Source organism: Hydrogenophaga sp. A37, from assembly GCF_002001205.1.
Classification (GTDB): domain Bacteria; phylum Pseudomonadota; class Gammaproteobacteria; order Burkholderiales; family Burkholderiaceae_C; genus Hydrogenophaga.
Genome location: NZ_MUNZ01000118.1, coordinates 1 through 54,957 on the forward strand (window position 1 = coordinate 1; position 54,957 = coordinate 54,957).

Genomic DNA, 54,957 nt, shown 5'->3' on the forward strand with positions numbered 1-54,957 from the left:
CCTGCGGGGGCCCTCACCCCAGCCCTCTCCCGCGAGCGGGAGAGGGGGCAAGACCGCTTCTCCGGCGAGTGGGGGCAAGACACGCGTGCCGGAGAAGCTGTCTCACTCCCTCTCCCGCGTGCGGGAGAGGGCAGGGGTGAGGGTGCCCCCGCTCCCGTATTCCCCGCCGCCGACCTGCTCGCCCTCATGCCCCCGCACCACCGCGAGCCGGTGGACATGCGCGAAGTCATGCTGCGCATCACCGACGGATCGGACCTCCTCGAATTCAAGCCCCTCTACGGCGCCGCCACGGTCTGCGCGCAGGCCCACATCGGCGGCCACGCGGTGGGCCTCATCAGCAACAACGGCCCCATCGACGTGGCCGGCGCCAACAAGGCCACGCACTTCATCCAGTGGATGTGCCAACTCGGTCACCCCATCATTTATTTGCAGAACACCACCGGCTACATGGTCGGCAAGGACAGCGAGCAGGCCGGCATGATCAAACACGGCAGCAAAATGATCCAGGCCGTGACCAACGCCACCGTGCCGCAGATCACCCTCCAGTGCGGGGCGTCGTTCGGCGCCGGCAACTATGGCATGTGCGGCAGGGGCTACGCGCCGCGTTTCCTCTTCACCTGGCCGAATGCGCGCACCGCCGTCATGGGCGGCGAGCAGGCTGCGAAGACCATGCAGATCGTGGCCGAGGCCGGCATGGCGCGCAAAGGCATCGCCACCGACACGCCCGAGGTGCAGGCGCAGATGAAGACGCAGTTCGACGCCATCGTGCAGAAGTTCGAATCGCAGGCCGACGCCTTCAGCACCAGCGGCCTGGTGCTCGACGACGGTGTGATTGACCCGCGCGACACGCGCGCGGTGTTGAGCTTCTGTCTCGACACCTGCGCCGAAGCCGCGGCGCGCGAGCCACGCCGCATGCAGTTTGGCGTCGCCCGCATGTAGACACACACGACCAGGAGACAAAGATGCAGTTCACGCACGAACACCGCGAGATTCAGAACACGCTCAAGCGCTTCATCGACGAGCAGATCAACCCCCACGTGGACGAGTGGGAAGCGGCTGAGATCTTCCCCGCGCACGAGGTCTTCAAGCAGATGGGCAACCTGGGCCTGCTGGGCTTGACCAAGCCCGAGGCGGACGGTGGCATGGGGCTGGACTACTCGTACAGCATGGCCATGGCCGAGACCCTGGGCCACATCCACTGCGGCGGCGTGCCCATGGCCATCGGTGTGCAGACCGACATGTGCACGCCCGCGCTTGCGCGCTTCGGCAGCGAGGAACTGCGCGCGCAGTTCCTCGCGCCCGCCATCGCGGGCGACGCGGTGGGCTGCATCGGCGTGAGCGAGCCGGGTGCGGGCAGCGACGTGTCGGCCATCAAGACCACCGCGCGCAAGGACGGCGACGACTACGTCATCAGCGGCCAGAAGATGTGGATCACCAGCAGCCTGCAGGCCGACTGGATGTGCATGCTGGTCAACACCAGCGACGGCCCGGCGCACAAAAACAAAAGCCTTGTGATGGTGCCGCTGCGCGAGAACGGCAAGCCGGTGAAGGGCTTCGAGGTCGGCCAGAAGATCAAGAAGATTGGCATGAACAGCAGCGACACGGGTCTGCTGTTTTTTGACGAGGTGCGCGTGCCGCAGCGCTACCGCATCGGTGCCGAGGGCGCGGGCTTCATCTACCAGATGCAGCAGTTCCAGGAAGAGCGCCTGTGGTGCGCCGCGAGCACGCTGCAGAGTCTCACCAACTGCATCCAGTGGACGGTGGAGTACGCGCAAGAGCGCCAGCTGTTCGGCTCCACGCTGGCCGACCAGCAGTGGGTGCAGTTCAAGCTGGCCGAGCTGAAAACCGAGGTCGAGAGCCTGCGCGCGCTCACCTACATGGCCTGCGAACATTACCTGGCCGGCGAAGACGTGACCGAGTGGGCGACCATGGCCAAGCTCAAAGCCGGGCGCCTGAACCGCACCGTGCCTGACACCTGCCTGCAGTTCTGGGGTGGCATGGGCTACACCTGGGAGAACAAGGTTTCTCGCATGTTCCGCGACGGACGGCTGGCGTCGATTGGTGGCGGGGCGGATGAGGTGATGCTGGGCATTCTTTCGAAGACCATGGGGATCGCGAAGAGGGCGGTGAAATGAGGCTGCTGCACGCCGGCCCTCACCCCAACCCTCTCCCGCACGCGGGAGAGGGAGCAAGACACGGTCTCCGGAGAGAGGGCATTCAACTCCCTCTCCCGCATGCGGGAGAGGGCCGGGGTGAGGGCAGCGCAGGAGACCAACCATGACCACTTTTCAGATCGTCCGAGACCACGACACCGAGCGCTGGACGCTCAATCACCCGGCCTCGCGCAACGCCTTGTCCGACACCATGGTGCTCGCGCTGTTCGAGGCCTGCCTGCGCGCGAAAGACGACAAGACCCTGCGCACGGTGGTGCTCACCGGCGCGGCGGGCGCCTTCTGCGCCGGCGGCAGCCTGGGCGCCTTCGCCAGTGCCATCGGTCAGCCGCTGCAGCCCGGAGAAGACGACCCGTTGATCGCCCTCAACCGGGGCTTTGGCGATGTGTTGCACGCGCTGACCGAGCTGCCGCAGTTGCTGATCGCCGCGGTCGACGGCCCTGCCATGGGCGGGGGCTTCGGCCTGGCCTGTTGCGCGGACGTGGTGCTCGCCACGCAGCGCTCGGTGTTCGCCACGCCCGAGGTCACGCTCGGCCTGCCGCCCGCACAGATCGCGCCCTTCGTCTGGATGCGCTTGGGAGAGCGGGCCGCGCGCGAATGCCTGCTCTCGGGGCGCCACTACCGGGCCGGTGAGGCGCGCGAACTCGGATTGGTGAACGAAGTGGCGGCCGACGGTGAGCTCGAAGATGCCTTGCACGACACGCTGCTCAAGTTCAGCCGAGCGGCCCCGGGCGCAACCGCCGCCACCAAGCGCCTGCTGCAGCGCCTGCGAGGCCCCGTGCCCGACCTGCGCGACGAGGCGGCCATCGCCTTCGTCAGCGCCCTGCGCGGCAGCGAAGCCGCGACCGGCCTGCAGGCCTTCGCACGTCAGCAGATCGCACCCTGGGTCAAAAAGAGCGCTGCGCCATGAAGAAGCTGCTCATTGCCAACCGGGGGGAGATCGCCCGGCGCATCGTCCGCACCGCCCACCGGATGGGCATCGCCACAGTGGCGGTGTATTCCGACGCCGACCGCGACGCCCTGCACGTGCGCGAGGCCACCACAGCGGTGGCGCTCGGTGGCACGGCCTCGGCCGACAGCTACCTGCGCGTGGACAAGCTGATCGCCGCCGCGCGCGCCACCGGTGCGGATGCTGTACACCCCGGCTACGGCTTCCTGAGCGAAAACGCGGACTTCGCCCAGGCCGTGATCGACGCGGGCCTGATCTGGGTCGGCCCGCCGCCCGCCGCGATCCACGCGCTCGGCAGCAAGTCCGCCGCCAAGGCGCTGGCGTTGCGACAGGGCGTGCCCTGTCTGCCCGGCTACTTCGGCAGCGACCAGCGCGATCAGACCTTCGTGGCAGAGGCGCAGCGCATCGGCTTTCCGCTCATGGTCAAGGCCGTGGCCGGCGGGGGCGGGCGCGGCATGCGGCAGGTCGCAAGCGCGGAGCAACTGCTGCCCGCGTTGCTGAGCGCGCGCTCGGAAGCGCTGTCCGGTTTCGGCAACGGCGACCTGTTGATCGAACGCGCACTGCTCGCCCCGCGCCATGTGGAGGTGCAGGTGTTCGCCGACGCGTTCGGCCACTGCATCCACCTCGGCGAGCGCGACTGCTCCGTGCAGCGCCGCCACCAGAAGATCATCGAAGAGTCACCCAGCCCGGCGGTGTCGCCCGAGCTGCGCGCCGAGCTGGGCCGCTGCGCCGTGGCGCTGGCGCAGGGCGCTGGCTATGTGGGGGCGGGCACGGTGGAGTTTCTGCTGGAGGGAGAGCAGGAGCGTTTCGCCGCCGGGCCGCCCCAAGGCGAAACAGCCCCCTTGGGGGGCAGCGACCCGCGCAGCGGCGGAGCGTGGGGGCGTTTTTTCTTGATGGAGATGAACACGCGCCTGCAGGTGGAACACCCTGTGACCGAAATGCTCACTGGCCTTGATCTGGTCGAGTGGCAGATCCGTGTGGCGCGTGGCGAAGCGCTGCCGCTCACGCAAGACCAGGTGCACCTCAACGGCCACGCCATCGAGGTGCGGCTCTGCGCGGAAGACGCGCACTTCCGCCCCCACACCGGCCGCGTGTCGCACTTCAGCGAGCCCGACATGCGCGGCCCCGGCCTGCGCTTCGACCATGCGCTGGAGGTCGGCACCGAGGTCAGCCCGCACTACGACGCCATGCTCGGCAAGCTGATCGCCCATGCGCCCACGCGCGCCGAGGCAATCGAAAAGCTGGCCCAAGCCTTGGACGCCACCGAGGTGCTGGGCCTGCCCACCAACCGCGCTTTTCTGGCGGCCTGCCTGCGCCACCCGGTGTTCCGCGCGGGCGAGGCCACGATTCCCTTTATCGCCGAGCATGGCGACACGCTGCGGGCCGGCCTGCAGGCCACGCCCGCGGCCGAATGCGTGGCCGCGCTCGCCATCGTGTTTGCCTCGCGCCTGCCCGCGATGGCCCTGCCGTCGCCGTTCGCGCGTGGCGTGTGCCTGGGTGATCCGCAGGCATCGACCCCGGCGCTCTGGGCCGCCAGCCTGCGCGAAACCGGCCAGGGCGCCGTGGCGCTGGAGGTGGATGGGCAGGCGCACCGCGCCAGCGTGTCCGCCGCTGCCGACGGACAACGCTGCATCACGCTCAACGGTCAACGCTGGCGCGCGCGCGCGCAGCGCCTGCCGGTCCCCGACCACTGGCAGGTCCAGCTCGACGGTCCTGAGGGCAGCTTTGAGTTGCAGCGCGAAGACCGCAGCTTCACCCCGCGCGAGCGCGTGGGTGGCGGTGCCGCTGCGCGTGAACTGCGTGCCCCGTTCAACGGCAAAGTGCTGACCGTGCACGCCGTGCCCGGTCAGGCGGTGCGGCGCGGCGATCCGCTGCTGGTGATCGAGTCCATGAAGCTGGAGCACACGCTCGCCGCGCCGCACGATGCGGTGATCGAGAGCGTGGGCCCCTCGGTGGGCCAGCAACTCGCACCCGGCCAGCTGTTGATGAGCTTCCTGGTCGAAGCCGGTGCCGCCGCATGAACGCGATGGCGCCCGACTTCACCGACGCTGACGTCGAGGCGCTGACCGACACCGTGCGGCGCTTCGCCAGCGAGCAAGTGCGCCCGCATGTGGACGCCTGGGACACCGCGTGCGAGTTCCCGCGCGCGCTCTACCGCCAGGCCGCCGAGTTGGGCCTGCTCGGCCTGGGCTACCCCGAACACCTGGGCGGCACGCCCGCACCCTGGCGCGCGCGCAACGCGCTCTCGCAGACGCTGGCGCGGCATGGTGGCAGCGGTGGCGTGATGGCCAGCCTGTTCTCGCACAACATCGGCCTGCCGCCGGTGCTGACCCACGGCTCGCCCGAGCTGCAGGCCGAAGTGATTCCCCCGGTGCTGCGCGGCGAGCAGATCGCGGCGCTGGCCATCACCGAGCCCGGCGGCGGCTCCGACGTGGCCAGCCTGCGCTGCACCGCGCGGCTAGACGGCAGCGACTACGTGATCGATGGCGAGAAGGTGTTCATCACCTCCGGCATGCGGGCCGACTGGATCACGCTAGCGGTCAGAACAGGTAACGAGCCCCCACACTTCGCCGCTGCGCGGGTCGTTGCCCCCCAAGGGGGCTCGGCCACCTTGGGGCGGCCCGGCGGTGACCGTTCTGCCAGCCAAGGCGCCAGCGGCATCTCCATGATCGTGGTGCCCGGCGACGCAGCAGGCCTCTCGCGCAGCCCGCTGCAGAAGATGGGCTGGCACTGTTCCGACACCGCGCAGCTGCGCTTCGAGGGCGTGCGCGTGCCGGCGCGCTACCTGCTGGGCGAGGAGGGCGCGGGCTTTCGCATCATCATGGGCAACTTCAATGGCGAGCGCCTCGCCATGTCGGCCATGGCGCTGGGGTTTGCGCAGGCCTGCTTCGACGAAGCGCTCGATTGGGCACGCCAACGCCAGACCTTCGGCGCCCCACTCATCGAGCGCCAGGTGATCCGCCACAAGCTCATGGACATGCAGATGCGCATCGGCTCCACGCAGGCCTGGGTGGACGCGCTCACCGCCCGGGTGGACGAGGGCGACCTGAGTCCGGACTGGGTGGCAAATGTGTGCTTGTTGAAAAACCATTCGACCCAGACCATGCAGTTCTGCGCCGACGCCGCCGTGCAGATCCTCGGTGGCATGGGCTACATGCGCGGCACCGTGAGCGAGCGGATTTACCGCGAGGTCAAGGTGATGATGATCGGCGGCGGTGCCGAGGAGATCATGAAAGAACTGGCCGCCCGGCAACTCAATCTGTGAACGTCAAAAAGCCCCACTAGCGAGCGGGGCTTTCGGCGCCAAGGGCGGGAGGCCCAGGGAAGAGATGCCGTTCAGCGGGCGGCCGTGAGCGCATCCACGGCGGCCTTCGCGGCGTAGCGGGCAGGGAACAGCTCGTTGAGTTTTTTGCCCGACTCGCCGTCGGCCACGATGTTGCCGGTGCGAACGGCTTCGTTCAGCTCGGCCTTCACCTCGGCGCGGGTCTTGCCGACCGAGCGCTCCTGGCTGGGGTAGAGGTCCGGGCGGACCTGGTTGAGCATCAGGCCGCTTTCGTTGTCGGCCGGCACATTGCCGGTGCGCACGGCTTCGGCCAGCTCGGCCTTCACTTGTTCGCGGGTCTTGGGGCCGTCGGCGGCGAACACCTGAGTGGCGGACAGAGCGATCAGGGCGGCGGCGATGGCGGTGATGTGCTTGCGGTTCATGATGAAACTCCTTGTGGGCGGTTGAACGGGGTGGGTCCGAAGCCGGGGGTCTGGCTTCGAGGGGAAAGCCGTCATGCCTTCCCTGGAGATGAATTCTCAAGACCCAAACTCACGTTTTCCGCACAGCCAGATTACAAATATGTCATCCTCCCGAGCGGCCCTGTGTGCGACCATCCTCACCTGATCGGTTCTTCCAACATGAGCTCTGCGATGCGTGTCCTTGTCGTCGAAGACGAACCCAAACTGTCCCAGTACCTGCACCAGGGCCTCAGTGAAAACGGCTATGTGGTGGACGTGGCGCACGACGGCATCGAAGGCAGGCGCCTGGCCACGGGCGGCCGCTACGACCTCATGCTGCTCGACGTGATGCTGCCCGGTGTTGACGGCTATGGCGTGTTGTCCAGCTTGCGCGCCGAAGGCAACAAGACGCCGGTGCTGATGCTGACCGCGCGGGACAAGATCGAAGACCGCGTCAAGGGCCTTGAAGGCGGCGCAGACGATTACCTCATCAAACCCTTTGCCTTCTCCGAGCTGCTCGCCCGCATGGGCGCGCTGCTGCGGCGTGGCCCCTTCGCCAGCCCCCAGTCGGCCACGGTGTTGCGCCTCGCCGACCTGGAGATCGACCTCGTGTCGCGCCGCTGCACCCGCGACCAGCAGCGCCTGGACCTGACCGCCAAGGAGTTCAACCTGTTGGCGCTGCTGACCCGTCGCCGTGGGCAGATACTGTCGCGCACCACGCTGGCCGAACAGGTCTGGGACATGCATTTCGACTCCGACACCAATGTGGTGGAGGTGGCGGTGCGCCGCCTGCGCGCCAAACTCGACGACCCGTTCCCCACCCGCCTGCTCCACACCGTGCGCGGCATGGGCTATGTGCTGGAAGAGCGCTCGGAATGAACCGCAGCACCTCGCTCCAACAGGTCGCCGCCGTGCCCGCCGGGCGGTGCCTGCCCCTGCCGTGCGGCCCATCGATCGCGCGGCGCCTCGCGCGTGCCATGGCCTTGTTCATGCTGGTGGGCCTGGGGGTGCTCAGCGTCGCGAAATACTCCGCCATTGCCATGCGCATGGACGTGGACCAGCAGACCACGCTGGAAGACAAGCGCCAGTACCTGTCGCATGCCATCGGGGTCGCCTGCGAAAACGGTGAGGCCGGTCTGCTTCAGCGCATGACCCTGTTTGACCCCGTGCGCTCGTCCACCCGCCTGAAGCTGTGGCGTGGCGACGGCTCCGTGCTCTTCAGCGACGACATGCCGCCGTTCGCCCACAGCCGTAACCTGGAGTTCGATGTACCGGCCCCGCAAATGACCGGCGGCAAGGTGCGCGTGGCGCTGGAGATGGACACCTCCCACGACCACAGGATCCAGCGCGAGGCGGCGATCACGCTGCTGGTCACCACCCTGTTCGGGGCCGTGGTCTCCGGGCTCGCGATCCAGTGGCTGGTGCGCCGCGAGCTGCGCCCGTTGCTCTCGCTGGCGCGGCAGATGAACGGCATCTCGCCGCAGCGGCTCGACCAGCGGCTGGTGGTCGAGCGCTCGTCCGAAGAGCTCGACCCCTGGGTGGCCCAGTTCAACGCGCTCATGGACCGGCTGCAGCGCGCCTACACGCAGCTCGAAGCCTTCAACGCCGACGTGGCCCACGAGCTGCGCACGCCGCTCACGGCCCTGATCGGTCAGACCGAGGTGGCGCTCTCTCGCGAGCGCAGCGCCGACACGCTGCGCGACACGCTGACCTCCAACCTGGAAGAAATGCAGCGCCTCTCGGCCATCGTCAACGACATGCTGTTCCTTTCACGCGCCGACCGCGGCGCCGTGGCGCGGCGCAGCGAACCCGTGAGCCTGGCCGAACTCGCCCACCAGGTGGCCGAGTTTCACGAAGGCGTGCTGGACGAAGCGGGCCTGCGGCTCTCGGTGGTGGGCGACGCCCACGTCGCGGTGGACGCTTCGCTCGTCAAGCGCGCCCTGTCCAACCTCATGGGCAACGCCTCCCGCTTTGCCGACCACGGCTCCACCGTGCAGGTGACGATCGAGCCCGGCACGGGCGCCGGTGGCGGCGTGCAGGTGGTGGTTGAAAACCAGGGGCCGGCCATCGAGCCCCAGCACCTGCCGCACCTGTTTGACCGCTTCTTCCGCGCCGACGCCTCGCGCTTCTGTGCCAGCGAAATCCACCACGGTCTCGGCCTGGCTATCGTGGCGGCCATCGCGCGCATGCACGCGGGCGACACCTTCGTGCGCTCGCAAAACCGCGTGACGCAGATCGGTTTCACCCTCGGGCCGCAGACCGCCTGAACGTCCGTGGGCTGAGCGCATCGACCACAATAGGCCGATGCGAACCACACCGCCTGCCCCCACCGGATTCGAGCCCGAGTTCATCGCCGGCCTCAAAGCCATCTTTGAAGAAAAAATCGCCTTCAACCAGGTGCTCGGCCTGAAGATCACCAGCCTGCTGCCCGAGCGCGTGATCGGGCGCATCGACATGAAGCACGAGCTGATCGGCCACTACAGCCACAACCGCATCCACGGCGGCGTCATCAGCGCCGGGCTCGACGCCATGGGCGGCCTCGCCTGCATGGCCGCCATCGGCGCACGCCACATGGATGAGTCGCCCGAGCAGCGCCTGCACCGCTTCGGCAAGCTCGGCACCATCGACCTGCGCATCGACTACCTGCGCCCCGGCATCGGCGAGTTCTTTGAACTGCGCGCCGAAGTCATGCGCCTGGGCTCGCGTGTCGCGTCCACGCGCATGGAGTTCCTGGGGTCAGACGGCAAGCTGTTGTCGTGCGGCTCGGGCGCTTATATCGTGTCGTGACAGCGCGCGCCATGCACCGCCGGTCGTCAACGCCGACACAGCGCCTGCTGCGCTGGGCGCGCGTGCTCTGGGCCTCGCCCAACTCGTTCATCGGCCTGGTGCTCGGGGTGTTGCTGCTCCCGGCGGGTGCGCGATTCCGGCGGGTGGACGGTGTGCTCGAAATCGCCGCCCTGCGCCGGCCATCCCGGCGCCACTGGCCCTTCGCCGCCATCACCTTCGGCCATGTGATCCTGGGCATCCACGCGCAGGAACTGGAGCGCCTGCGCGACCACGAGCGGGTGCATGTGCGGCAGTGCGAGCGCTGGGGGCCGCTGTTTCTGCCGGCGTATTTGTTGGCGGGGGCATGGCAGTGGGCGCGAGGCAGGCGGGCTTATTGGGACAACCCGTTTGAGGTGGAGGCACGGCGGATTGGGGGGTGTTGAGAGGCAGGTTGCGACCCCAAGCGGGTCCACGTGAGCGACTGCTTCGACGAAGGCCAGCCAACAAGTGCGGTTTCGCTTTAGTGGCCAGAGGACGTTGCGAAGCCGGACTGTCGCGGCCTTTATTCACAAATTTCGAAGCGCTTGAGAGTCTCTGCTGCTGCGACCAAGTCTTGAACCCCGATGCCGACGAACTTTGCCACTGTAATTTCTGCATCCGACGAGCGCCCGGCTCGTCGGCCCGCCAACACGTCACCGATTTCGCCGGCGACTTGTTCGAGCGCGTAGTTTCCGGCTTTCACGGCGCGGTGCACATCACCGTTGGCGGCCGTGGTCTCGAACTCGTCGACGAATACGCGCGCGCGTCGCAGCGCGGCGGCATCCAATTCGCACTTGGTGGGGTCGTCCGCGCCGACGGCGGTGATGTGCTGCCCTTCGTGCAACCATTCGCCGCGCACAAGCGGTTCCTTGGCAAGGGTCGCGGTGATCAGCACATCCGCCTCGCGTACGGTGCTCTCGAGGTCGGTTGAGACGCTGATCTGGACGGCTGGAAGCTTCTCCTTCAGCGCTGATTGGAGTTGACTGGATTTCTCGGGGTTGCGCGCCCAGATCAGCAACCGCTCGAAAGGACGCTCAAGGTACAAGGCTTGTGGTTGCCAGTACGCTTGCACTCCCGAGCCGATCACTGCGGCTGTCTTGACCTTGGTGGGGGCCAATGCGCGAGCGGCGAGCGCACCTGCGGCTGCCGTGCGAATGTCGGAGAGGTAGTGCTGCTCGTCGAGGATGGCGAGGGTGTGCCCGGTTTCGCTGTCGAACACACCGATGAAGCCACCTTGGGGTTGCCCGCGCTCGAGGTTGACCCTGAACCAAGGCGAGACCTTGACGATGTACACCGCGTGCCCGCGCAGGACGCCGGTTTTCACGTAGACATCGCCCGCTTCGCGCGATGCGGCGGGGAACATCACGATCAAGCCATTTTCGGACTGCCCAGCGCTGGACTCCTGAAAGGCTTTGGACACAGGTTCGATCAGGTCGGCGAATCCCACCCGCGCGCGGATCTCGTCGGCGCTCAGGATACGCACGCTCACGCGGTCCTCGCGATCATCTCGATCTCCACCAATGCACTCGGCGGCAGTTCCTTGACCTTCTCCGTGGTGCGGGCCGGATACCATGCGGTGAACTGTTCGGCGGCATTGCACGAGATTGGCCCTGAGACGTACGCACTGTGTCCCCCGGGTAGCCTCGAACGCCTGCGAGAACTGCGGCGAGCCCGGCGGGCTCGGTGGCTAGAGCTTGTGCTCCACGCCACACACTCTGTATCGCTGGGCTCCATGCTCAGAACCCGATAGTGCATGACCATTTTGTCCGGGACGAGACCAAAGGCGTCATCCTCTGGGTACAGCACCGCGACCTCCGGCGTGCTGCCGGCGTAGGCGCGGATCGCGTCAAGGTCGCGCCACACCGAGAGCAGCAAGAAGCTCGCCCACCGGTCTGCATCGCTCCGCCAAAGCCGAACCTCGAGGCATCCCGGCTGCTGTCGGTAGTCGCTCACGCCCGTCTTGAGCAGGTGGCGATGAAAGCAGCCAGCATGTTCTTGAGGCACCCTGCCGTTCCAGCTCCGGGCGATCATGGCAGTACCTCGAGCGTTCCGCGTCCGACAAAGGCGACATCGCCTCCGACTTTGACTGACTTTGGGGCTTCGCGGTTGCCCTCGGTCTGAATGCGCAGCTGGCTGGGGCGACCGTTGAAGCGGCCCTGGTGCAGCAGGAAGGTCTCCCCTGCACGCGCCAGTCCGTGCTTGAGTCGATACGCGCCAACCGATCCTGCCGCGCTGCCAGTCGCCACGTCCTCAATGATGCCGTCGTTGTTCCAGTGGCGAACCTCGAGCGCGGCCTCATCGAGCAGCACTGCGAACTGAGCACCGAAACCGCGCAACAGTTCGCTGATGTCGCTCGGGATGCCGGCACGTTCCAGTGCTCCGGGCCGCAACGGAACCACCAGGTAGCGCAAACCCGTGCTGACCACCTCAAGTGGCAAATCGTCGCGCAAGTCCCCAGGTTGAAGGTTGAAAGCCTTTGCGATGCTGGCGCGGTCTTGAACCGTACCCAGAAATTCGGGCGTTCCCTGGTCGAGCAGGCCGTAGTAGCCGCGCTCGGTGCGTTCCGTGACGATGGTTACGGTTTTGGCGCTGAGCATCACCCGCCGCACTTGCGCGTCGCTTCCTCGAGACTCCCGATGCAGCACGGCTGCCGCGCCAATGATCGGATGGCCCGCGAAAGGCAGTTCCTCGAACAGATCGAAGACCCGAGTGCGGACGCTCTGTCGGTCTGCTGTTGGCTCGAGAAAGATCGCCTCAAAGTGGCGCAATTCCTGGGTGATGCGCAACATTTGCGCGGCACTCAGACCTCGAGCATCCGGGAAGACCGCGAGGCTGTTGCCGCTGTACGGCTCGGGGCTGAACACGTCAACGTGAACGAATTCAATGGACATGGCGCTCCTCTAAAGCTCGTTGCTGATGGCACGGGCGAAATCTGCGATGGCGCTGTCATTGCGGCGGTAGAACGTCCAGCCCTTCTTTCGAGTGGCGACCAGCAACTCAGCTTCGGTAAGCAAGGTGAGGTGGCGCGATGCAGTGGCCGCTGCAATCCCGAGCTTTTCTCGGATGAAGTCGGCGCACACACCGTCGGACACCAAATCGCCGTCCACCTGCGGCGGGAAGTTCGCGATGGGGTCCTTGAGCCAATCAAGGATTTGGAGGCGGGGTGCGCTGGCGATTGCCTTGAGTCCGCTTAGGCGCCGTCTTTGGTCTATTTTTATATTTCGCATAAAAGCGAATTGTAGATGTTTTGACCTTTGGCGCAAGTACGTGGGGCTGGGCAGCTTTTGCCGCGTCGTGCGGCTCGGGCCTCGAGCGGTCTGCGAGCGGTCTGCTTTGCTCGCCAATGATGACTGCCCCGCTTCCGGAAGTGTCCGTTCGCCAGCCGCCCTGGGAATGACAGTTTCGGTACCGCTGCCGATTCAAATTCCCAGTTGACATCACCACCCATGAGCTGTGTCCGGGCGTTGAACCGCGAGTTGTTGTCTCATTGCGCCTGACTGGAGCCCAATCCGCCGGAACCGGCGATCGTCAGCTTCCTGGTGCGCCATTTGCGAACCTAGAGTTCCGCTCCTGGCCGGGACTGCCTGTTCGCGGTCAAGCCTGGCAGCGGTCCTTGGTCATGTACCGGATCGAAGGACCGCTGTCCACCTGCTGCAGCCGGACCAATCCGGCTGCCTGCGCTTGATCGAGCAGTTGGCGATGCCTGGATTGGGCCCTTGCGGTGCCTGTTTGGTTGATGGGATTCCAGAGGCCAGGTGACGCGTCCGAGCTGCCAGTCTGTCGCCACCGTTGCGGGCCATGACATCATCGATGCGCTATCTATCCACCAGGGGCTGCATCGATGTTGATCAACTGCGTCGTCTACGAAAACGGGGCCAAGCTGGCCGACATTCCGGTCGCTGACATCAGCGACTACATGACCCGCTCCGGCTGTTTCGTCTGGGTTGCATTGCTCGATGCAACGCCGGATGAACTGGACGAGATGAAGCACGAATTCGGCCTGCACGACCTGGCCGTCGAGGACGCGCGGCACGGCCACCAGCGCCCCAAGATCGAGGAATACGGCAACTCACTGTTTGTCGTCCTCCAGTTGCTGGAGGCTGCGGCCGACGCCCCGAACGGCCTGAATGTCGGCGAGGTCGATGTGTTCGTCGGCCCGAACTACGTGCTGTCCGTGCGCAACAAGAGCAAGCTGGGATTTCTCGGCGTTCGCGAGCGCTGTGAGCGCGAGCCCGAACTGTTGCGCATGGGCTCAGGCTTCGTGCTCTATGCCTTGATGGATGCGGTGGTTGATCGCTACTTTCCGATCATCGACGCGCTGGAGGCCGAACTGGAGACCATCGAGCACGAGATCTTCACCAAGGGCGCAGCAAAGAAGATCATCAAGCAACTGTTCGAACTCAAGCAGCGTGCTATGGTGCTGCGGCACGCGGTGGCGCCGCTGCTTGAAGCCGTGGGCAAGCTGCACGGTGGCCGCGTGCCGCAGGTCTGCGCCGGTTCACAGGACTACTTCCGTGACGTGGAAGACCACCTGACCCGGATCGAAACCACGATCGACTCCATGCGCGACACGATCGGCACGGCCATCCACGTCAACCTCGCGATGGTGACCATCGAGGAAGCGGAGGTGACCAAACGCCTGGCGGCGTGGGCTGCCATCTTCGCGGTGTGCACCGCCTTCGCCGGCATCTGGGGCATGAACTTCGAGCACATGCCCGAGCTGAAGTGGCAGTACGGCTATGCCGGGGCACTGACCCTCATCGTTTCGACCTGTTCCTATCTGTTCTACCGGTTCCGCAAGGCGCGCTGGTTGTAGGCGAAAGAAACGAGCAGGGTCCCGCGTCGGCGGCGGCTGCTCACGCAACTCTGTCGAACCACCACACCGACAATCCAGCGGCCACCAGCATGAACAGCCCGGCAAGGTCGGCGAACAGCGCCGTGACCTCGGTCTCGCGCTTTTCGAACACGAGCCGGCTCTTGAGTGCGTCGTAGACCCGTTTCAAGTCGGGTGAACTCCGGCGGGGCGGGCCTGGCCGCACCGCCCAAGGGTGTTGCGCGAGGCATGAGACGCTGGCCGTTGATGTTCGACAAGTCGATTCCCGCGTCCGGGAAGATCGTCGCCAGCGAGATCACGATGCCGCTGCCGATGGCGGTGCCCCGCTGCAACTGGAAACGATCGATCGCAGCGGTCACATCGTCTCGGCTCAGGGTGGGTGGCTGCACCAGCTGCGCCGTGCCGGCATAGGCCACCACGCCGATGCGCACATTGCGCGGCAACTCGGACACGAAGGCCTTGGCGCCGACCTGCGAGGCACTGATGCGGTCCGGCGCCACATCGGTGGCACGCATGCTGCCCGAGACGTCCATGGCCAGGATGATGGTCTGCTGCTGGGTCGGCAGCTGGATCACCGCCATTGGCCGCGCGGCCGACACCACCAGCGCCGCGAAACCAGCGAGCAGCAGGACGGGCGGGACATGCCTGCGCCAGCCGATGGACTTGCCGACCGCCTGCTTGACCAGCGCCAGGCTCGCGAAGCGCAAAGTGACCTTCTTGCGCCGCCGCAGCAGCCAGGCGTACAGGATGACCAGGTTCTGGGTGAAGACCGGCTCGGTCGAAGCGCTCCTGGCCGATCTTCGGGCGACGTTCTCCGCTCGAATATCGGCATCCGTTGTCCGGCGCGCCGACCCCTGCAACTATGCCCGCGGCAGCGTCACCGACAGCAGCTGCGCCGGCACCCCTCGGTCATCGCCGTCGGTCACCAGCAGCAATTCAAAGCCTTTGCCATCATCCGCTACGGCAATCCCTTCGGCCTTGCAGGCCTGATCGATCGGCTCCAGCAGGACCAGTTCGCCCTCGGCGCTGACGATGCCGACGGCCGAGCCCGCACAGCGCCCGTCGGCGTAGCTGTCGGAGGTGTCTTCGGCGGCAGCGCAGAACACCCAGTTGCCGGTCGTCAGGCCGGCAGCGTCGGTGAAGCTCAACGGGACCCCCTCAACTTCGCCCAGCTCGAAAACGCTGACGGACCGAGATGACGGCGTTGGGCCGATGCCTCGAATCCATTGCTCGATATCGGGCCAAGCGAACCGGACGCAGGCATTGACTCTTGACGCTCGGTTGCCGCGTTGCAGCAGGCACAGTTCGCCACCGGCGACGAACAGTCCTTCGATGTTGAGGTCAGGGAACCGATTCCGGAGCGGGTCGTAGAGGGGGGCAAGGTCGACGTGCCTGGCGGAACCGTCGATGGCACCGTGTCCATCCAGCCGCAACAACGCGGCGCGCTGCCGGTTCGGCTTCGAACCCGACCCAACGGCGAGCAAGGCACCGAAGGGATGGCTCTCGAACGCGGGCAGCACCGTCATCGCCTCCAGATCGGGCTTCCCCGCCTTGCGATCTTTGTGACGCTGGGGCAGTTCGCCTGCGAAGAGCCGGAACAAGCGGCCCGGACCGCTGTCGCCGAGGTCGAAGACGCCAAGGCTGTGTTCGTCGTCGGCAATGACATAGAGACGCCGTCCGATCAGCGCCAGGCCGCTGGCCGCGCTCAGGTACTCAATCGCGTCCTCACCGGGCGGTGCCGACACGTCGAGCGTGCGAAGGATTCGAGCGTTAACCACACCGGTTCCCTTTAAGACTTTGGACCTTCGATTGTCGATCCGCTCTGGATTACGCCGTTTCTGAAGCGATGACTACGCTATCTTGTCGGATCGAGCGAACCCTCACCGACATGCGACAAACAGCAATTCTTCGACTGGGCCCTGAAGCGGGGCCAACAAGCTGCCGTCAACCTCGACTATGTGCCGTTGCCGGATTCGGCCGTCGAGCTGCTTGGGTAGAGCTGGGCGGAGCAAGTTCGATCGCCTGTAAGTGGTGCAGTCTGGCCCGACGCCCCAACCTACGGCACTGATCCTCCATCCGCGCAAGCCAAGACATCCACGCCAAGCGAACTCCTGCGGCACACGTAAAGAGATCCATGCTTGCGGGTTCAGGCGCGTGCCGCGAGGTTGGCGCGCGCTTGGCCGCGCAGGTGGGTTATCGCACAGACTTTCGGCGCAGCGTGGACGACAGTCCATCAGTGGCTCAGTCTGGCACTCTGCGACGCCTGAGGCACTGCCGCACCCGGTACGTACCGGCCCGCCCATTCGAGACCGAAAGCCCGTGATGAAACAAGAAGTCCACACTACCACCGGGCCGCAGACGCCGCCCGCTCCCCAGGGCCCGCCACAAGGCCCGACGCATGGGCAGACAGATGCCACTGCCAATCGAGAACAGGTGCGTGAATCGATTGCGCGGGTGCCTGCTCCTCGCGAGTCCAAACGGCCGGCCGAGCGCAGCGACAAGGGCCACAAGGGCAACTGACGGCGCCCCGACGACCCCAGGCGACTGCCAACCTGCACCGACGCCTCGGCTACATGCGCGATGATCGATCGGCTTGATAGATCGCTCGATACCGGTCGCTCGTGACTTTCAGGTGATGGCCGCGAACTGCCATCCGGATCGGGTGCCGATCAAACTGTTTGGTGTTCGGCTGGCCGAATCCAGCACCCAGCTCCAGCCGTGCAGGCGCCGACGCACTTGCAGGCGATTCCTGCTCGTGAACGGGACGATCCACCAAACAGGGGCATTCCCTCACATCGGCATCACCGGGCGATCTTGCGTTCGATCTCGGCGACGCGGCCCGAGTGGAACCGGAGGATTGTGAGCGTCTGAGGGTCCCGGGCGTGGGGGAAGTAGGTCCAGCTCTTCTCTTCGGGGTGACCCCTGACGGCACGGTGGAAGGCTTCGTGGTCGGGCTTGCCGATCTTCAGCACCACCTCCCCTTCGCCCATGCCTTTGCGGATGAACTTGCGCTCCCCGGCGTCTGGCTCTGTGGACAGGGCGGATGCGCTGGCCAGCGAGAGCAGGGCCAGTGCGGTGAATCTTTTGAGGTCCATCGGTCGCTCCTTCGTCAGCTTCAGCAACGCCCGGCCGTGCGCAACAAGGCGTTGCACGCTGCGCCGGGGTCCTTCGCCGCAGGGGCTGGCAGGCTTCCCTTGCCTGATTCCCCCGCCATGGCGGTGCAGATGGCGTCGGAATGCGGTGTCTGCCCGAAGCTCATGGCCTTCTGGAAACCTGTGGCCCCGTACAGGTAGCAGCGATAGGCCTTACCGTCGCGGGTGGTGGCGGTGTAGTTGATGCGACCGCCGGTTTCCTCGCTGCGGTCGGTGATGGTGAACTGGCCGGCGGGTCGCCCGATGGCCTGAGCGGTGCGCTGCTCCAGGCCATCCTGGTCTATGGTGGCGGCGCACCCGGACAGAAGTGCCAGGGCCGCGGCCAGGGGTGCACCGCGTGTGACGAAGGAACGAAGGTGCAAGAAAAGTTCCGTGGTGTGCATGGGGTTCATCGGCCGAAGCAGTTGTCCGCGGGCACGGTGGCCAGGCTGGCGGACACCGCTGACAGCGAGGGCTGGATGCTGGGAATTTCATCGCCCAGCAAGCACAGGCTGTCGCCGGTGCGCAGGGTCCAGATGGCGCCGAAGCGTGTGCCGGTCACGGTCAGGAAGGTGCCCCAGTGCGCGGCCAGGCCCTGGTTGGCCTCGGAGCGCGCGAAGGTCACGGTGCCCAGCTTGGAGGGGCCGGCCAGCACCGATGCACCTTCGCACCCGTTGCCGCCGAAGCTCAACACACCCTCGAAATAGTCCAGGGTGGTGGGGCCGGTGATGCGTGCCCGGAGGAATTTTTTGAACGATTGCGCACCGGTCTTCACGCAGCCTTTCTGCACCCAGTCGCCCTTCAGCGCCTCGATGGACGCCGAAGGGCCGGTGCCTCCCGAGCCGTCATCCGGGGGCGCATCGCTGCCGCCACCGCAGGCGCTCAGGCCCAGTGCCGTCGCGGTGATCAAGGCCAGGGTAGAGCGGCGCGCGGGGCCTTGCAAGCTTGAGAAAACCGGCATGGAAAACTCCTGTGTCAATGTGGAAGCGAGAGCAACGGGCGAGCGACAGCGGCCCGACGGGTGCTGGCCCGGGCGATGAAAACAGGGCCGCGGTCGCGGCGGGGACGTTCAGGCCGGCTTGCGGGCCACGATGAAGACCCGGATGTCTTTGCCCCGGGTGCCGTGCCGCTCGACCGAGACGATCTCCAGCCCCTGCTGCTCCATGGCCGAGACCAGCGCATCCCCGTTGAAGCACAGCACGTGGGGCGCCTTGCCGATGGCGCGCATCAGGGGCAGCGCGAGGTAGGGAATCAGCGGGTTCATCTCGCTGATGCACGCCGTCTTTGAAATCAGCAGGCCGCCCGGCCGCAGGGTCTGCACCGCGAGCGCCAGGGCCTGATCGAGATCGCTCACGAGGTGCAGCAGGTTGAAGGCCAGCACCCGGTGAAACTTGGCCTGGCCGAACACCGGCGCATCGGCGTCGGCCACCGCGAAGCTCAGCTGCGGCACCGGCTGGGCCGCCAGCTTCTCGATGGCGATGTCGATCATGCTGGCCGAGACGTCGGTTGTCAGCAGGCGCCGGGTGTGCGGCGCCAGCCGCAGCGCGGTGGTGCCGGTGCCGCAGCCGATCTCCAGCACGTCCTGATCGGTCGACAGCAGGCCCTTCACGCGCCGCAGCGTCGCCTCGTAACCCGCCATGTCGGCGATCGGGTCGGCGGCGTACTTGCGGGCGATGCGGTCCCAGAAGCGGGCCTTGCGGGCGGCCGAGGCACCCGCCTCGGTCAAGGGCGCAGCGTCGGTGCTTCGGGAGATGGTGGAGAGCGGCATGGGGTGTGTGGAAGGTGGATCGGGGCCCCTCAATGGGCGACACCTGGATGCTATCCATGCACATTGCCGCAGGGAATTGCGCTAAATTGCAGTGAACATATACATAAACGCATGAATCAACTCGACTGGAACCAGCTCAAGGCGTTTCTGGAGACCGCTGAAACCGGCTCGCTCTCGGCGGCCGCGCGCAAGCTGGGCCTGACCCAGCCCACGCTGAGCCGCCAGGTGGCCGCCATCGAGCGGCAGATGGGCGTGACCCTGTTCGAGCGCGTGGGCAAGGCGATGGCGCTCACCCCCACCGGGCTGGACCTGCTGGAACACGCGCGCGCCATGGGCGCGGCCGCCGAGGCCCTTGGGCTGGCCGCCACCGGCCGCTCGACGGCCGTGGGCGGCGTGGTCTCGGTTTCGGCCACCGATGCGGTCGCTGCCTTCCTGCTGCCCCCGCTGGTGCAGCGGCTGCGCGAGCAGGAGCCGGGCATCACCATCGAGGTGATCCCGTCCAACGCGCTGAGCGACCTGCTGCGGCGCGAGGCCGACATCGCGATCCGCCACGTCAAGCCCGAACAGCCGGACCTGATCGCCCGGTTCATCCGCGAGGCCACGGCCTACTTTTACGCGTCAGAGGACTGGGTGAAGACCCACGGCCACCCGCGCAACAGCGAAGACGCCGCCCACCTGCCCTTCGTCGGCTCCGACCGCACGGGCCAGTACCTGGGCTACCTGCGGGCGCACGGCCTGCCCCTGAGCGAAGCGAACTTCAGCTGCTATTGCGACCACACCGTGGCGCACTGGGCGCTGGTGCGCCAGGGCATGGGCATCGGCGCCATGATGGAAGAGATCGCCCTCGACACGCCGGGCATCGTGCGGGTGCTCGACGAAGTACCGGCGGTGCGCTTCCCGATCTGGCTGGTCACCCACCGCGAACTGCGCACCTCGCGACCGATGCGGGTGGTGTTCGAGGCGCTGGCGCAGGGTTTGACGGAAGGCCACTGAGCCCGGGCCTTCGAGTGTTACCACCAGCGAGGCACGTCCCTGCAATACTCTGCGTATTCGTTCCCAAACTTCAATGTCATGGCCCGTTCCTCAATGGGGATGTAGAAGCGCTCCGCAAGGATGAAGAACCCGAGGGGCCCTGCGAACGCTGACAACGATCCCAGCACGCAGGCGGCACCGATCAGGACAAAGACCATGCCGAGGTACATCGGATTTCTGGTGCGACGGAACAAGCCCTCCGTCGTCAGCGTCCCTGGCTCGCCAAAGGTATTGATGTTGGTGCCGATGCGGCGAAACAGCCGCGCATGCCAGTTGGCGACGCCAAGCCCGAAAATGACCAGCAGAATCCCGCCCCAGTTCACGGGCTGCGGCAGCAACAGCAAGACAGGAACCTCCGCGTCGAGCAGAAACATCGAACCGACAAGCAGGAGCACAACGATGGGTGGAAGCAGCAGTAGACGCACGGCAGTGACCTCTGTGTGGAACGGTCATTGCAGTTTGCCCACCCGCGCTCAGAACGCCGATAACCTGGGTTAACGGCATGTGCGTCCCCCATGTACCCACCCTTGAGGTCTTCAGGCGCCTGGCGGGTGGCGATTTGCCCGCTTCAGACGAGCTGACGAGCGCCTCGTGCCCACGCCAACTCGGTCCTGGCGAACCCTTGTTTCAAGCAGGTGAAAGAACGCCCTTTGCCTTCGTGGTCAACCAGGGGGTGATCAAGTTGGTGTACGAAACCTCAGAGGGCGATGCCTGGATCAAGGGTTTTGTGAAGGCCGGTGTGTGCTTCGCCAGTCTGACATCGCTGATGACGGGCGGAGTGGCCAGCTTCTCTGCTTATGCGGTGGTGGACACCCACGTTGACCAGATCGCATTCGGCACGCTGGAGCGACTGGCCGACCGGCACCTAGGTTGGCAGAGGGCGCTCAGCAACGCCTACAAACTCTATGGCCAACGAAAAGAACAGCGTGAGATGGAGCTTCTGACATGCTCCCCCGAAGAAAGGTACCTCAGCTTTCTGTGTGAGCATCCCGAACTCGTTTCCTGCCTCCGCCAAAGAGACATCGCGAGCTACATCCGGGTGACGCCGGTGGCGCTCAGCCGAATCAGATCCCGACTGAAAGCCCAGAGACGGCTGGCGTGAGACCCACGGCACGTCGAAACGCGCGGTTCAACAGGGGCGGGCGATGGCCCGTCGTCAGCGGGCTTTGCCCACTTCGGCCTTGGCTCAGCGCCGGGGCCGCACCCACCACCAGGCCCCCGCCACCAGCGCTGCAAATGCGGTGTACGCCGCCACGAACGCCCACCAGGGCAGGTCCCAGTACAGCAGGCGCGAGAGCCAATGTTCGATGAAACTTTCGCGGTAGGCGGCTTGCCCGGCCAGTTGACGCAGGTCCTGCTCCCACACCGTCAGCGGGCAGAGCTGGCCCAGCCAGGCCTGGGCGGCGATGAACAGCATCAGCCCCAGGTGGGTGAGCCGAAGGCCGCGGTGGCGCACCCAGCGCCAGCCGCGCGCGCCGCCGACGATGACCAGGGGCAGCAGCGCCACGACGAACAGCACGATGCCCACGTGCAGTGCGAGCAGTGCATCGGCGAGCAAGGCGGCGACGATGGGGTTCATTGCGCTCCAGTGTGCCTGTGTTGGCCCCATAAAAAAGCCGCCGGAGCACCAGGCACGGCGGCTTTCACGCATGGCCTGACAACGCAGGCGGCGCGGAACGGGTTCAGTTCGTCGGGTACTCGGAAATCACCTTCCACTTGCCGTCGGTGATCTGCGACATGCGCGAGGCGTTGCTGCCCAGGCGCTTGTTGGGGCCGAAGCTGGCCGGGGCGCTGCCGAAGATGTCGGGCGGAATGGTCATGCTGTCCATCACCTTCACGAAGCTGTCGGTGGTCAGGTTGCCGCCCGCCTTGCCGGCGGCCTTGGTGAAGGTGTCGATGATGTTGTAGCCGTAGACCGAGAACACCGTCGGGTCTTCGTTGAACTTGGTCTTGTACTTGTTGGCCCAGAAGCGCACCGGTTGCGAGGCGTCGTCGGTGTAGGGGTTTTGCACCGTCATCGTGGCGTAGAGGCCGTTCATGGCCGGGCCGCCGAGCTTGTGGATCAGGTCGGTGTAGAGCGCGCTGCTGCCCATGAAAGTGGGGTTGAAGCCGAGCTTGCGCGCGGTGGCGATGCCGCCAATCGTCTCGCGGATGATGGTGCCGAGCACGACGAAGTCGCACTGCGACGAAGCGAGCTTTTGCATCTGCGAGGCGAAGTCGGTGGCGCCGCGCTTGAAGCTGGTTTCTTCGGCCATTTCCATGCCGATGGTCTTCAGGCCTTCCTTGGCGCCGCGCACCACCTCCAGGCCGAACTCGTCGTCCTGGTACATGGTGCAGACCTTCTTGGCGCCTTTTTCTTTCACCAGCTTGGGCAGGGCCATGCGCATCTGGTCAAAGTAGGTGGCGGCGAAGCTGTACTTGAGCTTGTGGAAGGGCTCGTACATTTCGCGCGCGGCCGTCACCGGGAAGAAGTTGACCACGTTCTTCTGGAACTGCACGGGCATGGCGGCCATGTTCTGCGCCGTGCCGAGGTGGCCGACCATGGCAAAAATCTTGTCTTGATTCACCAGCTTCTGCGCGGCGAGCACGGCGCGTTTGGGGTCGTAGCCCGAGTCTTCGACCAGCAGCTTGAGCTTGCGACCGTTGATGCCGCCTTGCTCGTTGACCTCGTCCACGCGCAGGTTCATGCCCAGGCGGATCTGCTTGCCGAAGCCGGCCAGCGGGCCCGACAAATCCTGGATGGAGCCGAGCACGATCTCGTCTTTGCTCACACCTTGTGACTGCGCCCACACGCCGCTGGTGGCCAGCAGCAGGGCGGCACCGATCAGGGGGAATTTTTTGTTCATATGGCTGGTCTCCTTGGGTTGAAACGGGTCGGTAAAGGGGTGGATGTTCAGCGGTACATCGCGTCGATCTGGGCCGCGTATTTCTGCTGCACCAGCTTGCGCTTGAGCTTCATCGTGGGCGTGAGTTCTTCGTCTTCGGCGCTGAGCTGGGTGTCGAGCAGGAAGAATTTTTTGATCTGTTCCACGCGGGCAAACTTCTTGTTCACGCGGTCGATCTCGGTCTGGATCAACGCCTGCACCTCGGGCGCGCGGGTCAGGCTGGCGTAGTTCGAGAACGGCACGTCGGCGTCCTGCGCAAACTTCTCCACGTTGTCCTGGTCGATCATGATGATCACGGTGAGGTAGGGCTTCTTGTCGCCGATCACCACGGCGTCGGTCACGTAGGGCGAGAACTTCAGTTCGTTCTCCAGTTCGCTGGGCGTGATGTTCTTGCCCCCTGCGGTGATGATGATGTCTTTCATGCGGTCGGTGATGCGGAAAAACCCTTCCTCATCCACCACGCCCACGTCGCCCGTGTGCAGCCAGCCGTCGGCGTCAATCGTCTCGGCGGTTTTCTCGGGCTGGTTCAGGTAGCCCATGAACACGTTGGTGCCACGCACCAGGATTTCGCTGGTTGCTGGGTCGAGCCGCACTTCGTTGAAGCTGGCCGCCGGGCCGATGCTGCCGGGCTTCATGCGGTTCGCTGGCACGCCGGTGGCCGCGCCGCAGGTCTCTGTCATGCCCCACACCTCCAGCATGGGCACGCCCAGCGCGAGGTACCAGCGCACCAGCTCGGGCGAGATCGGCGCTGCACCGGTGACGAGAAAGCGCGCGCGGTGGATGCCGATGAGCTTGCGCACGTTGTCCAGCACCAGCAGGCGCGCGGCGCGGAACTGCAGCTTCAGGCCACCGGGCACCGGCTCGCCCTTGAGCACGTGCTCGGCCACGCGCTGGCCCACGCCAATGGCCCAGGCGTAGGCGGCCTGTTGAAGTTGGCTGGCCTCCTTCAAGGTGATCATCACGCCCGAATAAAACTTCTCCCACACGCGGGGCACGGCGGTGAACACGGTGGGCGCGATCTCGCGCACGTTCTCGGGCACGGTCTCGGGGTTCTCGACGAAGTTGAGCTTGCCGCCGGTGTAGAGCGAGAAGTACTCGCCGCCCAGGCGCTCTGCGATGTGGCACAGCGGCAGAAAACACATGCACTCGTCGCTTTCGTGGCGCGCGATCAGGGTGTTGTAGCCCCGCACGGCATGGACCAGGCCACGGTGGCTGTGCATGGCGCCCTTGGGCCGGCCGGTGGTGCCTGAGGTGTAGACGAGGATGGCCAGGTCGTCGGGCTGGTTGGCGGCGATGCGCTGGTTCAGTGCCTCGGGGTGCAGGCGCAGGTGCTCGCGGCCGAGCTCGCGCAGGGCGGCCAGGCTGATCACCTGCGGGTCGTTCAGGTCGCGCAGACCGTCCATGTCGTCGACGATGATTTTCTTCAGCTTCGGCAGCTTGTCGCGCACCTCCAGCGCCTTGTCGAGCTGCTCGTCGTCTTCCACGAAGAGCATGGTGGTGCCCGAGTCCAGGCACAGGTACTCCACCTGCTCGGCCGCGTCGGTCGGGTAGATGCCGTTGGACACGCCGTTGGCGCTGAGCACCGCCAGATCACACAGCACCCACTCCACCGTGGTGTTGGAGAGGATGGACGCGGTCTCGCGTTCGCCGAAGCCCAGCGCGATCAGGCCGTGGCCGATCTCGCTCACCGCCTCTGCCGTCTGGTTCCATGTCCAGCTGCGCCAGATGCCGAAGTCCTTCTGCCGCATCCAGATGTTGGGGCCGCGCTGTTTGGCCGCGTTCCAGAAGATCGCGGTCATGGTGTCGCCGGGGACGACGATCTTGTTTTCGGGCTGGATGGCGGACAGATCCCAGAGGTATGTCATAGGGCCCCCACGCTCGCCACTGCGTGGGCATCGCTGCCCCCCAAGGGGGCGCGAACTTGCTTGAGGCGGCTCTGCGCTGCGTTCATCTGTTCATCTCCAATTTTTCTTCTTCTTCCAGCGCCGGTCTGCCCGCACGCCTTCTGCCTTCATGCCGAGGTAGAACTCCTTGATGTCGTCCTTCTCGCGCAGGCGGGCGCAGGTGTCTTCCATCACGATGCGGCCGTTCTCCAGCACGTAGCCGTAGTCCGACGCGTTGAGCGCCATGTTGGCGTTCTGCTCGACGAGCAGGATGGTGGTGCCGCGCTCGCGGTTGATGCGCACCACGATCTCGAAAATCTCTTTGGTCAGCTTCGGCGAGAGGCCCAGGCTGGGTTCGTCGAGCAGGATCAGGTCGGGGTTGGCCATCAGCGCGCGGCTGATCGCGAGCATCTGCTGCTGGCCTCCCGAGAGCAGGCCGGCGTCTTGTGCGGCGCGCTCGCGCAGGATGGGGAAGTAGTTGAAGACCACCTCCATGTCGCGCGCCACGCCATCGCGGTCCTTGCGGGTGTAGGCGCCCATGAGCAGGTTGTCGCGCACCGAGAGCAGCGGGAACACCTCGCGCCCTTCGGGCACGTGCATCAGGCCCTGCTGCACGATGTGCGCCGGGTCTTGCGCGGTGATGTTGCTGCCCTTGAACTCGATGCTGCCTTTGCGCGGGTCGATGATGCCGCTGATGGTCTTGAGGATGGTCGTCTTGCCCGCGCCGTTGCTGCCCAGCACGGTGGCGATCTCGCCGCGCCGCACCTGCAGGCTCACGCCACGGATGGCTTTGATGGGGCCGTAGGCGCTCTCGACGTTGAGCAGCTTGAGCACCGCGTTGTCGGTGACCGGCGCCGTCATGTGGACGCTCCCACATGGTTCTCGCGACGCAAGCTGGACACGTCGTCCACCGAGCCGAGGTAGGCCTCGATCACGCCCGGGTCGCGCTGCACCTCGGCCGGTGTGCCGGTGGCCAGCTCGGCGCCCATGCTCATGGCGAGCACGCGGTCGGACACCTTGGACACGAGCGTCATGTCGTGCTCGACCATCAGCACCGTGATGCCAAGTTCGTTCTTGATGTCGGCGATCCAGAACGCCATGTCTTCGGTTTCTTCCACGTTCAGACCCGAAGACGGTTCGTCGAGCAGCAGCAGCTTGGGCTCGGTGCACAGCGCGCGCGCCAGTTCCACCACCTTGCGCACGCCGTAGGGCAGGCCGGCGATCATGGATTCGCGGTGGTGCTGCAGGTTCAGAAAGTCGATCACCTGCTCCACCTTTTCACGCGCCTCAACCTCGGCGGCGCGGGTCTTGCCGCTGAAGAAGATCTCGCTCCACAAGCCGGTGCGGCGGTGCGTGTGGCGGCCGATGAGCAGGTTCTGCAGAACCGTTGCATGCTCGAACAGCTCAATGTTCTGAAAGGTGCGCGCGATGCCCAGGCCCGCGATCTTGTGTGGCGGCTGCTCGGTGAGCCGCAGCGTGCCGCTCGGCCCCGCGTAATCGATCTGGCCGGAGGTCGGCGTGTAGATGCGGCTGATGAGGTTGAACACGGTCGTCTTGCCCGCGCCGTTGGGGCCGATCAGCGTGAACACCTCGCCCTTCTTCACGTCGAAGCTCACGTTGTTGACCGCGAGCACGCCGCCGAAGCGCACGCTGAGGTTCTGGGCAGAAAGGAGGATGTCGTCGTTCATGGCATCACTTCAATCGGTCGGATTTCTGGAAGCTCTTCTGCCGCTTGAACAAACCCTTGCGGTAGAACGGGAACAGCTGGAACCAGGTGCGGACCTTGAGCCAGCGGCCGTACAGGCCCATGGGCTCAAACAACACAAAGGCGATCAGCACCAGGCCATACACCGTGCCTTGCAGGCCGGTGGACTGGCCGATGGCTTCGGGCAGGTGGTCCTTGCCCAGCGCGATCAGCTGCGGCATCACGATCAGGAAGATCGCGCCGAGGAAGGCGCCGTGGATCGAGCCCAGGCCGCCGATCACCACCATGAGCAGCAGGTCGATGGACTGGATGATGCTGAACTGCTCGGGCGAAAGAAACTGGATCTTGTGCGCGTACAGCGCGCCGCCGATGCCGGCCAGCGCTGACGAGAGCGCGAAGCTCATGGTCTTGTAGCGCGCGAGGTGGATGCCCATGCTCTGCGCGGAAATCTCCGAGTCGCGGATCGCCACAAACGCGCGGCCTGTGCTGGAGCGCATGAGGTTGACGATGGCGAGTGTGGCGAGCACGGTGACCACCAGGCACAAGAAGTAGAACTCGTTGGTGGACTCCAGTTCCCAGCCGAACATGGCCGGCGGGTTCACCGAGAGCCCCGAGTTGCCGCCGGTCACGCTCTCCCAGCGCGCCAGGCCTTCTTCGACGATGAAGCCGAAGGCCAGCGTGGCCATGCCGAGGTAGATGCCCTTCACGCGCAGCGCCGGCAGGCCCACCACCATGCCCACGGCCGCAGCCAGCAGGCCGGCACTGGCCATGGCGATGGGGAAGGGCACACCGGCGTTGACCATCACCGTTTCGGTGTAGGCGCCCACGCCGAGGAAGGCCGCGTGGCCGAGCGAGAACAGCCCCGTGAAGCCCGCCAGCAGCATCAGCCCCAGGCCCACCACGGCGTAGATCAGCACGAAGGTGAGCTGCGCCAGCCAGTACTCCTCGATCACCCAGGGCGCGGTCAGCAGGAACAGGCCCAGCAGGCTGTACCAGAACACGTGCCCGCCGTGTTTGGTGAGCTGGATGTCCTGGTTGTAGTCGGTCTTGAAAATGAAGCGCATGTGTTCAGACCTTCTTGCGGAGCTTTTCGCCGAACAACCCGTTCGGCTTCAGCACCAGCATCAGCAGCACCACGATGTAGGGCGCGATGTCCTTGAAGCCTTCGGGCAAATAGAAGCCCGAGAACGATTCGACGAGGCCGATGATCAGGCCGCCCACGATGGCGCCGGGCAGGCTGCCGAAGCCGCCGACCACGGCGGCCGGGAAGGCCTTCAGGCCAATGAAGCCCATGTTGGCGTGCACGAAGGTGATGGGCGCGAGCAGCAGGCCGGCCACGGCGGCCACTCCCGCGGCCAGGCCCCAGACCAGGCCGTTGAGCCGCTTGACCGGGATGCCCATGTAGTAGGCCGCGAGCTGGTTCTGCGACGAGGCCTGCATGGCCACGCCCAGCTTGGAGTAGCGGAACATCGCAAACAGCCCGGCGCACAACAGGCCGGTGACGCCGATCACCACGATTTGCTCGGCCGACACGACCAGCGTGCCCAGGCGCAGCAACTCGCCCGCGTAGGGCACGGGCAGGGTGTGGGTGTCGGTGCCGATGTTGGGGATCATGGTGATCAGGCCGCGCAGCACGTAGCCGACACCGATGGTCAGCATGACGATGGAAAACGCGGGCTGGCCCAGGATGGGGCGGATCACCAAACGCTCCAGCACCACGCCAAACAGGCCCATGGAGACGATGGCCGCCGGCACCGCGAGCCAGAACGGAAACCCCAGCGCCGTCATGGTAGCCAGGCCGCCGAAGGCGCCGACCATCATCAGGTCGCCCTGGGCGAAGCTCACCGTTTCGGTGGCTTTGTAGATCAGCACGAAGCCCAAGGCGATGAGGCCGTAGATGCACCCCTGGGCCACGCCGCTGATGAGCAGTTGCAGCAATTGCACGCGCTTGTCTCCTGTTGTTCGGGTGGTCTGGGCTGAGGTCGCTGCTGCAAGTTCTGTGGCACGCCGCGCTGACGTTGTGCGAGGTTTATAGCTGTCTTGCCCCAGACCGGCGCTAGGGTTGACCCGATGGAAAGTCGCCGATGCGCCAGTATGTTTTATTTTTACAAATCAAACGCTTGGTATAAATGTTGCAAACCCGTATGCTGCACCATCTGCTTCGGGAAACACCTCATGAAGTCCATCCGCATCGGCGCCGGCCTCGGCTTTTACGGCGACAACTGGAAACCGGTGGTCGCCAGCATCGAGCGCGGCGGAGTGCAGTTCATTGCCAGCGATCACCTGGCCGAACTCACGCTCGCCATCCTGCAAAAAGACCGCCAGCGCGACCCCACGCTGGGCTACGCACGCGACGTGGTGCCCATGCTGCTGCGACTGTGGCCGTTGATGCGCGAGCGCGGTGTGCGCTTCGTCTGCAACGCGGGCGGCTTGAACCCCATGGGTGCGGCGCAGGCGGTGCTGGCCGCGTTCACCGCCAAAGGCTGGGCCGCACGCATGGCGGTGGTGAGCGGCGACGACGTGTTGCCTCGGCTGTTGGACGATTCGGCGCCTTCGGGCGAACTGGCGCATCTGTTCACCGGCGACCCGGTGGCTGGCGTGCGCGAGCGGCTGGTGTTCGGCAACGCCTACCTCGGCGCAGCGCCCATCGTGCAGGCGCTGGACGCGGGAGCGGACATCGTGATCACCGGCCGCGTGGCCGACGCCGCGCTCTTCCTCGGGCCGCTGGTGCACAGCCTGGGCTGGACGCTGGGCGGCGCCACCTCCTCACAAGACCTGAACCGCCTTGCGCAAGGCCTCACGGTGGGGCATCTGCTGGAGTGTTCGGGCCAGGGCAGCGGCGGCAACTTTGGCAGCCAGGGCGCGTGGAAAGACATTCCCGATCTGGCCCACATCGGCTACCCAATAGCCGAGGTGTGGGAGGACGGCACCGCGCTCATCACCAAGGCCCCCGGCACGGGCGGGCGCATCAACTTCGACACCGTGCGCCAGCAGCTGCTCTACGAGGTGCACAACCCGCTCGCCTACCACTCGCCCGACGTGGTGCTCGACATGGGCGGCATCACGCTGCACGACGAGGGCCATGACCGCGTGCGCGTCACCGGCGCGCGTGGCACGGCGCCGGGCGAGCAGCTCAAGGTGGTGGCCGGGTACCGCGACGGTTTCAAAGCCGAGGTCACCTGGGGCTTCTCGTGGCCCGATGCCTGGGACAAGGCGCAAGCGGCCGTGGACACCATCCGTTGCCAACTGGCCGACAAACACATCCCGCACGACGAGCTGTTCGTGGAGCACCCGGGGCTGAACTCCGCGCACGGTCCGCTGGCGCCGCTGCCCGACCCCGCAACCCTGAACGGCATGAACGAGATCTGGACCCGGCTGGTGCTTCGCACGCAGAGCAAGACCGCCGCCGACGGCTTCGGCCGCCTGTTCCCGTGGATCGGCCTGAGCGGCCCGGCCTACACCTGCGGCTTCACGGGGCTGCACAACACCAGCGAGCTGCTGGGCATCTGGCCCACGCTGATCCCGCGTGCGATGGTGGAGCCGAGTGTGCGGGTCGAACTGTTGGAGAGCGCGAAATGAGCACCGTGCACATCCCCCTCGTGCGCATCGCGCACGCGCGCAGCGGCGACAAGGCCGACTGGGTGGACTTCGGGCTCTTCGCCTGGAACGCCGCGGGCTACCGGCTGCTGGCGCGCGAGGTCACAGCCGAGCGCGCGCGCGCGCACTTCGCGCCCTGGCTGCCGGGCGAGGTGGACGCCTGGGCGCTGCCGAACATCCTCGCTCTCAAGTTCGTGCTCAAGGGCGCGCTGCAAGGCGGCGGTGCGCGCAACCTGAGGCTCGACAACCTGGGCAAGGCCATGGCCGGGGCGCTGCTTCGAATGGAGATCGAAGTGACGGAAGCCGAGCTGGCCGAAGCGTTGGACAGCCCGCGTGTGGGCTGGTGGGGCGATGGCCAGGCATGACGAGAGCCCTCACCCCAACCCTCTCCCCGCGGGAGAGGGCGTTGAAGCCCTTCGCCCCGAGAAAAGCCCATGAAGCGAACGCGTGACTTGCTCCCTCTCCCTCTGGGAGAGGGCAGGGGTGAGGGCCGGCCCGCCCATCCACAGGAAAGAACGAGATGAACCCATCCCCCGTCACGACCGAAACACAAGGCGACCTCTGGATCGTCACCCTGAACCGCCCCGAGGTCCGCAACGCCGTCGACAGTGCTACCGCACAGGCCCTGCACGCAGCCTTCCTGGCGTTCGAAGACGACCCGGCCGCGAAGGTCGCGGTGTTCCACGGCGCTCACGGCCATTTCTGCGCCGGCTGGGACCTGCAACACGGTGCGCGGCTGGCAGCGTCGGGCGAAGCCGGCGGCCTGGACCAGTTGGACTTCAACCCGCAAGACCCACGCGCCCCCGGCCCCATGGGCCCATCGCGCCTGCGCCTGTCCAAGCCGGTCATTGCGGCGGTCAGCGGCGCGGCCGTGGCCGGCGGCATGGAACTCGCGCTCTGGTGCGACCTGCGCGTGATGGAGGCCGATGCCTACTTCGGTGTCTACTGCCGGCGCTTCGGCGTGCCGCTGATCGACGGCGGCACCGTGCGCTTGCCGCGCCTGATCGGCATGGGCCACGCGATGGACCTCATCCTCACTGGCCGAAAGGTCGAGGCCACCGAAGCGCTGCAGATGGGCCTGGCCAACCGAGTGGTGCCGATCGGCACGGCGCGCGAAGCGGCCATCGCCCTCGCGCAACAGCTCGCGGCCTTCCCGCAGGCCACGATGCGCGCCGACCGCAGGAGCGCCTGCGCGCAATGGGATCTGTCGCTGGGCGAAGCCCTGCAGCAGGAGTGGCAGCGCGGACGGGCTCGCATTCCCGACGCGCTGGAGGGCGCCACCCGCTTCGCGCAAGGCCAGGGCCGCCACGGCAAATTCTGACGGTCCTGCTGCGGTGGCGGCTCCCGCCAACCGCGCACGATTGGTCCCCCACGCGGACGCCCTCCAGCCCATCATCGGGGCCATGAACGCTCCCCCGACCGACAGCACCCAGGTGCTCGTGCTGCAACACCTGAACGAAGACGGCCCGGGCTACCTCGGGCAGTGGCTCGACGAGCAAGGGGTGCGTTGGCAGGTGCGGTGCACCGAAGCCGGCGATGCCTACCCCGCGTCGGTGCAGGGTTTGCTAGGCCTGGCGGTGTTGGGTGGCGCCTGGAGCGCCAACGATGACCGCCCCTCGCTGCGCCAGGCTGAAGCATTGATCCGCGAGGCCGACGCGCTGGGCATCCCGGTGCTGGGCCACTGCCTGGGCGGCCAGCTCATGGCGCGCGCCTTCGGCGGGCGTGTCGAGACGCTGGCGAAGCCCGAAATCGGCTGGCATGCGATCACCCACAACGGCAGCGAAGCGGCCCGCACCTGGCTGGGCGACGCGCCGGATGCCGTGGTCTACCAGTGGCACCACGACGGCTTCGTGGCACTGCCACCCGGTGCCGAGCTGCTCGCCAGCTCACCGGCCTGCGCCCACCAGGCCTTCGCGCTGCGGCAGCACTTGGCGATGCAGTTCCACATCGAGATCACGCCGGCCAAGATCACCGACTGGCTGGCGTACCCGGGCCACGTCTATCCGGTGCAGGTGCTGCTGCACCGAGACAGCGTGCAGGACCCGGCCGGCATGCAGGCCGCCACGGCCCGCAACCAGGCGGGCAGCGAAGCGCTGGCGCGCCGGATTTACGGCACCTGGCGTTCGCGCTGGCGGGGTTGAGCCGACTCAGCCCACCAGACCCGGAATGCTCAGCCCGTCCTTCGGAATCGGCCGTGGTTTGCCGTCCATGTCGATCGCCACATAGGTGAGGCTGGCCTCGGTCACTTTCACGTACTGGCCCTGGGCCGAGAATCGCTCGGCGAACACCTCGACCTGCACCGTGATCGATGTGTTGCCCACGCGGGTGACGTGCGAGAAGAAGCTCAGGATGTCGCCCACGCGCACCGGCTGCTTGAAGATGAACTGGTTGACGGCCACCGTGGCCATGCGCCCACGCACATAGCGCGCCGGCAGCACAGAGCCCGCCAGGTCGACCTGGGCCATGACCCAGCCGCCGAAGATGTCGCCGTTGCCGTTGGTGTCGGCCGGCATGGGAATGACCTTGAGCACCAATTCGCGGTCTTGCGGCAAGGCGGTTTGCGGGCGGGGGCTTGATTCGGTGGACATGGGCACAATCTCTGAATAACGATCTCCCCATTGTCCCGCATGCGTCCTTCTTCTTCGTCCCGCGTTTCCATGCCCCTGCCCGCCGGGCCCGACACCGCTGTCGGGCCGGCGCAGCGCCGCTCCGATTGGGCCACGCTGCAGCGCCTGTTCCCCTACCTGTGGCAATACAAATGGCGCGTGGGCTTCGCGCTGGCCTTCATGGTGGGGGCCAAGATGGCCAACGTGGGCGTGCCGCTCTTGCTCAAGGAGCTGGTGGACGCGATGACGATACAACCCGGCAGCGTCGAGGCGATGCTGGTGGTGCCGCTGGGCCTGCTGCTGGCCTACGGCCTGCTGCGCCTGTCCACCAGCGTGTTCACCGAGCTGCGCGAACTGGTGTTTGCCAAAGCCACCGAAGGCGCCACGCGCAGCATCGCGCTGCAGGTGTTCGGCCACCTGCACGCGCTCAGCCTGCGTTTTCACCTGGAGCGCCAGACCGGCGGCATGACGCGCGACATCGAGCGCGGCACGCGCGGTGTGCAGTCGCTCATCTCGTATTCGCTCTACAGCATCTTCCCGACGCTGATCGAAGTGATCATGGTGCTCACGCTGCTGGGCACCAAGTTCGACATGGGCTACGTGTGGATCACGCTGGTGGCGCTGGTGCTCTACATCACGTTCACGGTGATGGTGACCGAGTGGCGCACCACCTTTCGCCGCCAGATGAACGAGCTGGAGTCGGTGAGCCAGACGCGCGCCATCGACTCGTTGTTGAACTACGAGACCGTCAAGTACTTCAACAACGAACTGTTCGAAGCGCGGCGCTACGACGAGGGGCTGGAGAAGTTGCGCCGCGCGCGCATCAAGAGCCAGACCACGCTCTCGGTGCTCAACACCGGGCAGCAACTGGTGATTGCGGTGGCGCTGGTGCTGATGCTCTACCGCGCCACGCAGGGCGTGGCGCAGGGGCACATGACGCTGGGCGACCTGGTGATGGTCAACGCCTTCATGATCCAGCTCTACATCCCGCTGGGTTTTCTGGGCGTGCTCTACCGCGAGATCAAGCAGAGCCTGACCGACCTGGACAAGATGTTCGTGCTGCTGGAGAAGGAGCGCGAGATCGCCGACCAGCCGGGTGCGCAGGACCTGGTGCTCGACGGCCCGCCGGCGGTGCAGTTCGAGAATGTGCGCTTCTCGTACGAGCCGGCGCGCGAGATCCTGCACGGCATCAGCTTTCACATTCCCGCCGGCAAGACGGTGGCGGTGGTCGGGCCGTCGGGCTCGGGCAAGAGCACGCTGGCCCGTTTGCTGTACCGCTTCTACGACGTGACGAACCACGATGACACGGGTCCGCACGGCGGTGGCCGCATCACCATCAACGGCCAGGACATTCGCGAAGTGACGCAGTCCAGCGTGCGCCGGGCCATCGGCATCGTGCCGCAGGACACGGTGCTGTTCAACGACACCATCGAATACAACATCCTCTACGGTCGCCCTGAGGCGGGACATGACGCCGCGGTGGCGGCGGCGCAGGCGGCGCACATCCACGGCTTCATCGAAAAGCTGCCGCTGGGTTACGCCACCACGGTGGGCGAGCGCGGCCTGAAGCTGTCGGGCGGCGAGAAGCAGCGGGTGGCAATTGCACGCACGCTACTGAAGAACCCCCCCATCGTGATCTTCGACGAGGCAACCTCTGCGCTCGACTCAGCGAACGAACGGGCGATTCAGGCGGAGCTGAAGAGCGCGGCACGGAACAAGACCTCGCTGGTGATTGCGCACCGCTTGTCCACCGTGGTGGATGCGCACGAAATCCTGGTGCTCGTCAATGGCGAGATCGTGGAGCGGGGGACGCACGCGCAGCTCGTGTCGTCGGGTGGGGTGTACGCGGGGATGTGGGCGCTGCAGCAGTCGGGCGCCGACTAAGACTTCATGCTGCCCGTCCGCTCATACCGGCTGTGCCACGACAGCGCCTCGTCCAGCAGGTGCGGTGTGTGCATGCCGCCGTGCCCCGCGCGGGCGTTGGCTTCGCTGCGTTCCACGTAGTCGAGCAGGGCGGGCTTGAAGTCCGGGTGGGCGCAGCGTTCGATGATCAGGCGCGAGCGCTGGCGCGGCGACAGGCCTCGCAGGTCGGCCAGGCCTTGTTCGGTCACGACGATCTGCACGTCGTGTTCGGTGTGGTCCACGTGGCTGACCATGGGCACGATGCAACTGATGCTGCCGCCCTTGGCGGTGGACGGCGTCATGAAGACCGAGAGGTAGGCATTGCGTGCGAAGTCGCCCGAGCCACCGATGCCGTTCATGATGCGCGTGCCCATCACATGCGTGGAGTTCACGTTGCCATACAGGTCGGCTTCGATCATGCCGTTCATGGCAATGATGCCGATGCGGCGGATCACCTCGGGGTGGTTGCTGATCTCCTGTGGCCGCAGCACGATGCGCTCGCGGTAGAAATCCAGGTTGGCGAGAAACTCTTGCATCACCGGCGCCGAAAACGAGAGTGCGGTGGACGAGGCCATGGCCATCTTGCCGGACTTGAGCATGGCGAGCATGCCGTCCTGCAGCACCTCGGTGTAACCCTGCAGATCGTTGAACGGGCCATCGTTCAGGCTTTCCATCACGGCGTTGGCGATGTTGCCCACGCCCGACTGCAGCGGCAGCAGCTCGGGCGGCAGGCGGCCTTGTTTCACTTCGTCTTGAAGGAAGGCCATCAGGTGACCGGCGATGCGTTTCGACGCTTCGTCGGGTGCCGAGAAGCGGGTGTCGCGGTCGGGCAGGTGGGTCTCGACGATGGCGATCACCTTGGCCGGGTCGCAACGCAGGTAAGGCTCGCCGATGCGGTCGCCGGCGTGCGTCATCGGGATCGGTTTGCGGTGCGGCGGGCGCTCGGTGCCGTAGTAGATGTCGTGCATGCCCTCCAGCCCCAGGCTGTGGCCGTGGTTGACCTCCAGGATCACCTTGTCGGCCTGGTCCAGCCAGGTCTTGTTGTTGCCCACCGAGGTGGCCGGGATCAGGCGGCCGTCTTCCAGGATGCCGGCGACCTCGATCACCGCCACATTCAGTTTGCCCAGGAAGCCGAACCACACGTATTGCGCCACGTGCGAGAGGTGGATGTCGATGTAGGCCATCTCGCCGTCGTTGATGCGCGCGCGGCAGGTCGGGTCGGACTGGTAGGGCAGGCGCATGTCCATGCCGCCGACCTTGGCGAGCGCGCCGTCGAGCTCGGGGGCGGTGGAGGCGCCGGTCCAGACGCCGATGCGGAATTCTTTGCCAGCGTCGTGGTGCGCCTGGATGTGCTTGGCCAGCGCGAGCGGAATGGCCTTGGGATAGCCGGCGCCGGTGAAGCCACTCATGCCCACGTGGTCGCCGTTTTCGATGAGGGCCGCGGCCGCTTCGGCCGACATGATTTTCTGGCGCAGGCCGGCGTGGGCGATGCGGGACGGGAAGACGGCGGGCGGGTTCTGTGTCATGGGATGAGAATTAAGGGTTAACCCTAGGTTTTTGCTATCGTAACGGAAGCATGTGGCCGCTAAGCGTCAAAAAAGCACCGATTCCCGGGTGATGACCGGCGCGCATAATCCGCGGCCATGGAAACCAAGTGGCTGGAAGATTTTGTGAGCCTGGCTGAAACGCGCAGCTTCAGCCGTTCGGCGCAGCTGCGCCATGTCACGCAACCCGCGTTCTCGCGCCGCATCCAGTCGCTCGAAGCCTGGGCTGGCACCGACCTGGTGGACCGGTCCTCGTACCCCACCCGGCTCACCCCGGCCGGCCAGACGTTGTACGACCAGTCGATCGAGATGCTGCAGGCCCTGCAGAGCACGCGCGCCATGCTGCGCGCCCACACCGCCGCGGCGCAGGACGTGATCGAGTTCGCCGTGCCGCACACGCTGGCCTTCACGTTTTTCCCGTCCTGGCTCTCGGGCCTGCGCGAGAGCTGCGGCCCGATCAAGAGCCGCCTGATCGCGATGAACGTGCACGACGCGGTGATGCGCCTGGTGGAGGGCAGTTGCGACCTGCTGATCGCCTACCACCACACCTCGCAGCCCATTCAGCTCGACGCCGCGCGCTACGAGATGCTGCCGCTGGGGCGCGAGACGCTGTCGCCTTTTGTGAAGCCCAACGAGCAGGGCGAGCCCCTGTTCACGCTGCCCGGCACCGTGGCCCACCCCTTGCCGTATCTGGCCTACGCACCCGGCGCCTACATGGGTCGCGCGGTGGAGCAAGTGCTCAAGCAAAGCCCGGCGCCGGTGCACCTCGACCGCATCTACGAGACCGACATGTCCGAGGGCCTGAAAGCCATGGCGCTGGAAGGCCACGGCATCGCCTTCCTGCCCGCCAGCGCCGTGCGGCGCGAGCTGCGCGGCAAACGCCTGGTGAGCGCCGGGCAGGGGCTGGACACCTCGCTGGACATCCGCATCTACCGCGAGCGGCCCGGCACGCGCAAGGCCAAGGGCACGGTGGATGTGTTCTGGGAAGACCTGGAAAAACACCTGGCCGCTGCGGCCAAGGCCTGACCTGGCCATTTGAGACAATCCGGGGATGACTGCTCCAGCCCCCCAGACCCTCACGATCACCCGCCCCGACGACTGGCACTTGCACGTGCGCGACGGCGAGGCCCTGCGCACCGTGGTGCCGCACACGGCGGCCCAGTTCGGCCGCGCGATCATCATGCCCAACCTCAAGCCGCCGGTGACCACCGCGGCCCAGGCCTTGGCCTACGCCGAGCGCATCCGCGCCGCCGTGCCCGCGGGCGTGAGCTTCGAGCCGCTGATGACGCTGTACCTCACCGACAACCTGCCGGCCGAGGAGATCGCGCGCGCCAGGGATGCCGGTGTGGTCGCGGTCAAGCTCTACCCGGCCGGTGCCACCACCAACAGCGACGCCGGCGTGACCGACCTGCGCAAGACTTACCAGACGCTGGAGGCGATGCAGAAGGCCGGCCTGCTGCTGCTGGTGCACGGCGAAGTGACCAGCCCCGACATCGACCTGTTTGATCGCGAGGCCGTGTTCATTGAGCAGCAACTGCAGCCGCTGCGCCGCGACTTCCCCGAACTCAAGATCGTGATGGAGCACATCACCACGAAAGAGGCTGCCCAATACGTGGCCGAGGCCGACAAGTACCTGGGCGCCACCATTACCGCGCACCATCTGCTCTACAACCGCAACGCCCTCTTCACCGGCGGCATCCGCCCGCATTACTACTGCCTGCCGGTCTTGAAGCGCGAAACCCACCGCCAGGCCCTGGTGGCCGCGGCCACGGGCGGGAATGCGAAGTTCTTCCTCGGCACCGACAGCGCGCCGCACCCGGCCCAGCTGAAGGAACACGCCACCGGCTGCGCCGGCTGCTACACCGCGCATGCCGCGATCGAGATGTACGCCGAAGCGTTTGACGCGGCGGGTGCGCTCGACAAGCTGGAAGGTTTCGCCAGCTTCAACGGCCCGGCCTTCTACGGCCTGCCGCGCAACACCGGCACCATCACCCTGAAGCGCGAAAGCTGGACGCCGCCGGTGAGCTTTGCCTTCGGCGAAGCCGAGCTCAAGCCGCTGCGCTCGGGCGAGGCATTGCCCTGGAAGCTGGTGGACTGACCCACATGTGCGCGTTCGCCGAGGCGGCGCAGACCTGGCCGTCGCCCGATTGGACGCGGCCATGGAACGCGCCGTTTGCCTTGGACGGCGCGGCGGTGCGCGCGGCCTGTGACACCGGCGTTCCGCTGGCACAAGCGCTGACGGAGCGCATCGGCCCCGCTGGCCCCGGCTTCATGCCGCAAACCGAGCTGCCCGAGGGCATCGCCTACGAGCAGTTCATCTTTGACACCGGCCAAGTGCCCACCCGCGAAGGTCTGCACGACTTCTTCAACGGTCTGGTCTGGATGCGTTTCCCCGCCACCAAGCGCCTGCTCAACCGCCTGCAGGCCGCCGAGATCCAGACCGCCGGCGTGGGTCAGGTGCGTGGGCCCGTGCGCGACGCGATCACGCTGTTTGACGAAAACGCGGTGCTGCTGCAGGCACCCGAAGAACTGTGGGACGCGCTGATCGCGCGCGAATGGACCCAGCTTTTCGTGGCGCTGCGACCTTTGTGGGCACAGGCGCGGCTGGTGTTGTTTGGCCACGCACTGACCGAAAAATTGGTGGCACCCTACAAGTCCATCACTGGCCATGTGTACCGCGAGCCGGTGCCGCCGGCCTTGGGGGATGACCTGGCCGCCTGGGACGTCTGGCTGGCCAAGCGCCTGACCGCCGCCGAGCTGGCCAGCAAACCCTTCACGCCGCTGCCGGTGCTGGGTGTTCCAGGCTGGTGGCCCGCCAATGAAGACCCCGCTTACTATGCCGATGCCGGGGTGTTTCGCCCCAAACGCATGCCCGCATGAGGCGCGGCGCCGTCGTGAATGACGCGCCATTTGTTTTTCTGGAATCCCCATGACCTTGCCCGTTTCGCCCTCGTGGTTCCACCTCAACCTGACGCAGGACGCGGACCGCGCCGCGCTCGCCGCGCACTTCCGCGAGACCGGCGTGCGTGATGTGGAGTGCCTGTTCGCCGACGTCACCGGCTACCCGCGCGGCAAGCTCATGCCCGCCACCAGCTTCGCCGCCGGCAGCGAGCTGCGCATCTGCCAGGCGATTCCCATGCAGTGCGTGACAGGCGAATACAGCTACGACCCGATCTTCCCGGACAGCGACCCGGACGTGCGCCTCGTGCCCGATCTCAACACGCTCAAGCGCTCGCCCTGGGCCAGCGTGCCGCGCTACCTGGCGGTGCACGACGCGTTTGAGATGGACGGCAGCCTGTGTGAGTTCGCGCCGCGTTCGGTGCTGAAGAACGTGGTGGCGCGCTATGCCGCAGCGGGGCTCACGCCCGTGGTGGCGCCCGAGATCGAGTTCTACCTGACCGCCGCGATGAGCGACCCGGCCTTGCCGCTGGCCTCGCCGCCCGGCAAGGGCGGTCGGCCCGAAGTGGGCCAGTCGGCCTTCAGCCTGAACGCGCTCAACGAGCTGGCGCCGTTCTGGGACGCCTTTCACGCCGCCATCGACGGCCTGGGCATCCGGGCCGACACCTGGCTGCACGAGGTGGGCGAGAACCAGTACGAGATCAACTTGCAACACGGCGACCCGGTGGCGGTGGCCGACCAGGCCTTCCTGTTCAAGACCGCGGCGCGCGAGATCGCTTTGCAGCACGGCCTGAACGCCGTCTTCATGGCCAAACCCATCGCCGGCCAGGCCGGCAGCTCCATGCACCTGCACCAGAGCGTGGTGGACACGCAGGGTCGCAACGTGTTCAGCCAGGCCGACGGCTCGGCCAGCGAGGCCTTCTTTCACTACATCGGCGGCCTGCAGGCTTACACCCCGGACCTGATGCTCATTTACGCGCCCACCGTCAACAGCTACCGCCGCTACGTGGCCGGCAGCCAGGCGCCGACCAACGTGCAGTGGGGCTACGACAACCGCACCGCCGGCCTGCGCGTGCCGGTGAGCGCCCCCGTGGCGCGTCGGGTGGAAAACCGCCTGGCCGGCGCCGACGCCAACCCCTACCTGGCCTTGGCCGCCACGCTGGCGGCCGGGCTGGCGGGCATGCAAGACCAACGGCCTCCCACGACGCCGGTGGAGGGCAATGGCTATGACCAGGCGCGCGGCTTGCCCCGAACTTTTGACACCGCCCACGAACAAATGGCAGCGAGCGAGCACGCATCGCGCCTGCTGGGTGAGCGCTTCGTGCGCGGCTACCTGGCGGTCAAGGCGCTGGAGCACGACCACTACCTGAACGAGATCAGTGCCTGGGAGCGGCGTTACCTGCTGCCGCAGGTCTGAGGCCGTTGCCCCCACGCTCCGCCGCTGCGCGGGTCGCTGCCCCCCGTTGGGGCTGATCCGCCTTGGGGCGGCCCGGCGGCGGGTCGTTTGCCCGGTCCCAATGCCCTTGGCTTGAAAAGGGCGCCTTGGCCCTCACTATGATCTGCAACGCTTTTTCCCCTCCGGAGCCTTCATGAAACGCATCTTCCTGTTTGTCCTGACCAACTTCGCCGTGATGGCGGTGCTGCTGGTCACCACCCGCATCCTGGGTGTGGACCGTTTCCTCACCGCCAACGGGCTGAACATGACGGCCCTGGCCGGGTTCTCGCTCGTGATCGGTTTTGGCGGCGCCATCATCTCCCTGCTGATGAGCAAGACGATGGCCAAGATGAGCACCGGCGCGCGCATCATCAACCAGCCTCAGAACGCCGACGAGGCCTGGATCGTGCAGACCGTGCAGAAGTTTGCCGAGAAGGCCGGCATCGGGATGCCCGAAGTGGCCATCTACGACGGCGCGCCCAACGCCTTCGCCACCGGCGCCTTCAAGAACTCGGCCCTGGTCGCGGTGTCCACCGGCCTGCTGCAAGGCATGACGCGCGATGAGGTCGAGGCCGTGATCGGCCACGAGGTGGCCCACGTGGCCAACGGCGACATGGTCACCATGACGCTGATCCAAGGCGTGATGAACACCTTCGTGGTGTTCCTCAGCCGCGTGATCGGTTACGCGGTGGACAGCTTCCTGCGCCGCGGCAGTGACAGCAACTCCGGCCCGGGCATCGGCTACATGGTGACCACCATCGTGATGGACATCGTGCTGGGCTTCCTGGCCGCCATCATCGTGGCCTGGTTCAGCCGCCAGCGCGAGTTCCGCGCCGACGCGGGTGCCGCCAACTTCATGGGCCGCAAGCAGCCCATGATCAACGCGCTGGCCCGCCTGGGCGGCCTCACCCCCGGCGAGCTGCCCAAGACCATGCAGGCCATGGGCATCACCGGCAACCTGGGCAAGCTGTTCTCGACCCACCCGCCGATGGAGGACCGCATAGCGGCCCTCCAGAAATTGTGACCCCCCGCGCCGCCTGACGGCGTCACCCCCCAGGGGGCGATGCGAGTGGCCTGGCAAAGCCAGTTCCACCGCATCCTGATTTGGGGCTCATGCATCCGGAGATGCTTCCCCGATAAGAAAGAGCGACCCGTGGGTCGCTCTTTCTATTTCTTCTTACGGCTCCGGCGTGAGTGCCTCGACCCAGAACGCGGCGGAACCGGCTTTGCCAGGCCGGAAGCAAAGCCCCCCGGGGGGTGACGCCGTCAGGCGGCGCGGGGGGTGTCATTCACCTCCAGTTGCGGTCCCACTGTCCGTCGTCACGGTAACGGCGATCCGGGTCGCGGTAATAGCCGCCGGGGCGCTGGCCGCCGATGCGCACGATGTCGCGCTCGGGCTGTGGCTGGTAGTAGCCGTGGGCTGGCCGAACCGGGGCCGCGACCACGGGCTGCACGCTCACGGGCACGTAGCGGCCGGGGGCCCGGTCCGTCTGCATGCTGTACTGGCGGCCCGCGTATTCGTAGACCACGTTGTAGGCCACAGTGCGGTTTTCATAGGTGTTCTGCGTGGTGCATTCCTGCACGGTGCGGGTGTGGGACTCGCCACGGCCTTCGATGTGGTTGCCCAGAATGGCGCCGCCGAAGATGCCGAGGGCGGTGGCGGCTGCGCGGCCAGAGCCACCGCCAATTGCGTTGCCCGCCGCGCCACCGGCGACCGCGCCGAGCAGGGCGCCAGCACCCGAGCGGTGGGCAGGTTCGCGCACGGTCACGTTCTGGCAGACCTCGCGCGGCACGGCGACCTGCTGCACGATGGGCGTGCTGCTGAGCACACGGCCACGTTCGTCCTGCGCCTGGGCGGTGGAGGCGGCGGCCAGGGCGATCACGCCGGTGAGGACGGGGATCAGGAGAGAACGGTCAGGGGATTTCATGGAAAGCTCCTCGGTGGATGGGAGCCTCCATCGTGCGGACCCTGTGTCAAGCCGCTCCTCACTCTGTGTAAAGCTGCGGGGGCAGGTGTAACGCCCTGTGTCTTCAGCCGGTGACCGGCCCGCCCAGCAGGTCTTTGGCCAGCGCCTCGGCCACCTTGAGACCGTCCACCCCGGCCGAGAGAATGCCGCCCGCGTAACCCGCGCCTTCGCCGGCTGGGTACAGGCCGCGCGTGTTCAGGCTCTGCAGGTTGTCGCCGCGCGTGATGCGCAGCGGCGCCGAGGTGCGCGTCTCCACGCCCGTGAGCACGGCGTCGGCCATGTCGTAGCCCTTGATCTTGCGGCCGAACACCGGGATGGCTTCGCGCATGGCCTCAATGGCGTAGGCGGGCAGGGCGGGCGAGAGGTCGCCGAGCTTCACGCCCGGTTGGTACGACGGCGCCACCGTGCCCAGCGCCTGAGACGGTTGTTGCGCCACGAAGTCGCCCACCAGCTGGCCGGGGGCCTCGTAGCTGCCACCGCCGAGTTCAAAAGCCCGCGCCTCCAGCTGGCGCTGCAGCACGATGCCGGCCAGCGGGTGCGTCTGGCCTTGCTGGGTCATCGCCTCGGCCTGTGTGGCGTAGCGCGCGCCGTCGGCCTCGCCGAAGGCGGCGGTCCACAGCGGCGTGTCTTGCGGAAAGGTCTGCGGGAAATCGCCCACGTCGATGCCGACCACCATGCCGGCGTTGGCGTTGCGTTCGTTGCGTGAATACTGGCTCATGCCGTTGGTGACCACGCGGCCCGGCTCGCTGGTGGCGGCCACCACCATGCCGCCCGGGCACATGCAGAAGCTGTAGACCGCGCGGCCGTTTTTCGCGTGGTGCACCAGCTTGTAGTCGGCCGCGCCCAGCAGCGGGTGGCCGGCGTGGCGGCCCCAGCGCGCGCGGTCGATCACGCTCTGCGGGTGCTCGATGCGAAACCCCACCGAGAACGGCTTGGCTTCGAGGAACACGCCCGCGTCGTGCAGCAAAGCGAAGGTGTCGCGCGAGCTGTGGCCCAAGGCCAGCACGGCGCGTTGCACCGGCATGTCGACGGTGTCGCCGCTGTCCAGCCGATGCACACGCAGGCCGGTGAGCTGCTGCTGGCCGTTCGATCCCGGGGCGAGCGTGAGGCCCACCACCTGCTGCTGGAAGCGGATCTCGCCGCCCAGCGCGATGATCTTCTCGCGCATCGCCTCGACCACCTTGACCAGCTTGAAGGTGCCGATGTGCGGGTGTGCCTGGTACAGGATCTCGGGCGGCGCGCCCGCGTCCACGAACTCGTTCATCACCTTGCGGCCCAGGAAGCGTGGGTCCTTGATCTGGCTGTAGAGCTTGCCGTCGGAGAACAGGCCGGCGCCGCCTTCGCCGTACTGCACATTGCTTTGTGGATTCAAAACCTTCTTGCGCCACAGGCCCCAGGTGTCCTTGGTGCGTTCGCGCACCGGTTTTCCGCGCTCCAGCACGATGGGCTTCAGGCCCATCTGCGCCAGCGCCAGCGCGGTGAACAGGCCGCAGGGCCCGAGGCCGATCACCACCGGGCGCTCGGCTTCGCTCCGCGGCCAGCCGGCAGGCGCGTGGCCCGGCGCGTGCCAGGCCATGTCGGGCGTGGGCTGGATGTGCGGGTTGTTGTCGTGTTGCGCGAGCAGGCCCGGTTCCAGCGCCGGGTCGGTCAGCGTCACGTCGACGATGTACACGGCCAGCAGATCGGCCTTGCGGGCGTCGAAGCTGCGCTTGAAGACCTGCAGGTGAGCGATGCCTTCAGGGGGGATGGCCAGTGCCTGTGCAGCAAGTCGGGTGAGGGCGTCGATCGGGTGCGGCGGCGGCGTGCGGTCCTGGTCGGTTTCGGCGGGCGCGTCGGCGGCGCGGCGGTGCTCGGATGGCACCTGTTCGAGAGGGAGTTTGAGTTCGGCGATGCGGATCATGGGCTTGTGTTTATCAAGCAAGGGGCTTCTATTGTCGCCAAAGCGGTGCCGGGCCTGTCGCGGCCCGCCAGGTGCCCGCTGGAGGATTTAAATAAATCCGGGTAAAACAATAACACCCGTATATAATTAGGGTCATGAAACAGATCACTTCCCCCACCTGCACCGCTTTTCTGGGGTACAGCCGCGTGGCGAGCGGCCCCTACGCCGAGGTGGACCGGGTGCTTCGTGCGCTGGGCCCGAGCGACAGCGGCCTGCTGGTCTTTGACGACACCACCGGCGCCCTTGTGGACCACCCCTGGCCGGCGGGTTACGCGCCCGCACAACCCGCCGACGGGCCCGCCGACGCATCCGAAGCAGCGACCGCCGCGCCGGGGGTGGGCCGCCCGCGCCTGGGCGTGGTGGCGCGCGAGGTCACGCTGCTGCCGCGCCACTGGGAGTGGCTCGCGCAGCAGCGCGGTGGCGCGTCGGCCGCGCTGCGCCGTCTGGTGGAAGAGGCTCGGCGCAGCCAGGGCGACCAGGACGTGCAGCGCCTGGGCAAAGAGCGCGCCTACCGGTTCATGAGCGCCATCGGTGGCGCTCTGCCCGGTTTCGAAGAGGCTTCGCGGGCGCTGTTTGCGCAGGACGGTGCGGCGTTCGCCCACCGCACGGCGCACTGGCCCGCCGACGTGAAGGCCCATCTCGCCTGGTTGGCCCGCGACGCCTTTGTGGCCGCGGAGCCTTCCGCCACTCACACCGCCTGAGTGCCGTTGTTTCACCTTTCCCCCCGCTTTTTCCAATGACCCGAACCATGTCACCCCCAGCTTCCGGCCCAGCCCGACCCCTCTGGCGCATCTACCTGGTGTTTCTTGCGCCCATGGTGTTGTCCAACTTCCTGCAGAGCCTCTCGGGCACGCTCAACGGCATCTTCATCGGCCAGATGCTCGGCACCCACGCGCTGGCCGCGGTGTCGGGCATGTTCCCGATCTTCTTTTTCTTCATCTCATTGGTGATTGGCCTTGGTACCGGCGCCTCGGTGTTGATCGGTCAGGCCTGGGGCGCGCGCGAGACCGAGAAGGTGAAGGCCATCGCGGGCGCGGCGCTGGCGCTGGGCGCCTTGATCGGCATCGTGGCGGCGCTGCTGGGCAGCGTGTTTGCGCGCGAGGGACTGCAGGCGCTGGGCACGCCGGCCGACGTGCTCGACGACGCCACCGCCTACGCGCGGGTGATGATGTTGCTGATGCCGCTGCTGCTGGTGGTCATTCTCTACACGCAGTTGCTGCGCGGTGTGAGCGACACGGTGACGCCGCTGCTGGCCCTGCTGCTGTCCACAGGCGTGGGCCTGGTGTTGACGCCGACCTTGATCAAAGGCTGGCTGGGCCTGCCGCCCATGGGCATCCAGAGCGCGGCGCTGGCCGGCTTTGTGTCACAGGCCGCGTCACTGTGGTTCCTGGCCTGGCGCCTGCTGCACAAGCGCAGCGTGCTCGCGCCGGACCGGGCGCTGCTCAAGTCCATGCGGTTGGACGGCGCGATCCTTGCCCAGGTGATGCGCATCGGCCTGCCCACCGGGCTGCAGATGGTGGTGATCTCGATCTCGGAGCTGGTGATCCTGTCGCTGGTCAACGGCCACGGCTCGCAGGCCACGGCGGCCTACGGCGCGGTCACGCAGATCGTCAACTACGTGCAGTTCCCCGCGCTGTCCATCGCCATCACCGCCTCCATCCTGGGCGCGCAGGCCATCGGCGCGGGCAAGGCGGAGCGCCTGGGCGCCATCCTGCGCACAGGGCTGTGGATGAACGTGTGCGTGACCGGCGCGCTGGTGCTGCTGGGCTACGCGCTGTCGCACTGGCTGCTGGGTTTGTTCATCACGCAGCCTGAGGTGCTGGCGCAGGCCGAGCACCTGCTGCACATCATGTTGTGGAGCATGTTGTTGTTCGGCTTCCAGTCGGTGGTGGGCGGCATCATGCGCGCCAGCGGCGTGGTGCTGGTGCCGGTGGCGATCTCCATCGCCTGCATCCTGCTGGTGCAGCTGCCGGTGGCCTACGGGCTGAACCAGCGCTTCGGCCTGGAGGGCGTGTGGATGGCGTTCCCCGTGACCTACGCGGCCATGCTGGCGCTGCAGACCGGCTACCACCAGCTGGTGTGGCGCTTCAAGAAGATCGAGCGCCTGGTGTGACGGTTCGGTAGGGCGATCCGCCGCCGGGCCGCCCCAAGGCGGATCAGCCCCCTCGTGGGCAGCGACTCGCGCAGCGTGGGGGCTGAGGGCCGCAGCGCCGGGCCGCCCCAAGCAAGGCCGCACCCCCTCGGGGGGCAGCGACCCGCGCAGCGGCGGAGCGTGGGGGGCTTTTCCATTGGATAATCGCGCCGTGAAGCGCGCCAGGCCGTCGCTGGCACGAGACCCGAAAGGGTGTGCTGGAGGAACGTCCGGACTGCACAGGACAGCGCAGGAGGTAACACCTCTCCACCGACAAGCCGGACAGGGCAACCTGGAAGGCCCTAAGGTGAGGATCAGAGCAACAGAGACGAGCCGCTTCAGTGCGGGTGAAACGGGCAATCTCTGCGCGCAGCAATACCAAATAGGCCAACGTTGACGTGGTTCCGCGGAGTTGGCGGGTAGGTAGCACCGAGCCGGGTGGGTGACCCCCGGCCCAGATGAATGACGGTCACGTTCGGGGCCCTCGAAAGGGGGTTCAGGACGCACAAAATCCGGCGTATCGGCGCGCTTCACACTATTTTTTGTCGCCACTCAGCCCGTTGGGGGCGCCCTGCGGGCACATGTGCCATGGCGGCCATGGTCCGCGAGTTTGAGGATCTGGAATGTCCTCCCATCACGTGATCCGCCGGGTGTGTGGACGGCTCATACGGTTTCGCCTTCAAACGTATCACTGCGTTGCAACGCCATGCCGTGCTTTCGCACTGTCTGCGGCTTCGCGCCTTGTTCTACGCTTGAATGCAAAACCGTATCAGGTGTCCGGCGTGTCGGTGTCCTTGAACCCCTGATCCAGCTGGGCGCGGGCGGCAGCGGCCAGGGCCTGGTATTTCGCTCTGAATGCGTCCAGGTTGTCTTCTTCCAGTTCTTCCAGGTCCAGCAGGGCGTTGTGTGCGCCTTTGGTCGCGCGGATGAGCTCGTCCAGCTTCACCTGGATCGCCTCGGTGTCGCGGTTCTGCGTGTTCTGGATCAGGAACACCATCAGGAAGGTGACGATGGTGGTGCCGGTGTTGATGACGAGCTGCCAGGTGTCGCTGAAGTTGAACAGCGGGCCGGTCACCAGCCACACGGCGATCACCGCGACGGCCATCGTGAACACCCGTGGCCGCCCGCAGAAATGCGAGGCGGCTTTGGCGAAGCGCGAGTACCAGATGGTGTTTTGCATGGGGCGTCGTCGAATGGGTTGACTCAGGGTCTGGGCATGTAACCCGTGCGCAGGGCGTAAGCCCAGTCGGGGCGACTCCGCTGATCGGCCAGCAAGGCCATGGCCTCGTGGTCGTACGGCACGCTGATCAAGTCGCAGGTCCAGCGCCCGTGGCGCTTCTCGACCACCGCATAACGCGCGTCCGGGCTGCCGGTTTCGATGCGGTGGTAATTCGACAGCGGGTATGGGTGGTCGTCGTCGTAGGCGGGCAGGCCCACGCTGCCCGGGTTGACGATCAACAGGCCCCGGCCAAGCCTCACGGACCTGCTCACGTGGGTGTGGCCGCAGGCGAGCAGCCCGATGTGCGGCGGAATGCGCCCGTCCAACCGTTCTTCGATTTCGGCCGATGTCGCCAGCCGGGCGGCTTCGCCCACCGGCGTTTCCAGCAGGTATTCGATGTCGCTGCGCGGGCTGCCGTGGCACAGGGCCACGTCGCTGCCCAGCCGGTCGGGCCACAGGTTTCCCTGGTGCAATCGGGGGTCGCAGGGGTCGGCGTGGCTGGCCAGCCAGGCTTTGTCGGCCTCGGTCAGCTGGCGGCTGGTGTAGGCGTCCGTCGGGCTCTGGCGCGGCAGGGGCAGGCACAGAACCTGCCGCTCGTGGTTGCCCGCGACGTGCAGCCAGGGCAGAGGGCGCAGGCGCTGAGCGGTTTCCAGCGGCAGCAAAGGGCCGCTGAGGGTGTCGCCCAGGTTGACGACTTGGTCCACTTGGCGGCGTTCGATGTCTTGCATGACGGCTTCCAGGGCGGCCAGGTTGCCGTGGATGTCGGATACCAGTGCCAGGCGCATGCGTCCTCCCGCTTCTTCAGAGATTGAAACCGCCCAGGCTCTGGAGGCGCTCCACGTGGGCCAGCAGCGAGCGCTTGGCCACCGGCCACAGGCGTTCGGGCACGTCATCGTAGGCGAGCTTCACCCAGTCGTCCATGGTGCCCTCGGGCTGCGCCTGCATAGCGCGCGCCACCTTGGCTTCGCGTGCGAGGCGGTGGGCTTTCAGGTGGGCTATTGCCCCGCGGGCGCCACCGTGTTCCGGTGCGCTCGGGTTGTCCGCGGTTTGTTTCAGGTCGCCCAGCACGTGGCCGTGCGCCGGCAGGATGAATTCGACCTCGTGTGCCTCGCACAGCCGGTCCAGCTTGTCCAGCGAGTCGAGGTAGTCGCCCATGTGGCCGTCGGGTGGGTCGATCACGGTGGTGCTGCCGTTCAGGATGTGGTCGCCGCTGAACAGCAGACCGTCTTCCTCCAGCAGCAAGCAGAGGTGGTTGGCTGCGTGGCCGGGGGTGTGCACCACCTGCAGCGTGTGCGTCATTCCATTGGCGCCTTGCAGCACCAGGCGTTCACCGTCGGCCAGCGAACGTTCGGGCGTGAAGCGGCTGTTCTCGCGCGAGGTGGGGGCGCTGGGCAGGCCAAGGATCGGTGGCCTTTTTGCGCAGAGTGATTGCAGCCGCGCGGCGCCGGGTGAATGGTCGGGGTGCGAATGGGTGCAGGCGATGGCGCGGATGTCGCCACCTGCCGCGCGCCACAGGCGTTCAATGTGTTCCGGAATGTCCGGTCCTGGGTCGATGGCGATGTGGCCGCTGACGGGGTCGCCCACCAGGTAGCTGTTGGTGCCCGGGCCGGTCATGAAGCCCGGGTTGGGCGCGGTGAGCCGTTGCACGTTCTTGAGCAGTGGCACCGGGCGCTCGGTCTGCCAGGCCAGCTCGTGCACGATCTGGCCATCCGGGCAGACCATGGCGAGTTCACCGAAGGGTTGCTCGTGTTCCATGTGGCGCGATTCGTGGCCGTTCAGCAGGCCGGCGCGCGGGCAACTGGTGAACAGCGGTTCATCGTTGACCGCACAGGCTTTCAGAACGTCATCCACCGAGGCGTAGGTCTGGAGCCGCTCCAGCGTGCGGACGGTCGGGAAGATGATGAAGAAGCCGCCCGCCGCGTGGCGCGCCAGCGCGTCGGTCGGGCGCACCCAGAGGGGTTCGAATTGCTCGGTCTCGTCGGCCACCGGCTCCTGGCCCTCGGGCATGCGCGCGACGAGGAAGGGCACGTCGAAGCGACGCGGCAGGTCGCGGTCGGTGATCCAGTGGGCGAGCACGAAGACCTCGGCGCCGGACAGCGTGAGGCCTTGTGTGGCGCATTGCTCAGCAAACGGACCCTTGCGGTCGAGTGCCGCGATCTGAGGAGTGCCCAGGTGCGAGCCGTCGGCGCGGCGCGCGAGCAGGATGCCCAGCTCTTCGAAGCTCTCGCGGATGGCCGCAATGGCCTGGGTCAGGTGCAGGTCGCTTTGTGTCGCGCGGCGCGTGGACTGGCCGTGTGATTGCGCGTCGGCGGCGTCGATGCCACCGCCGGGGAACACGTAGGCGCCGGGCGCGAAGCTCGCCGTCATGGAGCGGCGGGTCATCAGCACTTCGACACCTTGGGGGCTGTCGCGCAGCAGCAGCACGGTGGCGGCGGGGCGCAGGGCGGCGAGCGTGCGGACGGGGTGCAGGAGTTGGGATGAGCGGACCATCCGCCCATTGTGCTGCGACCGCCAGCCCGTCGCTGTCGCCGTGGTCTTGGGATTTACGAGGCCGACCCGAGGGAGTTCATTTCGAGCGACAGGCCCTGCCAGGCGATGTCGAAACCCGGCGTGCGGCGCGCCGGCGGCAGTGGCGGCGTGCGCAGTGCCCAGTGGGTGCCGGCGGTGACGCTGTCGATCACCGGGACCGGCACGTCGGCCTGCACCGCAGCGGCCATGCCGGCGAGCCCGGCGCCACCGAGAATGACGGCCTGCACGCCGAGCTGGTGCGCGGCATCGCGGCAGGCCTGGGCCAGCAGGCGGTGGGCGGCGGCCGGGTCGGCGGCGAGCTGGGCGCCCGTGGGCACCACGGTGTGGATGCCGGCGAGTTGCTGCGCCTGCCCCAGCGCCTGTGCGAGGCGCTGCAGCATGGGGCCCCAGCGCTCGCCGCCGGTGACGATGGCGTAGCGGCCGTGGCGCGCGGCCTCGATGAAAGCGGCCTCGGCCAGGCCGGTGACCGGCGCCGGGCTCGATTCGCGCAGCGCCATCAGGCCGGGGTCGCCGAAGCAGCCGATCAGCACCGCGTCGGGCGCGGGGTCGGGGCCGCTCAGCGCGGCGGCCCAGGCGTCGAGCGCGGCGTGGGCGGCCACGGCGTAGCTCGCTTCATCGGCGATGTAGGGCGCGCCGAAACGGGCCGTGACGGTGCGCACCTTCACATGCAAGCCGGCAGCGGCCTGCACATGGGTTTGCAGCAGCGCGCTCACGCGCTCTGAGGTGTTGGGGTTGATGACGAGCAAACGCTTCATGCTCAACCGAACAGCTGCAACAAATCGGGTGCCGCGTCGGGAGAACCTGTGAAGCTGAGTTGCGACTCCAGCCGCTCCAGGTGCTCGCGCATCAGGCGTGCCGCCTCGCGCGCATCGCGCAGCTTGAGCGCCGCCAGCAGGGCGCGGTGTTCCTGGCAGCCGCAGGCGGTGGCGTCGTCGCGCGCCTGGCTGTGCGGCGCGCTGTAGGTCATGAGGATCAGCGAGGTGCGCGAGACCAGCTCGCGCAGGATGCGGCCGAGCGTGTCATGGCCGGCGTGGTCGGCGATGTGCAGGTGGAAGTCGCCCGAGAGGCGGATCGCGCGGCGCATGTCGCCCGCAACGCGCGCCGCCTCTTCGTCGCGGATGCAGCGGGTAAGGGTCTGGAGGTCGGCGGCCGTGGCCACGGCCACGAAACGCTCGACCAGCGTGGGCTCGATCAAACGCCGCACCTCGAACACCTCGCGTGCTTCCTGCTCGCTGGGTTGCGCGATGGACGCGCCCCGATTGGGCGTGAGCGTGACCACCTGTTCGTTGGCCAGTCGCACCAGCACCGGGCGTATGCGCGTGCGCGAGACGCCAAAGGCCTCGGCCAACCGGTCTTCCACCAGCTTGGTGCCGGGCGGCAACTGGTGGTCGAGGATGGCCGAGACCATGCGCTCGTAGATGTCGTTGTCCGACAGCACCGCCGGCACCGCGTCGGCGGTCTTGCGGACGCGGGTGGCGCTCATCCGGCCCGCCCCTGCTTCTGACGCCGGCCCAGCAGCATGGCCAGTCCGACGGTGACGCCGATCACCGCGAAGGAGACCACGGTGGTCACGGTGCCCAGCGCGTAGATGGCCGGCGTGGTGACGGTGGAGGTGAGGCCCTGCAGTTCCAGCGGCAGGGTGTTGACGTCGCCGATGGCCTGCGAGGTGCGGGCGATCTCGTCCCAACTGAGGGTGAAGCCGAACATGCCGATGCCGACCACCGACGGGCCGATCAGCGGCAGCACCACGTGGCGGAAGGTCTGCCAGGGCGTGGCGCCGAGGTCGCGTGCCGCTTCTTCGTACGCCGGGTTGAAGCGGTTGAACACCGCGAACATGATCAGCAGGCCGAAGGGCAGCGTCCAGGTGAGGTGCGCGCCGAGCGCCGAGGTGAACAGGCCGAGGGCGGTGCCGTATTCCTCCAGCGTGGTGGTGGCGCCCACCGCTTCCAGCAGCCACTTGAGGCCGCCGTCGAGCAGGCGGAACTGCAGGCCGATGCCCAGCGACACGATGATGGACGGCATGATCAGGCTGGCCACGGTCACGTAAAACAACGCGTTGCCGCCGCTGAGCTTCTTGCGAAACGCCAGACCGGCCAGCACCGACAGCAGCACGGTGAACAGCATCACCACTCCACCCAGCATGAGCGAGCGCAGGAAGGCCGCGCCGATGTCCACCGTGCCCAGGCCCTCGGCCAGCTGACGGAACCAGTGCAGCGATGCGCCCCGCATTGGAAAGGTGAGGCCGCCCTCCGGCCCCTGGAACGAGAGCACGAAGATCACGAACATCGGGCCGTACATGAACAGCACGAAGAGGGCGAAGACCAGCGCCAGCGGCCAGAAGCCCGGCGCGCGCGATTCGGAGGAATGGGCCATGGTCAGAGTTCCTTCCGGATGTCCACGAGGCGCGTCAGACCCCAGATGATCATCAGCACCACCGAGAGCAGGATCACCGCGTTGGCCGCGGCCAGCGGGAACTGCAGGTAGCTGGTCTGTACCTGGATGATCTTGCCGACCGAAGCGATCTGCTGGCCGCCCATGACGCCGATGGTCACGAAGTCGCCCATGACGATGGTGATGACGAAGATCGAGCCGATGATGATGCCGGTCTTGCACAGCGGCACGATCACATTCCACAGCGTCTGCCAGCCGCTGGCCCCGGCGTCGCTGGCCGCTTCGAGCAGGCTGCGGTCGATGCGCATCATGCTGTTGAAAATGGGCACGATCATGAACATGGTGTAGAGGTGCACGAAGGCCAATACCACCGAAAAGTCGGAGAACAGCAGCCACTCGATCGGCGTCTGGATCAGGCCCAGGCCCTGCAGGCTCTGGTTCACCAAGCCGTTGCGCCCGAGCAGCGGCACCCACGAAATCATGCGGATCACGTTGGAGGTCCAGAAAGGCACGGTGCACAGAATGAACAGCGCCGTCTGCATGCCCGAAGACCGCACGTGGAAGGCCAGAAAGTAGGCCACCGCAAAACCCAGCACCAGGGTGATGCCCCAGACCAGCAGGCTGAATTTCAGCGTGGACAAATAGGTGGAGAGCGAGACGCAGAAGTCACCGTGTTCGGTGAGCGTGGAACAGCCTTCGAAGATGGCGAAGTAGTTGCGCAGCGTGAACGCCGGCAACAGCTCGTACTCATTGAAATCCCAGAAGCTGACCATCACGATCAGCCCCAGCGGAATGAGGAAGAACAGCACAAACACCAACGTGAACGGCGCCGCCTGCCACCAGGCGTGCAGCGTGCGGTTCGGGCTGTCGGCGACAGGACCGGCGGTGGCGGATGTGCTGCTCATGGAGAAAACCAATCAAGGAAGAAAGCGAGCGTGGAGCGAGACTTCGCGGCGAGCGCAGCGAAGCCCCCTCCAGGCCACCGCGGAACCGGCTTTGCCGGGCCGCCAGTGGCGCTCCCCTCTGGGGGGCTGAGGACCGCGGCTCCAAGCCTGCCTGCGCAGGCTTGGACGGGACGAAGGGGCATCGCCTCTGGCGATGACGCGGCCTGCAAGGCACGCCGCCGGCGGCGCGGGGGGGAATTCGTCACGCAGCGACGAATTCATTCCACTTCCTGACCATGTACTCGTTCTCATCCATCACCGCGTTCCAGCAGGCGATGCCGCCCATGCGCGCTTCGTAGCTGCCGCCGTCGCGCACCGCGCCGGCCTTGGCCAGCACGTCGCCGTTCGGGCTCTTGATGTCCTGCGAGGCGGGCTTGCCTTCCATCCAGTAGGCCCACTCGTAGGCTTCCATCTTGGACTTGGCGGTGTCCAGCACGGCGCTGTAGTAGCCCTGGCGGTTCAGGTAGGCGCCGGCCCAGCCGTCGAGGAACCAGTTGATGAACTCGTAGGCACCGTCGAGCTTGCGGCCGCTCAGCGTGGCAGGCAGACCGAAGCCGGCGGCCCAGGCGCGGTATCCCTCTTTGAGCGGCTGGAAGTTGCAGGCGATGCCCTTGGTGCGCACGGCGGTCACGGCCGGGCTCCACATCGACTGGATCACCACCTCGCCCGAGGCCATCAGGTTGACCGACTCGTTGAAGTCTTTCCACAGCGCGCGGAACTGACCGGCCTTCTTGGCTTCGATCAAGGTCTTGATCGTCAGGTCGATCTCGGCCTTGGTCATGTTGCCCTTGTCGGGGTACTTGTAGAGGCCCATGGCTTCCACGACCATGGCGGCGTCCATGATGCCGATGGACGGAATGTTCAGGATGGCGGTCTTGCCTTTGAACTCGGGGTTCAGCAGCTCGGCCCAGGAGTTGATCGGGCGCTTGATCAGGTCGGGGCGGATGCCCAGCGTGTCGGCGTTGTACA

At 66.6% G+C, this 54,957-nt stretch carries 54 protein-coding genes, 1 other RNA gene and 2 pseudogenes (1 of these 57 only partly in view); 26 read left to right on the forward strand and 31 right to left on the reverse strand.

Translation table 11 applies throughout. From position 1 onward, the window contains the following. Positions 1-153: 153 nt before the first annotated feature. The 5 genes and pseudogenes from B0E41_RS15210 to B0E41_RS15230 all read left to right on the forward strand — a co-directional run. Positions 154-939 (forward strand): annotated as a pseudogene (locus tag B0E41_RS15210) (carboxyl transferase domain-containing protein); the annotation flags it as partial. A gap of 23 nt (positions 940-962) precedes the next feature. Continuing rightward, entirely contained in the window at positions 963-2,135 is a 1,173-nt protein-coding gene (locus tag B0E41_RS15215; RefSeq protein ID WP_077332008.1) for an acyl-CoA dehydrogenase family protein, read from the forward strand. Positions 2,136-2,277: 142 nt separating this feature from the next. Further along, positions 2,278-3,081, forward strand: coding sequence for an enoyl-CoA hydratase-related protein (locus tag B0E41_RS15220; RefSeq protein WP_077332009.1), 804 nt, complete (start codon positions 2,278-2,280; stop codon positions 3,079-3,081). Then, on the forward strand, positions 3,078-5,141 hold the full coding sequence (locus B0E41_RS15225; protein WP_077332010.1) for a biotin carboxylase N-terminal domain-containing protein: 2,064 nt from the start codon (positions 3,078-3,080) through the stop codon (positions 5,139-5,141). Before B0E41_RS15220 ends, B0E41_RS15225 begins: the two co-directional genes overlap by 4 nt. After that, positions 5,138-6,385: an acyl-CoA dehydrogenase family protein gene (locus B0E41_RS15230; RefSeq protein ID WP_077332011.1), complete on the forward strand. Its 1,248-nt coding sequence runs from the start codon at positions 5,138-5,140 to the stop codon at positions 6,383-6,385. The genes B0E41_RS15225 and B0E41_RS15230 overlap by 4 nt, the downstream gene beginning before the upstream one ends. 71 nt (positions 6,386-6,456) lie before the next feature. Here B0E41_RS15230 and B0E41_RS15235 read toward each other — a convergent pair whose 3' ends face one another. Then, a complete protein-coding gene (locus tag B0E41_RS15235; protein WP_171984777.1) occupies positions 6,457-6,825 on the reverse strand; it encodes a DUF4148 domain-containing protein in 369 nt (122 codons plus the stop codon). A gap of 210 nt (positions 6,826-7,035) precedes the next feature. Between B0E41_RS15235 and B0E41_RS15240 the strand changes: the two genes are divergently transcribed. Genes B0E41_RS15240 through B0E41_RS15255 form a run of 4 tightly spaced genes read left to right on the forward strand, consistent with a single transcriptional unit; the run spans position 7,036 to position 10,052 of the window. Next, the gene (locus B0E41_RS15240; protein WP_077332013.1) at positions 7,036-7,722 is read left to right on the forward strand and encodes a heavy metal response regulator transcription factor; all 687 of its coding nucleotides are present in this window, start codon (positions 7,036-7,038) and stop codon (positions 7,720-7,722) included. After that, positions 7,719-9,110, forward strand: a complete 1,392-nt coding sequence (locus B0E41_RS15245) for a heavy metal sensor histidine kinase (protein ID WP_077332014.1) — start codon at positions 7,719-7,721, stop codon at positions 9,108-9,110. The genes B0E41_RS15240 and B0E41_RS15245 overlap by 4 nt, the downstream gene beginning before the upstream one ends. A gap of 37 nt (positions 9,111-9,147) precedes the next feature. Beyond that, positions 9,148-9,630 carry a thioesterase family protein gene (locus tag B0E41_RS15250; protein ID WP_077332015.1) on the forward strand — a complete coding sequence of 161 codons (483 nt, stop codon included), beginning with the start codon at positions 9,148-9,150 and terminating at the stop codon, positions 9,628-9,630. Positions 9,631-9,641: 11 nt separating this feature from the next. Beyond that, a complete protein-coding gene (locus tag B0E41_RS15255) occupies positions 9,642-10,052 on the forward strand; it encodes a signal peptide prediction (RefSeq protein ID WP_216350767.1) in 411 nt (136 codons plus the stop codon). 119 nt (positions 10,053-10,171) lie between these two features. Here the strand turns inward: B0E41_RS15255 and B0E41_RS15260 are convergent, their stop codons facing one another. Genes B0E41_RS15260 through B0E41_RS15275 form a run of 4 tightly spaced genes read right to left on the reverse strand, consistent with a single transcriptional unit; the run spans position 10,172 to position 12,875 of the window. Next, on the reverse strand, positions 10,172-11,137 hold the full coding sequence (locus B0E41_RS15260; RefSeq protein ID WP_171984778.1) for an ornithine cyclodeaminase family protein: 966 nt from the start codon (positions 11,135-11,137) through the stop codon (positions 10,172-10,174). Then, positions 11,134-11,679, reverse strand: coding sequence for an antibiotic biosynthesis monooxygenase (locus B0E41_RS15265; RefSeq protein WP_077332017.1), 546 nt, complete (start codon positions 11,677-11,679; stop codon positions 11,134-11,136). The genes B0E41_RS15260 and B0E41_RS15265 overlap by 4 nt, the downstream gene beginning before the upstream one ends. Next, on the reverse strand, positions 11,676-12,539 hold the full coding sequence (locus B0E41_RS15270) for a PhzF family phenazine biosynthesis protein (RefSeq protein WP_077332018.1): 864 nt from the start codon (positions 12,537-12,539) through the stop codon (positions 11,676-11,678). The genes B0E41_RS15265 and B0E41_RS15270 overlap by 4 nt, the downstream gene beginning before the upstream one ends. Positions 12,540-12,548: 9 nt before the next feature. Continuing rightward, the gene (locus B0E41_RS15275) at positions 12,549-12,875 is read right to left on the reverse strand and encodes a helix-turn-helix transcriptional regulator (protein ID WP_077332019.1); all 327 of its coding nucleotides are present in this window, start codon (positions 12,873-12,875) and stop codon (positions 12,549-12,551) included. Positions 12,876-13,489: 614 nt separating this feature from the next. On the opposite strand from B0E41_RS15275, the gene B0E41_RS15280 reads away from it, so the two are divergent. Next, the gene (locus B0E41_RS15280) at positions 13,490-14,464 is read left to right on the forward strand and encodes a magnesium and cobalt transport protein CorA (RefSeq protein WP_077332020.1); all 975 of its coding nucleotides are present in this window, start codon (positions 13,490-13,492) and stop codon (positions 14,462-14,464) included. 40 nt (positions 14,465-14,504) lie between these two features. Here the strand turns inward: B0E41_RS15280 and B0E41_RS15285 are convergent. Further along, positions 14,505-15,237 (reverse strand): annotated as a pseudogene (locus B0E41_RS15285) (VWA domain-containing protein). Between the two features lie 105 nt (positions 15,238-15,342). Further along, positions 15,343-16,260, reverse strand: a complete 918-nt coding sequence (locus B0E41_RS15290) for a hypothetical protein (RefSeq protein ID WP_216350768.1) — start codon at positions 16,258-16,260, stop codon at positions 15,343-15,345. Between the two features lie 544 nt (positions 16,261-16,804). Between B0E41_RS15290 and B0E41_RS26650 the strand changes: the two genes are divergently transcribed. Next, positions 16,805-17,002 (forward strand): hypothetical protein, encoded by a 198-nt coding sequence (locus tag B0E41_RS26650; RefSeq protein ID WP_143433854.1) that lies wholly within the window; start codon positions 16,805-16,807, stop codon positions 17,000-17,002. A gap of 281 nt (positions 17,003-17,283) precedes the next feature. Here the strand turns inward: B0E41_RS26650 and B0E41_RS15295 are convergent, their stop codons facing one another. From B0E41_RS15295 to B0E41_RS15310, 4 genes are all read right to left on the reverse strand, one after another. Beyond that, positions 17,284-17,577 carry a hypothetical protein gene (locus tag B0E41_RS15295; protein ID WP_077332021.1) on the reverse strand — a complete coding sequence of 98 codons (294 nt, stop codon included), beginning with the start codon at positions 17,575-17,577 and terminating at the stop codon, positions 17,284-17,286. Between the two features lie 20 nt (positions 17,578-17,597). Continuing rightward, complete coding sequence (locus B0E41_RS15300) at positions 17,598-17,996, reverse strand: hypothetical protein (protein ID WP_077332076.1); 399 nt, start codon at positions 17,994-17,996, stop codon at positions 17,598-17,600. 26 nt (positions 17,997-18,022) lie between these two features. Continuing rightward, positions 18,023-18,574, reverse strand: coding sequence for a hypothetical protein (locus tag B0E41_RS15305; RefSeq protein ID WP_077332022.1), 552 nt, complete (start codon positions 18,572-18,574; stop codon positions 18,023-18,025). A gap of 108 nt (positions 18,575-18,682) precedes the next feature. Further along, complete coding sequence (locus B0E41_RS15310) at positions 18,683-19,381, reverse strand: class I SAM-dependent methyltransferase (protein WP_077332023.1); 699 nt, start codon at positions 19,379-19,381, stop codon at positions 18,683-18,685. Positions 19,382-19,492: 111 nt separating this feature from the next. On the opposite strand from B0E41_RS15310, the gene B0E41_RS15315 reads away from it, so the two are divergent. Continuing rightward, entirely contained in the window at positions 19,493-20,374 is an 882-nt protein-coding gene (locus tag B0E41_RS15315) for a LysR family transcriptional regulator (protein ID WP_077332024.1), read from the forward strand. A gap of 17 nt (positions 20,375-20,391) precedes the next feature. On the opposite strand, the gene B0E41_RS15320 is transcribed toward B0E41_RS15315, so the two are convergent. Then, positions 20,392-20,838: an isoprenylcysteine carboxylmethyltransferase family protein gene (locus B0E41_RS15320; protein WP_077332025.1), complete on the reverse strand. Its 447-nt coding sequence runs from the start codon at positions 20,836-20,838 to the stop codon at positions 20,392-20,394. Between the two features lie 77 nt (positions 20,839-20,915). On the opposite strand from B0E41_RS15320, the gene B0E41_RS15325 reads away from it, so the two are divergent. Continuing rightward, the gene (locus B0E41_RS15325; protein WP_077332026.1) at positions 20,916-21,515 is read left to right on the forward strand and encodes a Crp/Fnr family transcriptional regulator; all 600 of its coding nucleotides are present in this window, start codon (positions 20,916-20,918) and stop codon (positions 21,513-21,515) included. Between the two features lie 84 nt (positions 21,516-21,599). Here the strand turns inward: B0E41_RS15325 and B0E41_RS15330 are convergent, their stop codons facing one another. The 7 genes from B0E41_RS15330 to B0E41_RS15360 form a co-directional block, all read right to left on the reverse strand. Beyond that, positions 21,600-21,992: a DUF2784 domain-containing protein gene (locus B0E41_RS15330; RefSeq protein WP_077332027.1), complete on the reverse strand. Its 393-nt coding sequence runs from the start codon at positions 21,990-21,992 to the stop codon at positions 21,600-21,602. A 103-nt stretch (positions 21,993-22,095) separates the two neighbouring features. Next, positions 22,096-23,259 (reverse strand): ABC transporter substrate-binding protein, encoded by a 1,164-nt coding sequence (locus B0E41_RS15335; protein ID WP_077332028.1) that lies wholly within the window; start codon positions 23,257-23,259, stop codon positions 22,096-22,098. Positions 23,260-23,306: 47 nt separating this feature from the next. Further along, positions 23,307-25,163, reverse strand: a complete 1,857-nt coding sequence (locus tag B0E41_RS15340; protein WP_077332029.1) for a long-chain fatty acid--CoA ligase — start codon at positions 25,161-25,163, stop codon at positions 23,307-23,309. A 90-nt stretch (positions 25,164-25,253) separates the two neighbouring features. After that, positions 25,254-26,042, reverse strand: coding sequence for an ABC transporter ATP-binding protein (locus B0E41_RS15345; protein ID WP_077332030.1), 789 nt, complete (start codon positions 26,040-26,042; stop codon positions 25,254-25,256). Continuing rightward, on the reverse strand, positions 26,039-26,869 hold the full coding sequence (locus B0E41_RS15350) for an ABC transporter ATP-binding protein (protein ID WP_077332031.1): 831 nt from the start codon (positions 26,867-26,869) through the stop codon (positions 26,039-26,041). Before B0E41_RS15350 ends, B0E41_RS15345 begins: the two co-directional genes overlap by 4 nt. A gap of 4 nt (positions 26,870-26,873) precedes the next feature. Further along, on the reverse strand, positions 26,874-27,950 hold the full coding sequence (locus B0E41_RS15355) for a branched-chain amino acid ABC transporter permease (protein WP_077332032.1): 1,077 nt from the start codon (positions 27,948-27,950) through the stop codon (positions 26,874-26,876). A 4-nt stretch (positions 27,951-27,954) separates the two neighbouring features. Further along, a complete protein-coding gene (locus B0E41_RS15360; RefSeq protein WP_077332033.1) occupies positions 27,955-28,830 on the reverse strand; it encodes a branched-chain amino acid ABC transporter permease in 876 nt (291 codons plus the stop codon). Between the two features lie 231 nt (positions 28,831-29,061). Here B0E41_RS15360 and B0E41_RS15365 point away from each other — a divergent pair, with 231 nt between their 5' ends. The 4 genes from B0E41_RS15365 to B0E41_RS15380 all read left to right on the forward strand — a co-directional run bounded on the left by B0E41_RS15365 (position 29,062) and on the right by B0E41_RS15380 (position 32,624). Next, positions 29,062-30,465, forward strand: coding sequence for an acyclic terpene utilization AtuA family protein (locus B0E41_RS15365; RefSeq protein ID WP_077332034.1), 1,404 nt, complete (start codon positions 29,062-29,064; stop codon positions 30,463-30,465). Continuing rightward, complete coding sequence (locus B0E41_RS15370) at positions 30,462-30,848, forward strand: hypothetical protein (protein WP_077332035.1); 387 nt, start codon at positions 30,462-30,464, stop codon at positions 30,846-30,848. Before B0E41_RS15365 ends, B0E41_RS15370 begins: the two co-directional genes overlap by 4 nt. Before the next feature lie 155 nt (positions 30,849-31,003). Continuing rightward, entirely contained in the window at positions 31,004-31,804 is an 801-nt protein-coding gene (locus B0E41_RS15375; protein ID WP_077332036.1) for a crotonase/enoyl-CoA hydratase family protein, read from the forward strand. 82 nt (positions 31,805-31,886) lie between these two features. Then, positions 31,887-32,624, forward strand: a complete 738-nt coding sequence (locus B0E41_RS15380; protein ID WP_077332037.1) for a type 1 glutamine amidotransferase — start codon at positions 31,887-31,889, stop codon at positions 32,622-32,624. 6 nt (positions 32,625-32,630) lie between these two features. Here the strand turns inward: B0E41_RS15380 and B0E41_RS15385 are convergent, their stop codons facing one another. Next, entirely contained in the window at positions 32,631-33,071 is a 441-nt protein-coding gene (locus B0E41_RS15385; RefSeq protein WP_077332038.1) for an acyl-CoA thioesterase, read from the reverse strand. Between the two features lie 69 nt (positions 33,072-33,140). Here B0E41_RS15385 and B0E41_RS15390 point away from each other — a divergent pair, with 69 nt between their 5' ends. After that, positions 33,141-34,973 (forward strand): ABC transporter ATP-binding protein/permease, encoded by a 1,833-nt coding sequence (locus B0E41_RS15390; RefSeq protein ID WP_253194905.1) that lies wholly within the window; start codon positions 33,141-33,143, stop codon positions 34,971-34,973. Here the strand turns inward: B0E41_RS15390 and B0E41_RS15395 are convergent. After that, entirely contained in the window at positions 34,970-36,517 is a 1,548-nt protein-coding gene (locus B0E41_RS15395) for an acetyl-CoA hydrolase/transferase family protein (RefSeq protein WP_077332040.1), read from the reverse strand. The two genes, B0E41_RS15390 and B0E41_RS15395, sit on opposite strands and share 4 nt — an antisense overlap. 117 nt (positions 36,518-36,634) lie before the next feature. Here B0E41_RS15395 and B0E41_RS15400 point away from each other — a divergent pair, with 117 nt between their 5' ends. The 5 genes from B0E41_RS15400 (at position 36,635) to htpX (ending at position 41,892) form a co-directional block, all read left to right on the forward strand. Then, positions 36,635-37,561, forward strand: a complete 927-nt coding sequence (locus B0E41_RS15400) for a LysR substrate-binding domain-containing protein (RefSeq protein ID WP_077332041.1) — start codon at positions 36,635-36,637, stop codon at positions 37,559-37,561. A gap of 25 nt (positions 37,562-37,586) precedes the next feature. After that, positions 37,587-38,633 (forward strand): dihydroorotase, encoded by a 1,047-nt coding sequence (gene pyrC / locus B0E41_RS15405; RefSeq protein WP_077332042.1) that lies wholly within the window; start codon positions 37,587-37,589, stop codon positions 38,631-38,633. A 5-nt stretch (positions 38,634-38,638) separates the two neighbouring features. After that, a complete protein-coding gene (locus B0E41_RS15410; protein ID WP_077332043.1) occupies positions 38,639-39,415 on the forward strand; it encodes a DUF3025 domain-containing protein in 777 nt (258 codons plus the stop codon). A 49-nt stretch (positions 39,416-39,464) separates the two neighbouring features. Then, the gene (locus B0E41_RS15415) at positions 39,465-40,850 is read left to right on the forward strand and encodes a glutamine synthetase family protein (RefSeq protein ID WP_077332044.1); all 1,386 of its coding nucleotides are present in this window, start codon (positions 39,465-39,467) and stop codon (positions 40,848-40,850) included. Between the two features lie 172 nt (positions 40,851-41,022). Next, complete coding sequence (htpX, locus tag B0E41_RS15420; protein ID WP_077332045.1) at positions 41,023-41,892, forward strand: protease HtpX; 870 nt, start codon at positions 41,023-41,025, stop codon at positions 41,890-41,892. Between the two features lie 265 nt (positions 41,893-42,157). On the opposite strand, the gene B0E41_RS15425 is transcribed toward htpX, so the two are convergent. Both B0E41_RS15425 and B0E41_RS15430 read right to left on the reverse strand, forming a co-directional pair. Further along, positions 42,158-42,796, reverse strand: coding sequence for a hypothetical protein (locus tag B0E41_RS15425; RefSeq protein ID WP_077332046.1), 639 nt, complete (start codon positions 42,794-42,796; stop codon positions 42,158-42,160). 103 nt (positions 42,797-42,899) lie between these two features. Beyond that, entirely contained in the window at positions 42,900-44,735 is a 1,836-nt protein-coding gene (locus tag B0E41_RS15430; RefSeq protein WP_077332047.1) for an FAD-dependent protein, read from the reverse strand. A gap of 134 nt (positions 44,736-44,869) precedes the next feature. On the opposite strand from B0E41_RS15430, the gene B0E41_RS15435 reads away from it, so the two are divergent. The 3 genes from B0E41_RS15435 (at position 44,870) to rnpB (ending at position 47,441) form a co-directional block, all read left to right on the forward strand. Then, entirely contained in the window at positions 44,870-45,475 is a 606-nt protein-coding gene (locus B0E41_RS15435; protein WP_171984779.1) for a DUF2239 family protein, read from the forward strand. Between the two features lie 47 nt (positions 45,476-45,522). After that, on the forward strand, positions 45,523-46,887 hold the full coding sequence (locus B0E41_RS15440) for an MATE family efflux transporter (protein WP_077332048.1): 1,365 nt from the start codon (positions 45,523-45,525) through the stop codon (positions 46,885-46,887). A gap of 192 nt (positions 46,888-47,079) precedes the next feature. Beyond that, an RNA gene (gene rnpB / locus B0E41_RS15445) (RNase P RNA component class A) lies at positions 47,080-47,441 on the forward strand. Positions 47,442-47,674: 233 nt separating this feature from the next. Here the strand turns inward: rnpB and B0E41_RS15450 are convergent. The 8 genes from B0E41_RS15450 to B0E41_RS15485 all read right to left on the reverse strand — a co-directional run. Then, the gene (locus tag B0E41_RS15450) at positions 47,675-48,085 is read right to left on the reverse strand and encodes a low affinity iron permease family protein (RefSeq protein ID WP_077332049.1); all 411 of its coding nucleotides are present in this window, start codon (positions 48,083-48,085) and stop codon (positions 47,675-47,677) included. 23 nt (positions 48,086-48,108) lie between these two features. After that, positions 48,109-48,909, reverse strand: coding sequence for a metallophosphoesterase family protein (locus tag B0E41_RS15455; protein WP_077332050.1), 801 nt, complete (start codon positions 48,907-48,909; stop codon positions 48,109-48,111). 16 nt (positions 48,910-48,925) lie between these two features. Then, on the reverse strand, positions 48,926-50,614 hold the full coding sequence (locus B0E41_RS15460; protein ID WP_077332051.1) for an MBL fold metallo-hydrolase: 1,689 nt from the start codon (positions 50,612-50,614) through the stop codon (positions 48,926-48,928). Positions 50,615-50,667: 53 nt separating this feature from the next. Beyond that, entirely contained in the window at positions 50,668-51,408 is a 741-nt protein-coding gene (locus B0E41_RS15465; RefSeq protein WP_077332052.1) for an aspartate/glutamate racemase family protein, read from the reverse strand. Between the two features lie 2 nt (positions 51,409-51,410). Continuing rightward, positions 51,411-52,136 (reverse strand): GntR family transcriptional regulator, encoded by a 726-nt coding sequence (locus tag B0E41_RS15470; RefSeq protein WP_077332053.1) that lies wholly within the window; start codon positions 52,134-52,136, stop codon positions 51,411-51,413. Next, positions 52,133-53,026 (reverse strand): ABC transporter permease, encoded by an 894-nt coding sequence (locus tag B0E41_RS15475; protein ID WP_077332054.1) that lies wholly within the window; start codon positions 53,024-53,026, stop codon positions 52,133-52,135. The genes B0E41_RS15470 and B0E41_RS15475 overlap by 4 nt, the downstream gene beginning before the upstream one ends. 2 nt (positions 53,027-53,028) lie before the next feature. Next, positions 53,029-53,949 carry an ABC transporter permease gene (locus B0E41_RS15480; protein ID WP_077332055.1) on the reverse strand — a complete coding sequence of 307 codons (921 nt, stop codon included), beginning with the start codon at positions 53,947-53,949 and terminating at the stop codon, positions 53,029-53,031. A gap of 241 nt (positions 53,950-54,190) precedes the next feature. After that, positions 54,191-54,957 carry the 3' portion of a PotD/PotF family extracellular solute-binding protein gene (locus B0E41_RS15485; RefSeq protein ID WP_077332056.1) on the reverse strand. The gene runs 520 nt beyond the window's last position, so 767 of the gene's 1,287 nt are visible here — the last part of the coding sequence; its start codon lies beyond the right edge, outside the window; it ends in the stop codon at positions 54,191-54,193.

Excerpts from the sequence above, each read along its gene's own strand:
- B0E41_RS15215 (WP_077332008.1), top strand. The coding sequence starts at position 963 with ATGCAGTTCACGCACGAACACCGCGAGATTCAGAACACGCTCAAGCGC.
- B0E41_RS15220 (WP_077332009.1), top strand. The coding sequence starts at position 2,278 with ATGACCACTTTTCAGATCGTCCGAGACCACGACACCGAGCGCTGGACG.
- B0E41_RS15225 (WP_077332010.1), top strand. The coding sequence starts at position 3,078 with ATGAAGAAGCTGCTCATTGCCAACCGGGGGGAGATCGCCCGGCGCATC.
- B0E41_RS15230 (WP_077332011.1), top strand. The coding sequence starts at position 5,138 with ATGAACGCGATGGCGCCCGACTTCACCGACGCTGACGTCGAGGCGCTG.
- B0E41_RS15235 (WP_171984777.1), bottom strand. The coding sequence starts at position 6,825 with ATGAACCGCAAGCACATCACCGCCATCGCCGCCGCCCTGATCGCTCTG.
- B0E41_RS15240 (WP_077332013.1), top strand. The coding sequence starts at position 7,036 with ATGCGTGTCCTTGTCGTCGAAGACGAACCCAAACTGTCCCAGTACCTG.
- B0E41_RS15245 (WP_077332014.1), top strand. The coding sequence starts at position 7,719 with ATGAACCGCAGCACCTCGCTCCAACAGGTCGCCGCCGTGCCCGCCGGG.
- B0E41_RS15250 (WP_077332015.1), top strand. The coding sequence starts at position 9,148 with ATGCGAACCACACCGCCTGCCCCCACCGGATTCGAGCCCGAGTTCATC.
- B0E41_RS15255 (WP_216350767.1), top strand. The coding sequence starts at position 9,642 with ATGCACCGCCGGTCGTCAACGCCGACACAGCGCCTGCTGCGCTGGGCG.
- B0E41_RS15265 (WP_077332017.1), bottom strand. The coding sequence starts at position 11,679 with ATGATCGCCCGGAGCTGGAACGGCAGGGTGCCTCAAGAACATGCTGGC.
- B0E41_RS15270 (WP_077332018.1), bottom strand. The coding sequence starts at position 12,539 with ATGTCCATTGAATTCGTTCACGTTGACGTGTTCAGCCCCGAGCCGTAC.
- B0E41_RS15275 (WP_077332019.1), bottom strand. The coding sequence starts at position 12,875 with ATGCGAAATATAAAAATAGACCAAAGACGGCGCCTAAGCGGACTCAAG.
- B0E41_RS15280 (WP_077332020.1), top strand. The coding sequence starts at position 13,490 with ATGTTGATCAACTGCGTCGTCTACGAAAACGGGGCCAAGCTGGCCGAC.
- B0E41_RS26650 (WP_143433854.1), top strand. The coding sequence starts at position 16,805 with ATGAAACAAGAAGTCCACACTACCACCGGGCCGCAGACGCCGCCCGCT.
- B0E41_RS15295 (WP_077332021.1), bottom strand. The coding sequence starts at position 17,577 with ATGGACCTCAAAAGATTCACCGCACTGGCCCTGCTCTCGCTGGCCAGC.
- B0E41_RS15305 (WP_077332022.1), bottom strand. The coding sequence starts at position 18,574 with ATGCCGGTTTTCTCAAGCTTGCAAGGCCCCGCGCGCCGCTCTACCCTG.
- B0E41_RS15310 (WP_077332023.1), bottom strand. The coding sequence starts at position 19,381 with ATGCCGCTCTCCACCATCTCCCGAAGCACCGACGCTGCGCCCTTGACC.
- B0E41_RS15315 (WP_077332024.1), top strand. The coding sequence starts at position 19,493 with ATGAATCAACTCGACTGGAACCAGCTCAAGGCGTTTCTGGAGACCGCT.
- B0E41_RS15325 (WP_077332026.1), top strand. The coding sequence starts at position 20,916 with ATGTGCGTCCCCCATGTACCCACCCTTGAGGTCTTCAGGCGCCTGGCG.
- B0E41_RS15330 (WP_077332027.1), bottom strand. The coding sequence starts at position 21,992 with ATGAACCCCATCGTCGCCGCCTTGCTCGCCGATGCACTGCTCGCACTG.
- B0E41_RS15335 (WP_077332028.1), bottom strand. The coding sequence starts at position 23,259 with ATGAACAAAAAATTCCCCCTGATCGGTGCCGCCCTGCTGCTGGCCACC.
- B0E41_RS15340 (WP_077332029.1), bottom strand. The coding sequence starts at position 25,163 with ATGACATACCTCTGGGATCTGTCCGCCATCCAGCCCGAAAACAAGATC.
- B0E41_RS15345 (WP_077332030.1), bottom strand. The coding sequence starts at position 26,042 with ATGACGGCGCCGGTCACCGACAACGCGGTGCTCAAGCTGCTCAACGTC.
- B0E41_RS15350 (WP_077332031.1), bottom strand. The coding sequence starts at position 26,869 with ATGAACGACGACATCCTCCTTTCTGCCCAGAACCTCAGCGTGCGCTTC.
- B0E41_RS15355 (WP_077332032.1), bottom strand. The coding sequence starts at position 27,950 with ATGCGCTTCATTTTCAAGACCGACTACAACCAGGACATCCAGCTCACC.
- B0E41_RS15365 (WP_077332034.1), top strand. The coding sequence starts at position 29,062 with ATGAAGTCCATCCGCATCGGCGCCGGCCTCGGCTTTTACGGCGACAAC.
- B0E41_RS15370 (WP_077332035.1), top strand. The coding sequence starts at position 30,462 with ATGAGCACCGTGCACATCCCCCTCGTGCGCATCGCGCACGCGCGCAGC.
- B0E41_RS15375 (WP_077332036.1), top strand. The coding sequence starts at position 31,004 with ATGAACCCATCCCCCGTCACGACCGAAACACAAGGCGACCTCTGGATC.
- B0E41_RS15380 (WP_077332037.1), top strand. The coding sequence starts at position 31,887 with ATGAACGCTCCCCCGACCGACAGCACCCAGGTGCTCGTGCTGCAACAC.
- B0E41_RS15385 (WP_077332038.1), bottom strand. The coding sequence starts at position 33,071 with ATGTCCACCGAATCAAGCCCCCGCCCGCAAACCGCCTTGCCGCAAGAC.
- B0E41_RS15390 (WP_253194905.1), top strand. The coding sequence starts at position 33,141 with ATGCCCCTGCCCGCCGGGCCCGACACCGCTGTCGGGCCGGCGCAGCGC.
- B0E41_RS15395 (WP_077332040.1), bottom strand. The coding sequence starts at position 36,517 with ATGACACAGAACCCGCCCGCCGTCTTCCCGTCCCGCATCGCCCACGCC.
- B0E41_RS15400 (WP_077332041.1), top strand. The coding sequence starts at position 36,635 with ATGGAAACCAAGTGGCTGGAAGATTTTGTGAGCCTGGCTGAAACGCGC.
- pyrC (WP_077332042.1), top strand. The coding sequence starts at position 37,587 with ATGACTGCTCCAGCCCCCCAGACCCTCACGATCACCCGCCCCGACGAC.
- B0E41_RS15410 (WP_077332043.1), top strand. The coding sequence starts at position 38,639 with ATGTGCGCGTTCGCCGAGGCGGCGCAGACCTGGCCGTCGCCCGATTGG.
- B0E41_RS15415 (WP_077332044.1), top strand. The coding sequence starts at position 39,465 with ATGACCTTGCCCGTTTCGCCCTCGTGGTTCCACCTCAACCTGACGCAG.
- htpX (WP_077332045.1), top strand. The coding sequence starts at position 41,023 with ATGAAACGCATCTTCCTGTTTGTCCTGACCAACTTCGCCGTGATGGCG.
- B0E41_RS15425 (WP_077332046.1), bottom strand. The coding sequence starts at position 42,796 with ATGAAATCCCCTGACCGTTCTCTCCTGATCCCCGTCCTCACCGGCGTG.
- B0E41_RS15430 (WP_077332047.1), bottom strand. The coding sequence starts at position 44,735 with ATGATCCGCATCGCCGAACTCAAACTCCCTCTCGAACAGGTGCCATCC.
- B0E41_RS15435 (WP_171984779.1), top strand. The coding sequence starts at position 44,870 with ATGAAACAGATCACTTCCCCCACCTGCACCGCTTTTCTGGGGTACAGC.
- B0E41_RS15440 (WP_077332048.1), top strand. The coding sequence starts at position 45,523 with ATGTCACCCCCAGCTTCCGGCCCAGCCCGACCCCTCTGGCGCATCTAC.
- B0E41_RS15450 (WP_077332049.1), bottom strand. The coding sequence starts at position 48,085 with ATGCAAAACACCATCTGGTACTCGCGCTTCGCCAAAGCCGCCTCGCAT.
- B0E41_RS15455 (WP_077332050.1), bottom strand. The coding sequence starts at position 48,909 with ATGCGCCTGGCACTGGTATCCGACATCCACGGCAACCTGGCCGCCCTG.
- B0E41_RS15460 (WP_077332051.1), bottom strand. The coding sequence starts at position 50,614 with ATGGTCCGCTCATCCCAACTCCTGCACCCCGTCCGCACGCTCGCCGCC.
- B0E41_RS15465 (WP_077332052.1), bottom strand. The coding sequence starts at position 51,408 with ATGAAGCGTTTGCTCGTCATCAACCCCAACACCTCAGAGCGCGTGAGC.
- B0E41_RS15470 (WP_077332053.1), bottom strand. The coding sequence starts at position 52,136 with ATGAGCGCCACCCGCGTCCGCAAGACCGCCGACGCGGTGCCGGCGGTG.
- B0E41_RS15475 (WP_077332054.1), bottom strand. The coding sequence starts at position 53,026 with ATGGCCCATTCCTCCGAATCGCGCGCGCCGGGCTTCTGGCCGCTGGCG.
- B0E41_RS15480 (WP_077332055.1), bottom strand. The coding sequence starts at position 53,949 with ATGAGCAGCACATCCGCCACCGCCGGTCCTGTCGCCGACAGCCCGAAC.